The organism is Amycolatopsis pigmentata, assembly GCF_042684065.1.
In the GTDB taxonomy this organism is placed as follows: Bacteria; Actinomycetota; Actinomycetes; order Mycobacteriales; family Pseudonocardiaceae; genus Amycolatopsis_E; species Amycolatopsis_E pigmentata.
Window position 1 is genome coordinate 101180 of the sequence record NZ_JBHUKR010000020.1, and the last position, 57671, is coordinate 158850.

A 57671-nucleotide genomic window follows, 5' to 3' on the forward strand; every position below is an offset into this window, starting at 1 on the left:
CGCACCCCCGCTGGGGGCATGCCCCCAGACCCCCGGCGCGGCGCTCGCGCCCGGCTGGGCCGGAACCACCGACACTTCGGCCAGGATCGTGGCGACATGCCGTTCCAGGGCGGCCTTGTCCCCGGGGGCCACGTGCAACGCCGAACCGTTGCGTGCCATGACATAGCGGCCCTCTTCGGTGTCCACCCAGACCACCGGGGTGACGGACCGGCGGTGGTCACCGGTGGAGGCGCCGAACAATCCGCTCCTCCGCCGCCCGCCGCCGAGGCCGGCGGCCGCGATCGCCTCCCCGAGCGGGTCGCCCGCTTCCCCGAAAGCGGCGCAGGGCAACGACTTCTCCGGCCCGGTGCCGGGTGCGCACCGGGGCAGGACACCGGTGATCGCGGCGGCCAGCGCGGTGGAGGAGACCCTGGTCAGCCACAGTTCACCACCCGCGAGCACGGCGAGGACCCCGCACTCCGAGCCCGCCGCGGCCAGTGCCCGCACCGGATAGCCGATGTCACCCACCACGTCGACCGCGACGTGATAGCAGGTGAGCAGGCGCAGCGCGGACACCAGGCCGTCGTCGACGGCCGCGCCGGTCATCAGTCCGCGGTCGCCCAGTTCCCGGTACACCTCGTTGGCGAATTCGGCGCGCTGCTCCGGGGTACGTCCGATGCGCGGGACCTCCAGCGGGTACGGTATACGGCCGAAGTCCAGTGCCCACCAGAGAATGTCGAACTCATGGGTGGACAACACGAAGTCCGGGCCGCTGGGCCGAGTCACCGGGAAACCCCCTGTTACATTCGCGGAAGCACCGTCAAGTGAACACCGCGACGTCCCCCACGTCAGCTTGATCGGTGAAGCATTGTCCCACCGAACAAGCAACCTTACCCGTTCAGTCCTCAGGTAAGAAGGCCATCTCGGCGCGAACCTGTTCCTGCCAGGCCCGTGCGACGACATTCGGCAGTTCGAGCGCGAGGTCCAGGCATTCCCGTGCCCGCGCGGTCTCACCCGCCTGGCGCCACGCCGCCGCCTCGGCCAGCAGCGCGCTGCCTTCCATGCCCGGCATGCCACATTCGCGGAAGACCAACCGCGCTTCGCGGAAGGTCTCCGCGGCCCGCCGGTACTCCCCCAGTCCGGACAGCGCCCCGCCGATCTCACGGGTGACCACGGCGGACATCCAGCGCCGGACCTCCACGGGAGCCTCGTCCGCGTGTTCGGCGGTCTCGGCCAGGAGATCGCGATGGGTGGAAAGCGCTTCCTCGTGCCGCCCGAGTGCCTGCTGCACCCGGCCGAGCCGGTTGTGGAGGGAGAGCCGCATCGACCAGAAAGGGAACTCCTCGCCCAGTTCGCAGGACTGCTGGGCATGGCCGAGTGCTTCCTCGGGCCTGCCGAGTCGCAGGAGCACCGAACCCAGGTAACCGTGCGCCCACGCCTGTTCCCGCAACTCGCCCACCTCGGTGGCGACGGCCAGCGCTTCGCGGTGGGTGGCCAGTGCGGTCTCGTTGTCCTCCAAGCAGACCTGCTGGGCCCAGCCGAGGAAGTTGAGCATCACGGCGAGTTCGTCCCGGCTGTCCAGCGCGCGGGCGGCCTCCGCGCCCAGCCGGAAGACCTCGTCCCACGGACCTTGCAGCCAGTAGCCGTCGGAGTACCAGTGCATCGCCCTCGCCAGGTCGAGCACCTCGCGGTGATGCCCGAGCCGCGCCGCCTCGCGCTGCGCGGCCAGCCAGTTCGTGCGCTCCTCCTCCAGCCAGTCCGCGGCCTCTTCACGCGAAGCGAACGGGGCGGTGGACACGGCGTCGGGGAAGAAGACGCGACCCGCGGCGGTGGCGGTGCCGAGCACGTGGTCGAGCACCGCGTAGTAGCGCCGCTCGCGGTCGTCGGGTTTCTCCTCCGCCTCCCACCGTTCTACGGCGAACAGGCGGATCAGGTCGTGGAACTGGAAACGGCCGGCGGGCGAAGCGGTCTGGAGGAGGCTGGTGTCGACCAGTTCGTCCAGGCAGGCGGTCAGGTCCGGCTCGGGCATCCCGGCGCACACCCCCGCCAGCCGGGCGCCGAAGTCCGCGCCGGGCAGCGCGGCCAGCCGCCGGAACAGGATCTGCGCGGGCGGGGAGAGCCGCCGGTAGGAGATCTCGAACGCCGACCGCATCTGCAGGTCCCCGGCGGACAGCGAGTTGAGCCGGGTGCGCTCGTTGCGCAGCAGGGCGACCAGGTAGTCCAGCGACCAGTGCGGCCGGGTCGCCAGCCGGTTGCCCGCGATCCGGACCGCGAGAGGCAGGTTTCCGCACAGGGCCACGAGTTCGCGGGCGGCCTCCGGTTCGGCGTCCACCCGGGTGGCGCCGACGATGGTGGCCAGCAGGCTCACCGCGTCGGAGTCGGCGAGGGACTCCAGCCACACCCAGCGCGCCGATTCGAGTCCGGCGAGCGCGCGGCGGCAGGTGATCAGGGTGAGACAGCCCGGCGTGGTGGCGAGCAGCGGACGGACCTGGCTCTCGTCGGAGGCGTTGTCCAGCAGGATCAACACCCGGCGCCCCTCCAGCAGCATCCGGAACAGGTTCGACTGCTCCGCCTCGGCCAGCGGGATCTGACCGGGGGCGACGCCGAGCGCGCGCAGGAGCCGGTCGAGCGTGGCGCGCGCGCTGAGCGGCCGCTCGTCCATACCACGCAGGTCCACGGCGAAGCAGCCGTCGGGATAGTCGTCCTTGAGGCGATGCGCGGCCGCGATGGCGAGCGCGGTCTTGCCCACCCCCGGTTGCCCGACGATGGCGATCACCGCGCCGCGTTCGTCGGCAGGCGGGCGCACCTGGTCCAGTTCGCTTTCCCGCCCCACCAGATCGGGCACCATCGGCGGCAGCGCGCAGAGCGCGGTCGGCCCGGCCGGACGCGGCGTGCGCCGGCGGCCTTCCTTCGCTATTGTTAAAAACAATTCACGTTCGCTGCCGGTCAGCTCCAGGGCGTCCGCCAGTACCTCGGCGGAACGCTGCTGGGCCGCCTGCGCCCGGCCGCGTTCGAGGTCCCGGAGCGCCCGGACGCTGATCCCGGAAGCGCGGGACAGGTCGGCCTGGGACAAGCCGGCTGCGCGCCGGTGCTCCAGCAGGAGCTTGCCGAACGTCGATGACCTTGCGTCTGTCTCGTCCACCGCCCTCTATTCAACCGGCAGGATCTTGCCGGTGAAAACCTGCCCCCCGGTTTTCCTTGTTCGTCACTGGTCCCACCCGGTTGAGTTAGTACATGTCTTCACGAATCGCCTGGCCGGACCCCCGCGCGAGATCCGGGCAGCCCCGCCGCGCCCTGGTCCGCGTGGCCGTGCGGGCGGCGGATCCGCTCGTCCACGCCGGGGTGGTCGGTGAACTGCGCACCGCCGCCGGGGTCGAACTGACCGACGACGCGGCCGGTGCCGACGTGGTGGTGGCGGTCGCCGAATCGGGACTGCGGAACCTGCTGTCCTCGCCGACCCGGCTGGTGCTCGTCGCGGACAACCCGCGTCAGGCCGAACTGTGGACCGCGATCGAACACGGCCTCGTGGTGATGGTGCCCCGCGCCGAGGCGACCACGCAGCGGCTGCTGCGCGCCATCTCCGACGCCCACCACGGGCGGGGTGACCTGCCCCCGGAACAACTCGGCGGCCTCCTGCGGGGATTGTCCCGGCTGCACGAAGAAACCCTCGCGCCGCGCGAACTCACGCTCAGCGGCCTGTCCCACCGCGAGACCGACGTGGTGCGGCTGCTCTCCGAGGGCCTGGACACCGCCGAGATCGCCGCCCGGCTGAGCTATTCCGAGCGGACGGTGAAGACCATCCTCCACGGCCTGCTCACCCGGCTCGGCCTCCGCAACCGTGTCCACGCGGTCGCGCACGCGCTGCGCCAGGGACTGATCTGAGGCCGAGAGCCTTCGCCGACCCGCGTCCGAGGCGCTCCCCTGCCCGACCGCGCCCGCCGGACGCTCCCCAGTGGACACAAAAAAACGACCGTCCATTGCGGACGGTCTTTTTTCACGTTCAGGGACTTCTCACTCAACCGGCTCTTGTGTCGTGCCGTTCTTCCTATCCTACCGCGGCCACGACGGTCGCTTTCGAAGGGGCACCTCGAAAGCGGGCGTCGTGGCCGCGACCCTCTCGCCGAATGCTGAAGTCGCAGATGGCCGGGGGTTCCGGGCGGCTCGGTGATCGGTGTTCAGGGACCGGGTCACCGGCGCCAGGATGTCTCCCGGCGAACGCTCGCGGAAACGGCCGGCGCCGTTCGCGAGCGGTGGAGCGGGGTTCCCTCAGGTCGTGAGGGATCTGACGTGGTACAACTTCATTCCGGATGTCACACGCGTCGTCGCGCGATCGGTTGTCCCGCAACGCTTCCGCGCTCGAGCCGGCGGCAGGGTGCCTGGCAGCGGAGTGTTCAGATGACACCGGCGCGCATCGCGTAGGCCACCGCGTGCGAGCGGTTGCGCAGGCTCAGACGGTTCGTGATGGCGTAGATGATGTTCTTCACGGTCCGCTCCGAATAGCGCAGGCTGCGCGCGATCTCGTTGGTGTCCAAGCCGTCCGCCATCAGCCGCAGCACGTCGATCTCCCGGGCCGACAGGCTGGAGGCTCCCATCCCGTTGGGCGCGAGCACATCGCGATGCAGCAGCTCGGCGTGCTCGAGCAGTTGCCCCAGCAGGTTCGGCGGGACTTCGCTGCCGACGGCCGCGGCGTCTTCGATCGCCTTGACCAGCCGGTCGTCGGTCACCGCGGTCCGCGGGACGAGCGCGACCACCCGGCATTCCACCGCGGTGAGCAGCTCGACCTCCTTGATTTCGTTGATGACCAGCACGATCGGCTTGGCCAGTTCGGCGGCCAGCGCGCGCAGTCTGGCCACCGCGGCCTGCGTGAGGCGGTCGAACGCGGCCACGACGACATCGACCTCGTCCGGTCGCGGCTGGGAAACCACCGACACACCGGAGCGCGTCGACAGGCAGTTGGCCAGGCCCGCCACCGTAATCGGGTCGAGTGCGGTCACTGTGACGCGGGTTTTCTCCATGACTCCTCGGCTTTCTCCACTTTCCCAACGGTCAGCGTTATTCAGGGCGCGCCCACGAGTGCGGGCAGCCAGGCCGTGGCTTCCGCGCCGCACGCCGGCCGGCAGGAAGGCGGCCTGCCTTCCCACCCTCGTAGCTTCGCGGGCGCGTCATGTCTCACCACCACCGGCAACCTCACCTTGTGAATAGCGCTCAGTCGAAGCAAGGCTCGACAAGAACTTGTGGAACCTAGTTTCGGGGCACACTCTTCACGGCGTCTCTAAGCCGTCTACATGGCACTCCGGTAACCTGATAAAGATCGGTCACCGGAGTGCCATCAGGGCAGAACAGGGCGACCTATCGGGCAGAACCCGTCAGGCCAGGCCAACCGGACCGGCTGCGGATTCCTCTTGCTCTCGTTCCGCGGCGAGACGAAGCACCCGCCCGCGCACCATGAACCAGCCGATCACCAGCAGCGCGGCGAGGCCGGGCAGACCGTAGATCAGGATACGGCCGCTCTCCCCGTTGAAGTAGCTCAACGCCAGCACGCCGATCAGGAAGGCCAGCGTGATGTAGTTGGTGTACGGCGCGCCCGGGAGGCGGAACGACGGCCGCTCCACCTCGCCCCGCTTCGCCTTGCGGTGGAAAGCGAGGTGAGCGATGAGGATCATCGACCACATCGCGATGATGCCCACGGCGGAGAACTCCAGCGCGATCTCGAACGCCTCGCTGGGCACGACCATGTTCAGCACGATGCCAGCCAGGTAGAAGCCCGCGGTGAGGAGCACACCACCGAAGGGAACACCGCTCTTGCTCATCTTCTCGAGGAATCGCGGCGCGGAACCGGCCGACGCCATCGACTTCAGGATCCGGCCGGTGGAGTACAGGCCCGAGTTGACGCTGGAGAGCGCCGCGGTCATCACGATCAGGTCCATGATGCCGCCCATGCCGGGCACGCCGAGCTTGGACAGCACGGTGACGAAGGGGCTCTCACCGGAACGGAAGTCGGTCCACGGCAGCATCATGCACAGCAGGATGACCGAACCGATGTAGAACACACCGATCCGCCAGGCCACCGAGTTGACCGCCTTGGGGATGATCTTCCGCGGGTTGCTGGCCTCACCGGCGGTGATGCCGACCATCTCGACGCCGGCGTACGCGAACACGACGCCCTGCAGGATCAGCAGCGCGGGCAGGATGCCGGCCGGGAAGATCCCGCCGTGGCTGAACACCAGGCCCGGTCCGGTGGCGTGCCCGGCGATCGGGGTCCGGACGATCAGCAGCACGATCCCGGCGATCATGAACGCGACCAGCGCGACCACCTTGATCAGGGCGAACCAGAACTCCATCTCGCCGAACAGCTTCACCGAAACCATGTTCACGGCGAGGATGACGACCAGCGCGATCGACGCCGGAATCCACTGCTGCAGGTTGGGCCAGAAGAACTGGGTGTACTTGGCCACCGCGGTCACGTCCGCGATGCCCGCCGTGGCCCACTGGAGGAAGTACATCCACCCGGCGAAGAAGGCCGCCTTCTCGCCGATGAACTCACGCGAGTAGGAGACGAACGATCCCGTGGTCGGGCGGTGCATCACCAGTTCGCCCATCGCACGCACCACGAGGAAGGCGAAGACCCCGGCCACGGCGTAGACGATGGCCAGCGCCGGTCCGGCGGAGTGCAGCCGCGAACCGGCACCGAGGAACAGCCCGGTCCCGATCGCGCCGCCGATGGCGATCATCTGGACCTGCCGATTCTTCAGGCCCTTGTGATAGCCGGCGTCCTCGGCCTCGAAGGCCTTGGCGGCCGCTTTGGGTGGCCCGGCAACGGTGACTGGGCTCGGAGGTAGGGACATGGGGTTTCCTCTGCGTATCGGGGACTGGGTCCGGAGCGGGTGAGGTGGCGCACAGGTTCGGTGCGCCATAGCGGTACATGGTGTGAGGGCGGTTACGGCACCGGCAATGCGCCTTGAGGGAAACTTGATGTTGCCTTGACGCCGAATTAGGTTTGGCGGCCGGAAAACGGCGAGTACGCCTGGAAACGCTTCCCCGAACGGCCTTCGCGACACCTTCGGGCCTGCTCAACAACGGTGTACCGCAATTCGACCGGATAACTCAAGTCATTCTTAACGCCTCTGGCGACCGGCCCGCGGAAGTGGCATCTTTTCCGCAAAAGCGGAAGAGGCGATTTGAGTCATGACCCTGACCGAAGACCTGTCCATTTTCCACGATGCCGGACTCGGTGACCTGGGCCGGCTGTACTACCGTGCGGTCCCGGCCGGCGATCCCGCTGCCGGGGAAATCGAGCTGGTGCGCGCACACCGCGAGCTGGCCGAGGTCCGCGAGCCGGGTACTCCGGTGATTTCCACGGTGGAGCGTGCCGCCGGCGGCAGCCGCCGCTCCTCCCCCGCCACGGTGATCCAGGTGGTCACCGACGACATGCCGTGCCTGGTCGACTCCGTGCTCGACGAACTGGCCCGCAGCGGAACCCGGGTCCGGCGCGTGGTGCACCCGATCGTCGTGGTCCGCCGCGACGCCGAGGGCACGCTCACCGAGATCCTCGCCGATGCCGACCCGGAGCGCCCGCCGTCGGGCGCACTGGTCGAGTCGTGGATGAGCATCGAGGTCGACCAGTTGCGGGGCGAGGGCCGTGCCGGGGAACTGTGCAAGCGCCTGACCTCCGTGCTGGACGACGTCCGCGAAGTCGTCCGGGCCGGTGAGGAGATGCGCGACATCGCCCTGGCCGTGGGCGCGGCCGTGGAGGATGCCGACGCCGCCGCGCTCCTGCGCTGGCTGGCGAACGGCCATTTCATGTTCCTCGGCTACCGGTTCGACGACTTCACTCCCACCGCGGATCCGGTACTGGGACTCGGCCTGTTGCGCGGGGACAGCTCCCTCGTGGCCGGGCTGGACACGCCCGCGCCGGAAAAGGGCGCGCCACTGCTGGAGCTGGCCCCCGCGAGTGGACTGTCCACTGTGCACGGTCCGGGCACGCCGTTCCACATCGGAGTCCGCACCTTCCACCCGGACGGCCACGTCACCGGCGTGCACCGGTTCGTGGGTGCCTTCACCAGCGCGGCCAAGCACGAGAACGTCACCGCGATCCCGGTGGTCTCCGAGCGGGTCCTGCAGGCGATCCACCAGGCCGGTGTGCCGCTGGAGTCCCATTCCGGCCGGCGGATGCTCGGCATCCTGCACGATCTCCCGCGTACCGAACTGTTCTCCGCGGACTGGGAGTTCCTGCACGGTGTCGTCACGGGCGTGCCCGCGCCGGCCGAGCGGCACCGCATCGCGCTTTTCGTGCGCCGCGATCCCCACGGCCGGTTCTACTCGTGCCTGGTCTACCTGCCGCGGGACCGGTTCACCACCGCTTCCCGCCTGGCGATGGAAAAGGTGCTGCTGTCCGAACTCGGGGGCACGTCGGTGGACCACTACGTGCGGGCCGGGGAAGCCGCGCTGGCCACCGTGCAGTTCATCGTCAACACCGGCGCGGTGCGGGTGGCGGAGCCGGATGTGCAGCGCCTCACCGAGAAGATCTCGGCCACCGTGCGCGGATGGGACGACCATCTCGTCGAGAAGGTGCTCGCCGGCAACGACATCGAGGTCAGTGCCGAACTCGCCCAGCGCTACGCCGCCGCGTTTCCCGAAGCGTACAAGGAAGACTTCGGCGCGGAGGTCGGCCTGGCCGACCTGACGAAACTGCGGAAACTTTCCGGCGACGGCGATCTCGCGCTTTCGGTCTACGTACCTTCCGGCGCCGAAGCCGGCGAGGCGCGCTTCAAGCTCTACCTGTGCGGCGGGCGGATCACGTTGTCCGCGGTGCTGCCGGTGCTGGACCGGATGGGCGTCGAAGTGGTCGACGAACATCCCTACGAGGTTTCGTGGGACGGCACCCAGCGCTGGATCTTCGACTTCGGCCTCGCCCACGAGCAGGCCGGTGTCTGGCGGGACGCCGCCGCCCGCGACCGGTTCTCCGAGGCGTTCGCGGCCGTGTGGCGCGGTGACGCCGAGGCGGACCGGTTCAACGCGCTCGTGCTGTGCGCGGATCTCGACTGGCGGCAGGCCGCGCTCCTGCGCGCCTACGCCAAGTACCTGCGCCAGATCGGCACGACCTACAGCGAGAGCTACCTTCAGGACACGCTGCTCGCCCACCCGGAAGTCGCCACGGCGCTGGTGTCCCTGTTCGAGACCCGGTTCGCGCCGTGCTCGGAAGCGGACGAGCGGGAGCGGCGGACCGCCGAACTCGACGCCACGATCACCGGCCTGGTCGACGAGGTCACCAGCCTCGACGCCGACCGGATCCTGCGCGGCTACCACAGCCTGATCCACGCCACGGTGCGGACCAACTACTTCTACTTCGTGGGCAAGGCCAACCCGGCGGGCAAGGACCACGTCCTCTCGCTCAAGCTGAACTCGGCCGCGGTGCCGACGATGCCGCAGCCGCGGCCGCACTGCGAGATCTTCGTGTACTCCCCGCGTGTCGAGGGCGTGCACCTGCGATACGGCCCGGTCGCGCGCGGTGGCCTGCGCTGGTCGGACCGGCGCGAGGATTTCCGCACCGAAATCCTGGGACTGGTCAAGGCGCAGGCGGCGAAGAACGCGGTGATCGTGCCGGTCGGCGCGAAGGGCGGGTTCGTGGTCAAGCGCCCGCCGGGTGAGGACCGGAACGCGCTGGTCGCCGAGGCCGTCTCGTGCTACCGCATGTTCATTTCCGGGCTGCTGGACGTGACCGACAACCTGGTGGACGGGCGCGTCGTGACGCCACCGCGGGTGGTCCGGCACGACGACGAGGACGCCTACCTCGTGGTCGCCGCGGACAAGGGCACGGCGACCTTTTCCGACTACGCCAACGAAGTCGCCACCGCCTACGGATTCTGGCTCGGTGACGCGTTCGCTTCGGGCGGTTCGGTCGGCTACGACCACAAGGCGATGGGCATCACGGCCCGGGGCGCGTGGGAAAGCGTGAAGCGGCACTTCCGCGAACTCGGCGTGGACACCCAGTCGCAGGACTTCACCGTGGTCGGCATCGGCGACATGTCCGGTGACGTCTTCGGCAACGGGATGCTGCTGTCCCGGCACATCCGCCTGGTGGCGGCCTTCGATCACCGGCACGTCTTCGTCGATCCCGACCCCGACCCGAAGGTGTCCTTCGCCGAGCGGCAGCGGCTGTTCGGGCTGCCCCGCTCGTCGTGGGCGGACTACGACCCGGCCAAGATCAGCGCCGGTGGTGGCGTGTGGCCTCGCACCGCCAAGTCGATCCCGGTCAGCGCGCCGATGCGCGCCGCGCTGGGGCTCGCCGACGGCACCGAAGCGCTCTCCCCCGCCGAACTGATCCAGGCGATCCTGCGGGCACCGGCCGATCTGTTGTGGAACGGCGGGATCGGCACGTATGTGAAGTCGGCCGCGGAGCACCAGACCGACGCGCACGACAAGGCCAACGACGCGGTGCGGGTCAACGGCGGCGATCTCCGGGTGAAGGTGGTCGGCGAGGGCGGCAACCTGGGTCTGACCCAGCTCGGCCGGATCGAGTTCGCCCGGGCCGGGGGCAAGATCAACACCGACGCGCTGGACAACTCGGCCGGCGTGGACTGCTCCGACCACGAGGTCAACATCAAGATCCTGCTCGACCAGGTCGTGGCGAAGGGAGGGCTCTCGCGGGCCGACCGGGACAAGCGGCTGGCCGCCCTCACCGGCGAGGTCGCGGAAGCGGTGCTGGCCAACAACTGGCGGCAGAACCGGGTCCTCGGCGTGAGCCGGGCGCACGCGGCCGCGATGGTGCTCGTGCACGCGCGGATGATCCAGTACCTGGAACGGCACCGCGGACTGGACCGCCGCCTCGAAGCCCTGCCCTCCAAGCAGGAACTGGTGGCGCTCGAGCGTGCCGGGCAGGGACTGACCTCGCCGGAGCTGGCGACCCTGATGGCACACGTCAAGCTGGGCCTCAAGGAGGAGGTCCTCCGCTGCGGCCTGGTCGAAGAAAGCGCTTTCTCCCACCGCGTCGCCGACTACTTCCCGGCTCCCCTGCGGAAGCGGTACGCGGCCGCGATCGAGCAGCACCCGCTGCGCCGGGAGATCGAGGCGACGCTGCTGGTCAACGAGGTCGTCGACAACGGTGGCCTGTCCTATGCGTTCCGGCTGGCCGAGGAACTGTCCGTGGAACCCGCCGACGCGGTGCGGGCCTTCGCCGTGGTGACCGAGGTGTTCGACCTGCGTTCGTTGTGGGACCAGATCGACCGCGAGGGCGAGGCATTGCCCACCACGGTCACCGACGCGCTGACCCTGGAGACCCGCCGCCTGCTCGACCGCGCCTCGCGGTGGATGCTGACCCAGCGGCCGCAGCCGCTGGACGTGGCCGCCGAGACCGAACGGTTCCGCCCGCTCGTGCGGCGGCTCCAGGCCGAGGCCATGGATCTGGTGCGCGGCGAGGAAAAGCGCGCCGTCGGGCACCAGGCCGAGCGCCTGATGGCCGACGGGGTTTCCGAGCCGCTCGCCCGGCGGGTCGCGTGCCTGCTGGCCACCTATCCCCTGCTGGATGTCGTCGAGATCGCGAAGGCCGCCGAAGGCGACGACGCCACCGAATCCGCCTCGCGGAGGGCGGCCGAGCTGTACTACACGCTGGCCGATCATCTGGGTGCGGACACGTTGCTGACCGAGGTGAGCGAACTACGGCGTGACGATCGCTGGAACGCGCTCGCCCGGCTCGTGCTGCGCGACGATCTCTACAACTCACTCCGCGCGGTCACCCTCGACGTGTTCCTCGGCAGCGATGCCGGAGACGGCGCCGAAGACACCATCGACGTGTGGGAAGAGGTCAACAAGTCCCGCCTCACCCGGGCCCGGCTCGTGCTCGACGAGCTGAGCCGGTCCGGGCGGGCGGACCTGCCCGCGCTGACCGTCGCGGTCGACCAGATCCGGAGCATGGTCGGCTGATCCCGCGCGGGGGGTGGTGAGCGTCCGCTCACCACCCCCCGCGGTACCGCCTTCGGGAAGAACGGACAGTAATTGCCGCCACCTAGGGCACATACCGTCCGTGGACATTGCCGTCGGCGCCGAGCACTAGCAGGATTCCCCTTCAACGGTGAAGACCCGGAGGACCGTAGGTGCGTGTGCTGCTCGTTGAAGACGATGCCCGCGTCGCCGCCGCGATGCGCGCCGCGCTGGCCCGGCGCGGCATAGCCGCCGACTGGGCCACGACCGGCCGGGAGGCGCTGGCCAAGGCCCCCGGGGCCGACGTCGTCCTGCTCGATCTCGGGCTACCCGACATGAATGGCTTCGACGTGTGCCGGGCCATCCGCGACAGCGGCGACACGGCGATCATCGTGGTTTCCGCCAAGGGACAGGTCGACGACCGCATCCTCGGTCTGCGTTCGGGTGCCGACGACTACCTGGTCAAGCCCTTCAACGTGGACGAACTGGTGGCAAGGGTCGACGCCGTGCTGCGCCGCCGGACGGCCACCCAGGCCCCTCGCCCGGACCGGGTGCGGTTCGAGGACATCGAGATCGACCTCCCGCGCCACGAGGTGTGCGTGGACGGCGCTCCCATCGCGTTGTCCCGCAAGGAGTTCCAGCTTCTGGCGATGATCGCCGCCGCGGACGGGGACGTCTGCCCGCGCGAGCGCTTGATCGCCGAGGTGTGGGGCGAGACGTGGCCCGGTGCGAACCGCACGCTCGACGTCCACGTCGCGACGTTACGGACCAAGCTGGACCGGCCCGGGCTGATCGTGACGGTCCGGGGCGTGGGGTACCGGCTGGCCGGGCGCGTGGTCCGGGCCACCGCGGCCGACACCGAGGCGGGATCACGGTGACCGCGGCGCGCCGTGGGGCGTCGCGGGAAAGGCACTGAGGCGGCAGAGTGCGTTCACGGTTGCTCCCGGTTGTGCTTTTCCTTGTGGTTTCGGTGTTGCTGGGCCTCGGCGTCCCGCTCGCGCGCAGCCTGTCGGACAGCGAGCGGCAGCGGATGTTCCTCGACCGGCTCACCATGACCGAACGGCTCGCGTCCCTGGCCCAGCGTCCGCTGCTGACCGCACAGGACGACAGTCTCGGGAAGGTTCTGCGGCGCTACAAGGAGGTTTTCGGCGTCACGTCGCTGGTGGTGGACCGCGACGGCACACCGGTGGCGCAGGGTGCCCAATCGCCCCCGTTGTCCGACACCGCCGTGCGGGCCGGGCTCGGCGAGGCGCTGGCCGGCCGTCAGCCGGAAAGCACGGGATCGTTCCTGCCGTGGAGCGACCGGCCGATGGTGCTGGCCGAACCGGTGATGGTGGACGGCGAGGTGCGCGGCGCGGTCATCACCGTGTCCCCGACCGACGCGCTGCGGCAGCGGGTGCTGTGGTGGTGGTGGCTCGTCCTGGCGGGCGGAATGGTGGTGCTGATCCTCGCGATCATGCTGGCCCTGCCGGTGGTGCAGTGGATCCTGCGGCCGATCCGCCGCCTCGACGACGCCACCGGCCAGGTGGCCAAGGCGGTCGCCGAGGGCGCGACCTTCCAGCCGTCCACGGCCAGCACCGGGCCACCGGAACTGCGCAAGCTCGCGCGGTCCTTCGACGCCATGGCGATGAGCGTGAGCGAAGTGCTTGCCGCGCAACGGGCCTTCGTCGCCGACGCCTCGCACCAGTTGCGCAACCCGTTGACCGCGTTGCACATCCGGCTCACCAACCTCGACGAATCGGTGACCCGCGACGGGATCGAGGACTACGCGGCGGCGGTCAGCGAGGCCCAGCGGTTGAACGAAGTACTCGACGGACTGCTCACGCTGGCGAAGACCGAGGCGAGTTCCGGCGTGGCGATCGAGATCGACGCCAGCGCGGCGCTCAACGACCGGGTCACCGCCTGGCGCGCGGTGGCTCGCGCGCGGGACGTCGAGTTGTACTCCGACATCCCGGACGGACTTTCCGTCTACGCCGTGCCCCGTGCCGTGGACCGGGTCCTGGACGCCCTTCTGGACAACGCGGTCAAGTTCACCGCGGGCCATGAACCGTCCAGAGTGGAGGTCGAGGCCCATCGTTCCGGTGACATGGTGACGATCGTCGTGCGTGACCACGGACCCGGGATCGATCCGTCCGAACTGGACCGGGCGACCGACCGGTTCTGGCGCAGTCCCGCCCAGCAGAACGTGTCCGGCTCGGGGCTCGGGCTGTCGATCGTGCGGCAGATCGTGGACCGCTCGCACGGCGATCTCAAGCTCGAACTCCCCGACGACGGCGGCCTGCGGATCTCGGTGAGCCTGCCCTATCAGTCGTTGACGTAGTGCGCGGCGCGGTAATACGCCATCGCGCCGGCGTGCAGGGGAACCGGAACCGTTTCCACGCCTGAGCGCACGTCGATCGAGCGGGCCGCCGGGTTCGCCGCGGCGAGCGCGGCCTGCGCGTCGAAGACGCCCTCGGTGAGTGCCTGGGCCAGCGGATCAGCCATCCGGTCGGTGACCAGAAGGTAGTTCGGCAGCAGCAGAGTCGTGACCGGCTCGGGCAAGTTGTACGTCGCGGCGGGCAGGGTCGCGGGCTCGTAGACGTCGTAGGTCCGGGACATCGCGGGCAGCACGTCCGACAGGTCGACCAGACGGATCGGGATGCGGTGTGCCAGCGAAGCGACCTGTTCGGTGGGAAGCCCGCCGGACCAGAAGAAGGCGTCGATCCATCCGCGCGCCAGCCCGTCGACCGCGTCGTCGATGGCGAGACGACGTTGCTGGATGTCGGTTTCGCGGGGCAGTCCCGCGATCTGGAGCAGACGGTCGGTCAGCAGCCGCACGCCGGAATCGGCCGGCCCCACCGAGACGCGCAGGCCCCGGAGATCGGCCAGCCGCTGCACCTTCGACCCGGCGGGCACCACCACCTGCACGTAGTCGTCGTGCATGCGGGCCAGCGCCCGAAGACGCCCGCCGTCTCCCAGCGAGCGCAGGGCTGCCGCGTCGGCCGCGGTGATCCCGACATCGGCCTGCCCGGCCAGGAGCCGGTCGAGGTTCTGGCCCGACCCCGCGCTGGTCAGTACCTCCGGCTTGACCCCGAGAGTCGATGCCCAGGCCGTGGAAAGCGCCGCGCCGAGCTGGTTGTAGACCGCGCCGGCACTGCCGGTCGTGATCCTCAGGCGCGTCCCGTCGAAGCGGGTCGCACACCCGCCGAGCAACGCCAGGCCCGCCGCCAGCAGCACCGCGCGCCGTCCCGCCACCGGCGGCCCGGCTGTCCGGGCATCCCTCATCACGCGACCACCGCATCCACCACGAGCCTCGTTCCCGGCTCTTTGCGGTCGATCCTAACGACACCACCGGGGTTGGCGGCGCGAAGTTCCCTTCCCGCACCGGAATTCTGCCCCCGGATACACCGTGGTAGGCGGACCGGCGGCGGGCCACCGTGTCCGGCCCGCCGGCTCACCTGATCACGGCCGGAGACGGGCGCCGTTTTTCTTTCCCGCTGGGGAAACCGCGCCGCGGAAAAGCTTACCGTACGGGAAATTCACGCCCGGCCCCACCCGCGGCACGGTATTTCACAGCTCCAGAATGAATTCGGCACCACGGAGGGCATCGCAGGGCACCGGCTGCCCGCATTCGGTACAGGTCCGCCCGTTCACGCCGTGGTGGCGCAGCAGCGACACCGCGGAGGCGCGGTAGTCGTTCAGCAGGGTTTCCCAGCTCATGTCGGGTTTCGGGGCGGAGCCCGTCATCGTCGTCATCGCCATCACTCGGCTTCCAGTCTCATCGGCCGGGGCGTCCGCTCGGAAAACCGTGATCGGTGAGCCGGGCGCTCCATTGGTCTTTTCCGGCTGCGCACCAGGATAGCCCGCGCCGACCACGACTCACCCCGCAACCCCGCGAAAAGCACGTACGGACGCCGAGACACACCTTTTCAGGCACAGTACGGGCGGTGCGGGGCAACATCCGTGAGGAGAATGGGCAGCGGCGTTCCTCGATTCGGGACCGGACGGTATTTTCACCTCCGGCAGAGAAGACCCGGCAGGGAGAGGCGATGATTTTTCTCGGAGCCCGGCGGCGGGAGGAAACGGCGGGTGAAGCGCTGGTGCGGGCGCTGTTCAGCGAGCACGCCGCCGCGATCGCCGCCCACGCCTTCCATCTGACCGGAGACCGGGGCATGGCCGAGGACATCGTGCAGGAGACCGTGCTGCGGGCGTGGCGCAACGCCGACCGGCTTCTCGCCCGGCAGGGGTCGATACGGTGGTGGCTGCTGACCGTGGCGCGCAACCTCGCCATCGACCGGATCCGGTTGCGTGGCAAGCATCCCGAGACACCGGACCCGGAGACGACCTCCGATGTGCATCATGATCACGCCGATCATATCGTCGACGCCATGACGTTGTCGGGCGCGCTCGACCATCTGCCCGCCGTGCAACGGGAGGTGGTCGAACAACTCTACTTCCTCGACCGGAGCGTGGAGGAGACCGCCAGGACGCTCGGGATACCGCCGGGGACGGTGAAGTCCCGTTCCTACTACGGAAAACAGGCACTCCGTGGACTGCTCGCGGACCGCCGGGCCGCCCAGTGAAGGCGAACGCGCTGGCTGAATCCGCGCGGAACCCGCCCGCCGACACCGACCGCAACCGGCGGATCATCTCGGCGATCCTGGCCCGCGACTCCGCCCGCCCGTTGGTCACGGTGACCGGGCCGGTCGGCTCGGGCCGCAGCACGCTGCTGGACCAGTTGTGCGCGGCCCTTTCCGGCCAGGGCGTCCGGCCGTTGCTGCTGCGACTTTCGCCGAACCCGATCCCGACCCCGCTCTACAGCGCACTCCGGTCGATCGACGGGCCGCCCGGGGACGGCGGCGGGCAGCCGTCGATGTGGTGGTCACCGGTCGACCCGCTGACCGGCACGCACGCCGCGGCCACCCCGCGGCACACCGCCGCCGCGATCGCGGAGCCGCTGACCGCGGCGGGCGACGTGGCGATCCTGATCGACGACGCGCAGTGGATGGACCCGCATTCCCTTGCCGTGGTGGACCATCTGGCCCGCCGGCTCGCCGGGACGAGTGTGCTGTGCGTGTGCGCGGTCCGCGTACCGGTGACCGGGCCGATGTTCGCCGCCGGGTGCGCGACCCTGGACGCGCTTCGCGCGGAAAACCTGCTGCACGAGGTGAATCTGCGGCCGCTGGGTGAGGCGGACATCGGCGCGGTGGCCGCCGCGGCGTTCAACGCCCGGCCGGATCCCGAACTCGTCACCCACCTCCGGCGTCTCACCGGGGGCCTGCCCGCCGCGCTGGTCCCGGCGATCGACGCCTACCGGCGCGCCGAGGAGATCCGGGTCGTCGACGGCTACGCCCACCTCGCCCCGCGCCACAACCGCCCCACCCTGCCCGCCAACCACCAGCTCCTGCTGAGCGTGCGGCGCAACGGCCCGCTCACCTGGTCAGTGGCCAAGGCCGTCGCCGTGCTGCATCCCCTCGGAGACGCGGCACCGAAGCTGCTCGGGGAGGCGCTCGGGGTCGCCGAAACCAAAGCCCGGCAGGTCCTCGGCGAACTGCGTGATGCCGGTGTGCTGCGGCACAGCGCACGCGGCCGCCGGTGGCGTTTCCGCGTGCCGTTGCTGGCTTCCGCGCTGTCCGCCCAGCTGGGGCCGTTCGAGAGGCGGCATCTGGCGCAACGCGCGATCACCGCGCTGTGGCAGGGAAACGCCGACTGCGACGACCCCGACTACCGCGCGGACCAGCTCGCGATCGCGGGAAAGATGGTCGACCCGGCGCGCGCCAAGAACGATCTGCTGAGCCACGCGGCGAAGGCCGGCGCCTACGACGACCGGTGGCTCCGCTCGGCGGCGGCGCTGTCCACGGACCAGTCCGACCGGGCCCGGACGTTGCTGACTCAAGCCATGCTGTGCCTGGCGCACGGCGACTACCGGCAGACGCTGGTGTGCGCGGAGACGATCTGCCGCGAACTCGACGGTCAGCTCTCCGACGACGAATCCGGCGAACTCGACCGTATTCGCGTCCTCGCCTCGCACGCGGTCGGGGACAAGGCGACGCTGAAGGATCTGGCGGCGGATCCCGATCCACGGCGCGTGGTGGCCCGTGCGACCGCGCTGTTGCTTCTGGGCCGCTGGCGCGAATGCGGAACGCTGGTGGCCGGGTCGCGGGAAGAGTGGACGAGCGGGCCGCTCTCCGCGTCTTCCGGTCATCTCGTCGAGGCGCTGACACATTTCGTTTCCGGCAGTCACCTGCTCGCCGAACGGTGTGCGGAGGAGGCCTACCGACAGCTTTCGGACAGCGCGGAACGCCGCCAGGCCCGCGTGGCCGGGATGCGCGTGCTCATGAAGCTGATCGGCAACGGCGTCGCGGCGGTGGAGGATCTCCCGTCCACGCCTGCGCTTCCCGCCTCGGCACGGGCGGTACTCGCGGCCCACCAAGGCCGGTTCGACGAGGCCATGGAGCTCGCCCGGCGGGCCATCGCGTCCGGCACCATACGCGGCCACGACCTGACCCATACGTTCCTGCACGAAGCCGCCGCGACCATCCAGCTTTCGCGCGGAAAACTCACCGGCGGCCGTGAACTGCTCATGGTGGCACGGGAAGCCGAAACCCCGCTGCCCTATCTGCTCGACGGCGCCGAAGCCTTGATCGACCGCGCGCTGGGCCAGCCGGACCAGGCGAGAAAACGCTTACTGCACGGCGTCGGCTATGCCGGGGAACGAGATCTGGTCATCGGCACCGACACGTTGCTGCTCCAGCTCGCGGAACTGGCGATGGACCGCGGGGAACTCGCCGCGGCCCGCCGGTACATGCTCGACATCGAGCGGGTGGCGACCCGCTCGGGTACCCCGGGCACGGCCCTGACCCTGGCGCTGGCCCGTGCGCTCGTCGAGCGGGACGCCAAGGCGAGCGAGGACGCCATCCGGCTGGCCCGCGAACTCGGGCGCCCGTATCAGCTCGCGGAGGTGATCGCCCGGCTGGTCACGCACAAGCAGGGTGATCCGGCGCTGCTGGCCGAAGCGTATGAAATCCTCGGCGAGCTCGGCGCCCTGCTGAACCGCGCGTGGCTGCGGAACCTGATGCAGGAGCACGGGGTGTCGATTCCGGGCCGGCGGCAGACCGTCGCGGAGAACGAGCGGCTGCTGTCCATCCTGGTCGCGGACGGCCTGGCCAACAAGCAGATCGCGACCGTGCTGGGGACCAGTGAGAAAAGCGTGGAAGGCAGGCTGGCACGGCTGTTCTCCCGGACCGGCTACCGGTCGCGGGTGGAACTGGCGATGTCGGTGCTCACCGGTCTCGGCGGTTGAGCACCGGCCACGTCAGTCTTCGTCGTCGTCCTCGAGCGGCACCTGTTTCAGGATGGCGCCTTCGAGCCGCATGGAGGCGGGAGCGCCGGGGTTGAGCAACACGTCGACGCCGCTGTCCGGCAAGGCTTTCACGATGTCGGCGAAACCGGCTTCCACCCACCCCGCGGCCTGCACCCGCTCGCGGTGCACGGCCGCCGTGGTCACCAGCACCGACGGCACGTCGTCCGGCGCGGGCGCCACGATCACGAGCCCTTCTTCGTCGACGGCGACACCGAAGACGGCGTCACGCATCACCTCGATCAGCGTGGAGCCGTCCGTCCCGCCGCGCACGACGAGCTGCATCTCCGCGTCGACCGGGTCGGTCGGCGAGCCCGGCCTGCTGGGCCGGTAGGCCGGATTCGCCTGGAAACGCCGGTTGTTGCCGTCCTCATCGAAGTACCAGCCGCCCACGACCGCCTCCGCGGGCGGTTCGTCGTCCGGCGACGAAGGTTCCCACGCCGGATCCACCACAAGCACGAACCGGCCGATGACATCGGGCTCGTCGGGCATGCCCTCTTCCCCGGCGGGCTCAGTCATGCCGCGACCCGGATCACGCGCAGTTCGAACGGGCTCGGGTCCATGACCGGCTGGCCGTCCTCGGACATCGGGTCGATGATCTGGATGCCGGTGCCCTCGTGGATCGCCCACAGCAGGTGGCCGACGGACTCCCGGCCGCGGAAGTCCTTGCGGCGCACCCAGATCAGCGCACGGGTGCCGGACGGGAAGGAGGTGATCTCCTCGAACGCCGAACCCCAGTGCGGGTGCGCGTTCACACTGGTCACCGTGCCGAGCTGGGCGATGGTCGGGGCGTACCAGGCGGCCTGGCCGGGCGGCGGTGGCTCGGGCAGCCCGGGCGTGCTGTCGTCCCAGTCCTCCAGCCAGCCCCAGGGGTCGCGGTTGGGCAGTCCGAACGGCGATTCGCCGGAGGCCTTGGGAACCACCACGGCGGCGTCGAGCATCTGGTCCTGCCAGTCTCCCGAGGCCGCGAAACGCCGCGTGTTGCACGCGAACAGCCAGCCGCGTTCCATCTCGTCCTCCGGGTCCGGGGACACGAGTTCGGCTTCGTCGTCATAGGTGTACTTGAGCCAGAGACCGGCCTTCTCCACGGCCTGCTCGAAACGGGTGGCTTCGCCCAGCCACGGCACGTCGATCTCCGGGACCTCGTCGACGGGGTCGCGGTGGAAACGGGCCAGCACCAGGCCGGCCACCTCGTCCTCGGCCAGGCGAGCGAGGCTCCCCCGCTGGCCGTCGATGACCACGACACCGTCTTCGGTCAGGTCCACATAGAGCAGATGGCCGGTCAGCGTGCGGCCGTCCAGCTGACGCTGGAGCCACACCGCTCCCTTGGTCCCCATGCCACCGTCCACAATGGCCTGACTGACCTCGGCCCAGTCCCGGCACGCCGACACTTCGGCGCTGGGGAAGTACCTCGAGATCATCCGGTCCCACCAGCCGGGTTCCTCGTCGGCCGCCTGCCACGGCAGTGCGGTGGCGGGATGGTGGCTCAGCGCGGCGTCCGTCGCGACAAGGCAGTTGCGGGCGTTGACCCGCCACCGCCACAACCCCGCCGCGGACGGGCTCGACAGGTTGAGGTCCTCGTCGAGCGGGTCGGCGTTGGCCACCGGGAAGGGGTCGTCGCCGTCGACGGGCACACACAAGGTGGCCGCGAGCATCGGCTCCTTCTCCTTGGTGTAGCGGCAACCGAACAACGCCGAACGCTCGCTCTGCGCGAGCGGCTGCTCGTCGTCCAGGGTCACCAGCCCGCCGTAGGTCGCGTCCAGCCAGGTCCTTGCTCGTCCGGCAAGCTCGTTCACTTCGTTCTCCGTAAAGCTCTAGCGGTTAGCGTAGTCCGATTTCCGGGTGCCACGATGCCGGGCCGGGTGCTGCCAGACCCTACTCCCATCACGGATCCCGTGATCACCGCGGCGATGACAGGCGATACCCGCGCCGTGAGCACAGCTCATCGCCTCCCCGCCCCGGCGGCCAGGACCGCCCGGGAGCCGAGCACCAGTCCGGAGGGCACCGACACCACCGCGGTGACTCCGGGAGAGGCGTCGCCGCCCAGCAGTTCGACGCCGAAGCCGTTCCTTTCGGCGAGCCTGCCCACGACCAGCAGTCCCACCCGCGCCGAGCGCGCCGGTTCGAGCGAGCCGGGATTCATCAGCCGTTCGTTCATTCCCAGCACCTCCTCGTCCGACATGCCGATGCCGTTGTCGATCAGGGCGATGGAAAGGGCGCCGTCACGCAGGATCTGAGCCTGGACGAGCACGTCGTGCTCCGCCGGGGAGAACGAGGTGGCATTGTCCAGTAGTTCCGCCAAAATCCGGATGAGGTCGCGCGCTTCGGCACCGGCGATCGCCGCGTCCGGCAGGTCGAACACCTCGACCCGTTGGTACTGCTCGATTTCCGACAGCGCCGCGGCGAACACCTCCCCGAGCGGAACCGGCTCGGCACGCTCGCGGACCAGCTCGGTACCGGCGAGGACCAGCACGTTCTCGATGGTGCGGCGCAGCCGCGCGGCGAGACGACCGAACCGGCGCGGCTGCGGCACAGGCAGGCCGTCCCGCTCGAAGTCCTCGGCCAGGCGAAGCTGGTGCCGCACCAGCGATTGAGCCCGGCGAGCCATGCCGGTGAACACTTCGGCGTGGAGGGCACGCAACCGCACCTGCTCGGCCACGGCTCCGGCCGCCCGGTCGCACACCGACTCGAAAGCCGCCGCCACCTCCGCCATCTCGGCGTTCGTGAACGCGGGCAGCCTCGGCCCTTCCCCGTCGGCGGCACGGCCGGCACGTATCGCCGACAACGTCTCCGGCAGTTCGTTCCCGGCGATGTCGAGCGCGGCGGTCCGCAACGACCGGGCTGACCTCCGGAGGTGACGGAGGACGACGGTGATCACCACACCGGCCACAAGCGCGGCGGCCACCAGCACAATGACCAGGTTCCGTAGTGCGGCGGTGGCCTCGTCGACGGTCGCGCTCGCCGCGGCGTCGGCCGAATCGGCGAACCGGGCCGCGACCTCCGCGAGCTTGCCGGCCGAGTACCCGGCCGGATCCTCGCCGGGGGCGGCCGCGGTGAACTCGCCGGGCCAGTTCGCGGCGAGCACGGCCGCCTCGCTCGCCTGGCTCAGCTCGGCACCGTCGAGACCACCCTTTGCCGACCCGAGGTCCAGCAGGTCCTGTTGCCGGGCGAGGTATTCACAGGCTCGCGACAGCGCGTGCGCAGCGGTGAGACGCGCGGCCAGACGAGCGTCGGAGAGCTCGGCCACGAACGAGGCGTCGAGATCCAAGAGCGCCCCGGTGATCACGGAATACCGGCTTGTCATCGCGGCCGGATCCACCATGGCACGCACCTCGGCGAGCCGGGACAGCTGTCCACTGGCGACTTCCCCGACCCGGCCGTCCGGAGCGGCGAGAATGCTGCCGAGCCTTCCCACCGCGGAATCCACTTCGGCACGAGCCTGGCCGGGCCGTCGGGCACCCGCGACGGCCGCGCGTTCGGCCCGCAGCGCGGTGATCGCGGCCGACACCTGATGTTCACTGTGGACAATGGTGGCGTCGCGCCGCGCCACATCGCGGGCGCCCACGCCCTGCCAGACCAGGACGGTACCGGCCACGAACGCGAGGACAGCCGGCACGGCGAGCATCGCGGCGAACGTGACCGGCATACTCCATTCCCGCCACCGCGGCAGCGCGCGAAGCCGGGCCGGAAGATTCCCCGACCGAAATGACACGAGCCCGCGCACCCCCTTTCTGGTGGCCCCGCCAGGCCGGGCAATCGCCGAACCGCGCGGAAGCGATTCAAACGCGCGGTCCGCCGTCGCCGGAAGAGCGCACGACGCGATTGGGGACTTCGGGGAGAACACTGTGCCCAAACGACCTGAACGGCGGAAAGGCGAGGCGATCGTGCCGGGCGGCCTCCGTCCCGGCCCCCGGCCGCGCCACGCGGGGGGTCCAGAGGGCGCCTGACACCACCCTGAAGGCGTTCCCGGCGCGTGTACACACAGTAACAATCGACGTGGTGATCTTGCGGAAGGAACCTCTAAACGGGTATAAGTGACAGCACTCTTGCGGCCGAGACGCACGCAGCGTTCCCATCGCGTTCGCTCAGCCGCATCGAGAGCCCCTGGCACGGCAGGAGGTGGGTGCTCGCAGTGGAAAGTTACATCAACAGGCTGACGTGTACCAGAGGGTCCCGGAGGCTCAGATGGTCGGGACCTTCCGTTCTCACCGGAGGGCAGACCGCCCCGGAGTTCCGCTAATTCGCCCCGACGAGCAACATCCGGTAACCTTCGCGAAATCTCATTTTCCCTGACCGTTACAACGAGACCACCCTGACGTCGAGTTGCCGGGCCAAAATGGGGAATTGCCCAATTGGTCCCGAGAATTTGCCCGTTTGTACACCTCCACGACTCTGCGGGAATGAGACGCTTACCGCGCATACGGAGAGAGCGATGACGGGACACAGCGGATCCGGACTGCGGTTCGAGGTGCTCGGTTCCGTGCGCGGCTGGCGCGGGGACGAGCAGGTCGACCTCGGTTCCGCGCACCGTCGTGCGGTGCTGGCCATTCTCGCCATTTCGGCGGGGAAAGCCGTCTCCCGGCATGACCTGATCGACGCGTTGTGGGGAGAGTTTCCCCCGGCCAGCGCGGGCGGCAGCATCTACACCTACATCTCCGGGCTTCGCCGCGTCCTCGAGCCCGGCCGCGCTCCCCGCTCCAGTGGGCACGTGCTCGCCTCGGTGGGATCCGGCTACTCGCTGCAGATCGAGGACGAGCAACTCGACCTCCATCGCTTCCACGCGTTGCGGGCCTCCGGCGTGCGGCACATGAAGGAAGGCCACCTGCCCGAGGCGCTCGAGGACCTCGACGCCGCGCTCGGACTCTGGCACGGTGACGCGCTTTCCGGATTGCCAGGCCCATTCGCCGCCGCCCAACGGACGAAGCTCGGTGAACTCCGGCTGACGACAGTGGAAACCCGTGCCGAAGTCCTGCTTGATCTCTCGCGCCGTACGGAGGTCATCGCCGAGCTCACCGCTCTGTGCCAGGAACATCCGCTGCGCGAACGGCTTCGCGCCTTGCTGATGCGCGCCCTGCACCAGGACGGGCGCACGGCGGAGGCGCTCGAAGTGTTCGCCGAAGCACGCGAGATCCTGGTCGACACGTCGGGCATCGAGCCGGGCCCCGAACTTCGCCGCCTGCACCAGAAACTGCTCAGCGGTACCGCCGCCGGACCGGCACCGGTGACCGCGCTCCCCCTGCCGGTCTCGGCCACGCTGTCGACCTGGCAGCCTGACCGCCCGGAGGTCTTCACCGGCCGTGAGGACGAGCTGAACCTGCTGGCGGCGGCGGTGCACGACGTCCTCTCCGGGCAGGGCGGCGTCGTGTGGCTCGAAGGCGAACCGGGTATCGGGAAGACCGCTCTGCTCGCGGAGGCGCTTTCCGGCACGGCCGTCACCGGTGCACGGGTGCGCTGGGTCGCCGCACAGGAGATCGACAGCGGCAGGCCGGCGCAGCTCATTCGCGACTGTCTCGGCCTCGGCGCGGCCGAGTGCGACATCGCGCATGTGCTCGACGTCGTGGAGCGCATGCTCGCCGACGGCCCGCTGATCCTGGTCGCGGACGACTTCCAGTGGGCCGACGACGCCAGCCTGGGCATCTGGTGGCGGCTCGCCCAGTTGCTGGACCGGTTGCCGCTGTTGCTGGTCAGCGCGAGCCGGCCCATCCCGCGCCGCGAGACCGTCGAACGCATGCGGCATCGCCTCCTCGGGGTGGGCCGGGCGATCTCCCTCCGCCCACTCTCCGAGGTGGAGGTGATGGAGTTCGCGGAGAAGCTTCTGCGTGCACCACTTCCCCCCGCACTGCGCGCCAGGATCGACGACGCCTCCGGAAACCCGCTCTACGTCAAGGAAATGGTCCCGGCGACCGCGTCGGACGAGCCCGACCCGAGGCTGTGCGCCTCCCCCCGGCCGCCCGCCCGCCTGGTCGCCCGGATCAACGACCATCTCACCTTCCTCACTTCCCAGACCCGGTCGATGTTGCAGTGGGCGACGCTGCTCGGCCGGCGGTTCACCTTCTCCGACCTCGCGGCCACGGTCGGCCGCCAGCCGGTGGAGCTGATCAGCGCCGTCGAGGAGGCGCTTTCCGCGGGCGTCCTCGTGGCCGACGGCCAATCCCTGCGGTTCCGCCACAAGATCGTCGAGGACTCGCTGTACGAGAAGACACCCAGTGCGATGCGGGCGGCACTCCACCGGCAGTTCGCCGAAACCCTCGCCGCCGCGGGGGCACCGGCGGCCCAGGTCGCCGGCCAACTGGCCGCCTGCGCGACCGTGACCGATCCGTGGGTCGGCGACTGGCTGTCGGAGCACATCGGGATCGTCGCGGCCGAAAAGCCGCGATTGGCCGTCGAACTGCTGCGCCAGGTCATCGGCTCCGGTCCTCGTGAATCCGCCCAGAGCGACGAGTTCGCGGTCATGCTCGCCCGGCTGCTGTTCTGGCTGGGCCGGGAGCCGGAGGCGGAGGCGCGATCGGTCATCGCGCGCACTACCGACCCCGCCCGCGCCGCCGAAATGCGCTGGATCCTCGCCTATGCCTACCATCGCCGGGGCAGGGACGAAGCCGCCCGGTCCGAAGTGGACAGTGTGCTGGCGGATCCGCGGGTCACCGGGACCTGGCGTGCCCGGCACGACCTGCTGCGCACCGTGCTGGACGGCGCCGTGCCCGACGGCACGTTCCCCGAGATGATCGACCTCGGCGAACACCGGTACCTCGACGACGACACCCACGCCGCGCTCGGCACCGTCCGCGGCGAGGGCCGGTTCGGCTCGCGAGTCGCGGGCCGCGCCCGGAAACTGGCCCCCTACCGGGCGTTGCCCGCCGAGATCCACGTGACCAGCGCCGTGCACCACTACTGGACCGGCGACTGGCAGGCCGCCATGAGTGAACTCGACGCGGTCATCGTCGACGAAACCGGTTATGCGTCGTACCTGCCGAGCGACACCGCCGTCCTCGCGCACAGCCTTGCCGCACTCATCACGACGTTCCGCGACGATCAGGACGCCGCGCAACGTCATCTCTACAACGCGGTCACGCACGCGATGCCGGACAGCGAGGTGCATCCCGGCACCGCCGTCCTGCTCATCGCGAAGTCCGTGCTGGCCTATGTCTCCGGGAACCCCGAGGAAGCACTGGAAGCACTCTCGCCGCTCACCGGTCTTCCCCACGTTCCGTCCTCGCTGTACGGCTGGTTGCCCCGCGCCGCCAGGATCGCGACGGAGTTCGGCGATGACGAGTGCGTCGCACGAGTTCTGCGCGCCGCCGAAACCGGTGCCCCGGCGTGGTTCCCGGACGAGCACAAACTCGTGCGGGACTACTGCCACGCACTCACCGACGACGATCCCGACGACCTGCTTCGCGTCGCCACCACCTGCCGCAACACTCATGGCTTCACCCTCATGTGCGTTCGTGCCTTCGAGGACGCGGGCTGGCTGCTCGCCCGGCACGGCCGGTACCGAGAGGCCCGGGAGACGGTGACGACGGCGGTGGAGGGCTACCGGAAGATCGGCGCGACCTGGAACGTGCGCAGGATGCACGACATGGTGCGTTTCCTCGGCTACCCGGTCGCCGCGGTGGCCGGCACGGAGCGGCACGGGGCGAACGGGGTGGCGGATGCCGGATAGCGACATACTGCGAATCGAGATCCTCGGCCCCATCCGCGGCTGGAACGGCGCGACCGAACTGAAGCTCGGGCCCGCCCGGCAGCGCGCGGTGCTCGCGGTGCTCGCGATGCGCGCCGGCCTGACCGTGGCCCGCGCGGAACTGGTGTCCGCGGTGTGGGGCCACGAGGCACCGGCCAGCGTGGACGGCAGTGTCCACACCTACATCTCCGGTCTCCGGCGCGCGCTCGAACCGGACCGCGAACGATGGACGGCCGGCACATTGCTGGCCAGCGGCTCGGCGAGCTACACGCTCCGGATCGAACCCGAGTGTGTGGACGCCGTGCGCTTCGAACGGCTGGTCACCCACGCGCGGCAGCACCGGCCGGGTGCGCTCGGCTCGCTTGACGAGGCACTCGCGTTGTGGCGCGGCGATCCGCTGTCGGGGCTTCCGGGCCCGTTCGCCGAGCGGGAGCGCGCCCGGCTCGCCGAACTCCGCCTGAGCGCGCTGGAAATGCGCGCCGAAGCGGTGCTGGACCTCGGCGAGCATCACGAAATCACCGCCGAACTGACCGCGCTGGCGCAGGAATATCCGCTGCGGGAGCGGCTCCGCGAGTTGCTGATGCTCGCGCTCTATCGCAGCGGACAGCCCACCGAAGCCCTGGAAGTGTTCCGCGACGCCCGCGCGACGCTCGTCGACGAGCTCGGCATCGAGCCCGGCGCCGCGCTGCGGCGACTGCACACCCAGATCCTCACCCAGGACCCGAGCCTGGACGCGCCCCGAGCTCGCGAAGCCGAGGGTGACGGCGGCACTCGTGCCGAAGCACTCCCCGCGCCCCCGGGCGGACCCACCACCCCGGACCGCCTCTTCGTACTCCCGACCCAGGTGGCGAAGCGGTTCGAATCCGGTGTGCGCGCGGCGTTCGTCGGCCGGGAAGGCGAGCTGGCGCGACTGCGGGCGCTGATCGACGCCGTGTGCGACGGGACGGGCGGCGCGGCCTGGATCGAGGGGGACTTCGGCATCGGCAAGTCCGAACTGCTCACCAACGCGCTGTTCGACGTGCGCGGACGCGGTTGCCAGATCGGCTGGACCGTCGCCGACGAGCTGTCCACCCGTATCCCGCTCCAGGTCATGGCGGGTTGCCTGGGCATCGACAAGTCGCCCGAGCTGTACGGCGGGCAGGTCAAGTCGACGGTCTGGGGCGAGCAGGACCCGGCTCTGGCGGCGGTGGGCAAGATGCTGACCCTGGTGGACGATCTCTGCGCGCAGGCCCCGCTCGTCCTGGTCGTCGACGACATGCAGTGGGCCGACGAGGCCAGCGTGCTGTTGTGGCACCGGCTCGCCGCCGCGACCCGGCAGCTCCCGCTGCTGCTCATCGCCTCCGCGCGTCCCGTGCCGCGCAGCGCGCAGCTGGTCAAACTGCGCCAGACCATCGAGGACCGTGGCGGGGACATCCTCACGCTGAGCCCGCTCGAGCGCGACCAGGCGATCGCGCTGCAGGAGACCCTGATCGGCGCGCAGGCCGGGCCCGAGCTGCGGGACCTGGTCGAGCGCACCACCGGGAACCCGCTCTACATCACGGAACTGACCGAGGCGCTGGTGCGCGAACGCGCGCTGGTCACCACGATCGGCGTCACCGACCTCGCGGACGCCTCCGCCTACACCGCGCCGCGCTCGCTCGTGGACACCATCCGGCGGCACCTGGAAGTCCTTTCCGACGACGCCCGCGAGGTTCTGCGATGGGCCGCGCTCCTGGGCACCCAGTTCACCGTGACCGACATCGCCGCGGTGGCGGACAAGCGGCCCTCCGACCTGCTGACCGTGTTCGAGCAGGCGGTCGCCGCGAATGTCCTCGTCGACTCGGACACGCACCTCGCCTTCCGGCATCCGTTGCTGCGGCAGGCCTTCTACGACGGCATCCCGGCCGGCGCGCGGGCCGGCCTGCACCGCCAGGCCGCCGAAGCGCTGGCCCGGGTCGGCGCGCCGGTGAGCCGGGTCGCCGAGCAGATCGCCGCCATCCACATCACCGACCCGTGGGTGTTGGAGTGGCTCGCGGACCATCACGAGGCGGTGTCGAACCGGGCGCCGCTGATCGCCGCCGACCTCCTGACGCACGCGCTCGATTCCTGCCGACCGCACGACCACCGGCGGGAGATCCTGGCGGCCGCGCTGGTCAAGGTGTTGTTCCGGCTCGACCGCCAGCCCGCGGAGGAGGCGCGCTTCGCGCTGGACATCGCCACCGATCCGGGGCGAGCCGCCGAGATGCGCCAGTTGCTCGCCGCGGTCCGGTTCCGCGACGGTGCCGCCGAAGACGCCGTCGAAATCCTCGCCGGTGCCGTCGACGATCCGTCGGTGCCGGAAATCTGGCGCAGGCGCCACAAACACCTGCTCGCCAACTTCCGCCGCGGCGGTCTGGACGACCTCGAGGCCGCCGAGGCCGCGGGGCACCGCGCACTGAACATGGCGGGCGGCGACGAGTACCTCACCGCGCATGCGCTGCAAACCCTGTGGCTGGTCGCTTCGGTGCGCCGTGACCACGAGTCGGCGCTGGAGCACCTGGACAAGGCGATCGCCGTCATCGACGGTGCCGACGACCTCGCCGACCTGAAACTCGACCTGCTCGACAACCGCATGTTCACGCTGCAGAATCTCGACCGTCTCGTCGAGACCGACGAGACGCTCCGGCTGGCCCGCCGGACCGCCGCCGAGAACTCCTTCCCCAATGACCTCCAGGTTCCGGCAGCCGTGCACTACTACTGGACGGGCCGTTGGAACGAAGCGCTCGTGGAGTTGGACTCGGTGGCCGAGGACGGCCCCGCGATCACCTTCTTCGGCCTGCGGGAGCCCCCGGCGACCGCGCTGTTGCTGCACGGTGTCGCGGCGCTGATCGCGGGGCAGCGCGGGGACGTCAGCCGCGCCGCCGCCGACCTTCAGGCGGTCGAGGAATACGCGCCGACGACGAGCGCGGAACGCGAGAACATCGACTTCTTGCTGTTCGCGCAGTCCCTGGCGCTGACGCAGCGCGGCGACCCCGAGCACGCGCTGCGTGTGCTGGAACCCATGCTGAACCCCGGATTCTCTCCCATGATGCTGCGGCACCAGTGGCTGCCGTGGATCGTGCGCACCGCGTTGAGCGCGGGCGACGACGACCGCGCGTGGCGCGCGGTGCGCATCTGCGAGGAGGAAGCCGCGAAGGAACGGGTGGCGGCACGGGCGACGGTCGCGGCGGGATGGTGCCGCGGTCTCGTCGAAGCGAACCCCGCACCGGTCCTGGCCGCCGCCGATCACTACCGCCGCGTCGGCCGGGTCGTCGAACTCGCCAGTGCTTTGGAGGACGCCGCCGCCCTGCTCGCCGGACGCGGCGAGATCGAGGCCGCACAGGCGGCGTTCGACGAGGCGACCGACGTGTACGCGGAGTTGTCCGCACGCTGGAATCTCGAGCAGGCGGACGCGCGCCTGTCCCGCTTCGGCATCCACCGCCGGGCGCTGGCCACCCCGCCACGATCCCAGCGCGGCTGGGAATCCTTGTCCCCCGTGGAAATCGACATCGCCCGCCTGGTCGCCGCGGGCCATCCGAATCCCAGCATCGCCGCGGAACTCGGTCTCCCCCGGCGCACCGTACAAGCCCACGTCGCCCGCCTGCTCGGCAAGCTGGACACCGCGTCGCGCGACCTCCTCGCGCGCGAGCTGTCGCATCAGGGCTGAGTGTTTTCGTTTCTCCGGCGGACTTTTCGTCGCCCGGCGGCTCTTTCGCTGTCCCGGGGGAGGTCGTCGTCCCTCGGGCTGTCGTTGCCCCTCGGGTTGTCGTTGGCCCGGTGGCTTGCCGCCGTCCGGGCGTCCTGGTGTTCTCACGGTGGTTCCGTTCTCCTCGGTCAGGGTGCTCTGGGTGCGCAAGGGCGTACTGGTGCACGCCGGATCTTGTTGACACAGAGAGATTCTCGGCTTCGATCACACGAACTTTCGTTGCGCCATGGGAATCTCGATGTGCGGACCTCGCCGCGCCGGCACCCGTCCGGCCTCCGGCCTCACGTCCTCGGGCCTGATCCGGTACGGTGCAAGGGTTTCGCGTCACGAGCCGCTGGTACTGCCTGGGATCACACTGGCTTCGACTACACCACCGCGACCGAACCGAACGCAATGCCACTTTCGAGTGATGCCAAGCGGCCGTTTTAACTCTTTCCGGTACTCCTTATCGAGCACCTGTTTTCCCCCGGCCTGTCCGATAAAATCGAACCCATGAGCGATCAATCCCGACCCGCGCACCACGCCGGCCACTCGGTTCCCGACCAGTCCCCACCCGGCCGGTTCGCGTCCGCCCGGCCCCGGCGACGCCCGCCGAGGACGCCGGAACAAATGCTCCGCTGGATTCAGAAGATACGCCAGTGGAAGAGTCGCCTGGACGCCGAGGAGCTGGAGACCGTCGCCTAGTTCGCCCGCGCGGCCGCGGAACCGTCGACGGTGGCGCAGGAGCTGGGGCTCGCCCTGTCCATCGGCCGCAACGCGGCCGAACGTGAGATTGAGCTGGCCTTGGCGGTCACCACCCGGCTGCCGGAAACCCTGAAGGCCATGCGGCGCGGGGAGATCGACGCCTATGGGGCATCGAAGGTGCATCAACCCACCGTGGTGCTCACCGACGAACAGGCCCGTGAAGTCGACGCGGTCATCTCCACTCGCTTCGCCGGCAAGGATCCCGGCAGCCTGCGCCGGGCCACCAATCGCGTCATCGCCACCATCGACCCGGGCGGACACGCCGAACGCTGCCGCGCCCGCCGCGCGCAACGTAAGGTCGAGTTGATCCCCTTGGACGACGGGATGGTCAAGGTCGCCGGGCACCTGCCCGTGGAAGAGGGGGTGGCGGCCTACGTGCGCATCGACACCGAAGCACGCCCCGGAGGGCCCACCTCCATCACCAGCACAGCACCGCCGTCACAAGCAGTCACCTACTACCTGACACACCTCCAACGACGTTCATGACACACCCGGCCGACAACAATCTCCTCGCATTGTGCGCCAGACATCACCATCTGAAGGATTCTCCCGGATGGACATACCACCTGGACAAGAAGACAGGTCGGTTTACGGTGACCACGCCCACCGGGCGTCAATACAGCACCGACCCCCGGCCTCTCCAGGAACCGCGAAGCCACCCACCCGAAGCGGGAACCACAGCGGCATGACCAACCTTGTTCCGCCTCGGCGGCCGTGCTCACCCAGCGAGGTGTCAGCGCCCGGACGGAACGGCGTTGCGAGCGATCACGTCCCGGTAGAACAACGCGCTGTCCTTCACGGTGCGCCGCTGCGTCTCGAAATCGACGTGCACGATTCCGAACCGCTGCGAATATCCCATCGACCATTCGAAGTTGTCCAGCAACGACCACACCAGATAACCACGCACGTCGGCCCCGCCCTCGATCGCGGAGTGCACCGCACGGAGGTGCTCGGCGATGTAGTTGGTCCGCTCGTCGTCCCGGATCCGGCCCTCGGCGTCGATCTTGTCCTCGAACGCCGCGCCGTTTTCCGCGACGATCAGGGGAATGCCGCCGGTGTGCCAGTTCAGCCAGCGGAGGAGCTCCGTCAGCGACGACGGGGTCTGCTCCCACCCGAAACCGGTCAGCGGGGGCCGGGGTGGCAGCACGTCCATGCCGCGCAGGCCGGGCAGCGGGCAGTTGCTGGGCGCGTGCGGGTCGTCCAGCGGCTTGACCCGGGTCGGCGCGTAGTAGTTCACGCCGAGCCAGTCGATCGTGCCGGCGATGGTTTCGAGGTCTCCGTCCTGGATCGCCTCGGCCAGGCCGCCGACATGCGCGACGTCTTCGAGGACGTCACTGGGGTATCCCTTGCCCAGCACCGGATCGAGGAAGAACCGGTTGTGCAGGCCGTCGAATTTCCTGGCCGCCTCCGCGTAACGCGGTCCGTACCCGTCGGCGAGGGCGGGCGAAAAGTTCAGCGCGATCGAGAACTGCTGTCCCTCGCGCGCCCTCGACCGCAGCGCCCGGAGCGCGGTGCCGTGGGCGAGCAGGTGGTGGTGCGCGGCGACCAGCGCCGCCTCCGGGTCTGTGTGACCGGGGGCATGGATTCCGGCACCGTAGCCGAGAAAGGCCGAGCAGAACGGCTCGTTGATGGTGGTCCACTGCCGGACTCGGTCGCCGAGTGCGTCATGGACGGCCATCGCGTAGTTCGTGAAGCACTCGACGATGCGGCGCGAACGCCAGCCGCCCTGGTCTTCCAGCGCCTGCGGCAGGTCCCAGTGGTAGAGCGTGAGCACCGGCTCGATGTTCTTGTCACACAGCTCGTCCACGAGCCGCCGGTAGTAGTCGAGTCCTTCCTGGGAGACCGTCCGGCCGTCGGGCATGACACGCGGCCACGCGACCGAGAACCGGTAAGCGGGCAAACCGAGCTCAGCCATGAGAGCCACGTCCTCCGAATAGCGGTGGAAGTGGTCGCAGGCGACCGCGCCGGTCTTGCCGTCGTGGATCTTGCCCTCCTGGCCGGAGAAGATGTCCCAGATGGATGGCCCGCGGCCGCCCTCGGCCGCACCGCCCTCGACCTGGTAGGAAGCGGTGGCCGCACCCCACAGGAAGTCTCGCGGGAAGCCCAGCAGGTCCCCCTTCGTGGCTTTGTCAAACATGGAATCGTCCTCCCATGAGTCCGTCGACGACCTGCCGTGACAGCAGCAAGAACAGAGCGATCACCGGGACCGCTCCCAGCGTGGCGCCGGTGAGCATCAGTGCGTAGTCCGTGTAGTACCCACTGGCCAGATGGGACAGTGCTACTTGGACGGTCGGCGACTCGTTGGGGTCGAGCACCACCAGTGGCCAGAAGAAGTCGTTCCAGGCGGTCATGAACGACAACATCGCCAACACCGCCGCCTGTGGCCGCAGCGCGGGTACCGCGACGTGCCAGAAGACGCGGGGCAGCGAACAGCCGTCCGACCTGGCAGCGTCGAAGAGTTCGGCGAGCACCGATTCCTCACAGGACTGCCGCATCCAGAATACGCTGAACGCGCTCACCATGCCCGGCACGATGACCGCTTCGAGCCGCCCGTCCCAGCCGAGGTCGCCGACCAGGATGTACAGCGGGATGACGCCCAGTTGGGCGGGCACCATCATCGAGCCTACGACGACGAGGAACAGCGAGTCACGGCCGGGGAAACGCAGCCGGGCGAAAGCGAAACCGGCCAGGCTGGAGAGCACGACGTTCGACACCATGACCGTGCACGAGACGATGAGGGAATTCTGCAGCGCCAGCCAGAAGTCGACCTTGCCGAACACCTCGTGGAGGTTCTCCAGCAGGTGACCGCCCGGGAGGAGGACGGGGGTGGCGTCGCCGATCGCCGAACTGTCCCGGGTGGACATGATGAAGGACCAGTACAACGGGAAGACCGAGAAGACGGTCACGGCGATCAGGGCGCCGGTGGCCAACGGGGCCCGCTTGCGCCGGGCAGCGGTCCGTACCACGGTCACGGCGCCCCGACCATGCGTCGGACCAGGCGCACGTTGACCAGCGCGAGGATCACGGACAGCACGAACACGACCCACGAGATCGCGGCCGCGTATCCCGCGTCGAGGTCGCCCATCCCCTTCTCGTAGAGGTACATGATGAGCGTCTGGAACTGCCGGTCGGCGCCGCCGGTGCCGCTCACGCCGGAGGAGTCGAACAGCTGCGGCTCGGCGAAGAGCTGGAGCCCGCCGACTGTCGCGGCGATCACCGTGAACACCAGTGTCGGCCGGATGGAGGGGACGGTGATCGACCAGAACATCCGCCAGTGCGAGGCGCCGTCGAGAGCGGCGGCGTCATAGAGCTCTCGTGGCACCGCTTGCATGGCGGCGAGGTAGATCAGCGCGTTGTAGCCGGTCCAGCGCCAGATCACCATGACCGCCACCGCGAGGTGGGAGGACCAGACCGACGACTGCCAGGACACCGCGCCGATGCCGAACCGGCCGAGGATCCAGTTGACTATGCCGTAGTCCCGGCCGAAGAGCTGGCCGAAGACGAGAGCGACGGCGACGACTGAAACGACGTTGGGTAGCAGGATGCCGGTCCGCCAGAACCGTCCGGCCCGCCCCGGACGGTTGAGCAGCGCGGCGATGCCCAGCGCGAGAAGTATCTGCGGGATCGCCGATTCGAGGAAGATCCCGACCGTGTTCGCCAGCGCGTTGTAGAAATGCGGATCGGTGAAGAGCGTGACGTAGTTGTCCAGGCCGGCGAATCCCTGATCGCCGTTCACCAGATGCCAGTGATGGAGGGAAATCCACGCGAGGTAGACCAGGGGCAGGGCGCCGAACAGGGCGAACACCAACAGGAACGGCCCGGTGAACAGCGCCGGCGTGAGGCGGTCGAGCCACCCGTCGCGCACCGTCCTCGTCACGCGGCGGGACGATCGGACGCCGGGGTGTGACTGCACGTGCACCCCGGGGTCCGATCGCTTCGCCACAACGGGCAGTTCCTGCGTTTTCATGCGTTGCCGGCTATTTGAGGGCGTTCGACGACGACTTCACGGCCTCCGCCCACGCTTGGTCGGCGTTCTGCTGGCCGGCCTCGACCCGGCCCAGTGCGCGACCGAATTCGGGGCGCACGACGGCGTCCTTCAAGCCGCGGTAGTTCGGTGTGAGGCCGTCCGCCGAGCTGGCGTAGAGCTGGCCGGTCGGCGCGTTCGAGAAATAGGGGTCGGTCTTGTTCAGTACCTGCGGGTCGTGGTAGACCGACGGCTCGCTCGGCAGCAGGCCGGCGGTCAGGAAGAGCTGTTTCTCCTGCTCCGGAGCGGTCAGCCAGGCGGCGAGGTCGTAGGCCTCCTTCGGGTGCGCGCTCTGCTTGGGCACGGTGAGGAAGGAGCCACCGTTGTTGCCACTGTTGCCCGGCACTGCGGTCACGTCCCACTTGCCCGAGTTCTCGCTGCCCCCGGCCTCACGGATCTGCTGGAGCAGCCAGGCGGGGCAGGCGATGGTGGCGAACGAACCCTGCTTGATGGCCACGTTCCACTCCTGCGTGTACGTGGTCACCTTCGCGGTCTGCCCCTTGGCTCCGACCGAAGCGGCGATGGTGAAGGCTCGGCGCAGGTTCGGGTTGCGGTCGGCGATGAAGGAGTCGTCGACCTTGGAGAAGTAGTTCTCCGGCGACTGGTTCAGGATCGCGGTGTAGATCGTGCCTGCCGAGTCCGCGAACTTCGCGCCGGTGTTCGCGGCGGTGAAGCGATCGGCGACGGCGGCGAAGGCCTCCCACGTCGGCCAGAGGGCGGCCACCTCGGTCCGGTTCGTGGGCAGGTTCGCCTTGCCGAACAGGTCGGGGCGATAACACATGGCGAGACCACCCATGTCGGTGCCGAGACCGAGGATCCGCTTGCCGCCGTCGGTCACCCCCTGCTCCCACTTCCAGTCCACCCACCGCGACTTGAGACCCTCGGCCCCGTAGTCGGCGAGGTTCACGAACTTGTCGGCGGACTGCCGGAACTGCGGGATGTACTGCTCGTCGATCGCTTCGACGTCGGCCGCGCCGTGCCCGCTGGCCAGTTCGGTGATCAGTTGCTTGTTGTGCGCGTCGAAGTCGGCGACCCGGTTGACGATGTGCACGCCTGGGTGATCACGCTCGTACTGCTGGAGAAGCGGGCCGTACCCGAAGTCACCGAACGTGGCGACGGTCAGGGTGATCTGGTTCGCGGAATTCCCGGCCGAACCACACCCGCTCGCCACCAGCGCCGCCGCGACCGCGAGCGCGACTGCCGGGAACGAGCGACGACGAGCGCGCTTCATTCAGGCTCCTTACCTCGTAACGATGTACGGCGTCGAATTCTGTCCGATGTGGTACATCACGAGGGGGAGAATGCCCTAAGCTCCACAATCCATGCCCGAATGGGCACGGGCGGATGCGGCGTCACCGCACCCGCCCGTGGCCGGAAAACCCGGTGCCTACTGTGCTCCGATGCCGAACCTGATCGAAGCGATCTTGTTGTCGAACCCGATCGCGCCAAGGTCCGGCACGTCCGCGTTGACCACCGAGGACTCACCGGTGCACTTCGGTGCCGACCAGATCTTGACGGCTCCGCCGTTCACCCGCAAGGAAGAGGTGACGCCGGGCCGGGCGAGGTCCTGGCAGCCCGGGCCGGAAACGCCCTGCGCGGCGCCGGTGTCGGAGAAGTTCTTGTCGTCGAAGGCGATCACCGAGTCGCCGCTGCCCGCCTGCGGCGCGGCATTGCCCGCCACGCCGAACTTGATCGAGGCGATCTTGTTGCCGAACCCGATGGCCGACAGGTCCGCCACGTCACCGGTGACCTCCGTCGAATCGCCGGTGCACTTCGGACCGGACCAGATCGTCACCGGACCACCGACCAGCCGCAGCGAAAGTCCCTTTCCTGGCTGCGGAAGGTTTTGACAGTCGGGGCCGGTGACCGCCTGGGCCCCGCCGCTCAGGTTCTTCCCGGCGTAGACGACCGCGACGTCACCCTCGCCGTTGCCGCCGTTTCCGGTCCCCGCGGCCTGCCCCTGGGCCTTCTTGCCGTCGGGGCGCACACCGAACCAGGTGCCGCCCACGCCCTGGCCGTTCGTGTCACCGGCGCGCTGGTCCTTGCTGAAGCGGTAGACCGGCCAGCCACCGATGGTCACCTGGAGGGTGCCGTCGTCCCGTTTGACGACGCCGACCGCCGAGCGGTCCACTCCGTCGAGGAAGATTTTCCCGCCCTGGTCGACCAGCACCGGGGGCCAGGTCTTCGCGCAGTCACCGGAACAGTTCGATTTCGACGGGGATGGCGTGTCCTTGTCGAAGCGGTACAGGGTGAACCCGGCGCCGTTGAGCACGACCGGGTTGAGCGCGCCCGCCCGGCCCGCGGACAGCTGCACCCATTTCATCGCGGCGGCCTTGGCGTCGGCGGAGCCGTTCACGCCGCCATGGGCGAAATCTCCCGTGCCGGACTGTGCGCCGTTGCCGACCGCACTGCCCGAAAGCCATTGGACGGCGTCCGCGGCCGGAGCCGGCGCGGGTGTCCCGCCACCTCCTCCGGAGGAACACGCGGAGAGAACCACCGCGCCCGCCGCGAGCAACGCCGCCGCGACCAGGCGTCTGCCAATCGTCATCGAAGACTCCCGAAACTCTTCTCGGCCGGGACCGCCCCGTGCCTCCGCCCGAAACACGGGACCTCTACCGGAAATAGTTCGTCACGCCGATCGTGTCTGCCCCATTTCCGGGACCGGCGTGACTATTGGTCCGTTCAGCCCAGCGCGCCGGTCCGGATGGCATAGGCCACCGCGTGCGTACGGTTGGCCAGGCCCAGCCGTTTGATGGCGCCGTACAGCACGCTCTTCACCGTGCCCTCGGAGTAGGAGAGCTTCACCGCGATCTCGTCGGTGCGCAGGCCCTCGGCGACGAGCCGGAGCGCGTCGAGTTCGCGCGACCCGAGCCCGGACAGGGTCAGCCCATTGGGCTCGAGCACCTCGCTCCGCAGCTTCCGCAGCTGGTCCAGCAGCGCCGACTGGAGCTGCCGGGGCAGCACGGCGGAACCGGCCGCGGCCGCGACGACCGCCGAGACGAGCCCCTTCTGGGTCGCGTAGACGCTCGGCAGGACACCCACCACGCCGGACTGGACGGCGGCCAGGGTGTCGTTCTCGTCGAACCGGTCGGTCACGATCAGGCAGGGCGGCGGCCCCTCGGGATGAGCCGATCCGGCACGGATCTCCGTCACCGGCGCCAGGGTGGGCGTCGTGAAAGCGTTTTCCGCGAGCACGATGACGTCCGCGTCGGCCCGCTCGGCGGTGGGCAGGAGTTCCACCTCCCGCGTGCCGCTCAGCAGTGCGACGACCCCGGCGCGTTTGATCGGATCCGATGACTGGACGAAGACTCGAACTGGTTTCATGGCGGCCCCCGTGGCTCCCTGATGATCCTGGCTACGCGGCTCAGCTTTACGCGTCGCCCTTCATGCCATCTTCACCACGTCTCTATACCGGCTGGACGCGCCGGAATTCGCGAACGAGCGCGTGATGCTGCCCCTCCGGTCCCGGGCCTTTGTCCCAAAAGACCCAAGCGCACACCCGGACCTCAACCCTGTGTGAAGCTTCGTTGCCGCAGGCAGACCGTGGGGTGACGATGGACACCAGAGGCCGGCGCAGGGACCGGTCAAGGTCGCGAGGAGCGACGACATGACGCCCGATCGAGTCGAAGAGCCCTATCTGGTGGACGACCAGCGCAGCCTCGTCGGCGAGCTCATGCTCGGCAGGTGGGCGATCTACGCTCACGAGTGGCTGCCCGGGAACGCCGACCTGGACACCTGGACGGCCACGCTGGAACGGTTGTGCGCGGCCGCCGGCGTCCCGGTGGAGATCGTGACGGACCGCCGCAAGGACATGACCATCGCGTGGAATCGCGAACTGCCGCCCACGCCGGAGCAGATCCACGTCTCGGTCCAGGCGATCAGGTACTACCGGTTCACCGGCCACACGATCAGGCCGGAGAAGGTGGCCAAGACGGCGCGGCCGGATCCGTATGCGCGCTACCGCCCGCACCGCTGACTCCGGTCCGCCTTCCCGCTTGGACGTAATACCTCAACCGCTCTGGCGAAGTGCGGCGAGTTCGCGCCTTGACCTCGCTACCAGACCGGTCCCCGTTATGTAGGCGCCTTCCGACCAGCCGAGATCCTCGATCGTGGCGCCGGGAAGGTACCTGACAAGGTACTGCCCACAGCCCCGGGTGGAACCTCCGATGAGAGAGATGACCCAACCCTCGCCGGTGCCGATCGACACGAGTCTTCTGATACCCAGCATCAGATCGGTGCGGCCGACCCCTCGATCCGTGGTGGAATCGCTGTGGATCATAAAGGTCCGCGAGCCGTTGTATCCACACACCGCGACACAGGGCCCAAGGTCGGAGGTGCGGAGGACGGCGTCTCTCCGACTGGTGACCACCCCGTTTCCATTACCTTGACGAACATAGGTCGGAGCGTCATCCGCGCTCGCCGCAGCCGCCGCAGCCGCCGCATCCGCCGCACTCCTCGCCGCGTCCACCGCGCGCCGCGCGTCGTCGCGGGATCGCACCGCCGCGGCCTCGTCCTGCCGGGCGCGGGACAGCTCCGCTTGGGCCGCAGCACGTTCACTTCCCCAATCCCTCGCCTGACCGGCCGCATCCCCCTCATGCCGCTCGGCCTCGTCCAGCCGCCGTTGCGCCCTTTGCGTCGCGTGCGACCAACTCCCCGAGTACTGCTCCTCGCGCCGTAAGTCCCGCTCCCTCTGACGCCGCACCTCGGCCCACCTGTTCGCGGCCCGCGCCGCGGCGCGCTCCTCCCGCCTGGCGGTGTCCACGCGCTGCTCGGCCGCACGCCGCGCCCTCGCCCAGTCATCGACCAGCCGCCGGGCGTCGGCCTCACGACGTTCGGCGTCAGCCACCCGCCGCGCATCGGCGGCGGACCACTGAGAGGTACCCATCAAGTCCGGTCTCCGGTCCGGATCGGCATCCCTGGCCGGCTGCGGAACCTTGTCCCGCGGGACGGACTGCCAGTCCACCTCGAGCGTCTCGCCGTCACGCAACTCGGGCAGCGGCAAGATCCAGACCCGTTCGCCGTCGGCGGGCCGCTCTCCCAGCGGGCCCCTGCTGCCGTCGAGGTAGACGATGCCGCCGGTCTTCCGGTTGCGTTCGGCGATCATGCCGTGCCCGATCCCCGAGCCGGTCAGCACCGCGACCGCGGTACCGCGCGGCTTCGACCGCAAGTACCGCTCAAGGCCGGCGACGCCGTCCGGCATGAGCTCGAACGTCGAGCCGATCCTGTCCTCCAGCGCCTTGGTGGGCACCGGTCCCTCGGTCTTCATGGCCGGGGAAACGTCCGAAGCCGCCTCGCGCGAACGCATCGCGTTGTAGAGCCGGACCAACATCGGTCCGCAAGCCATCTCGTAACCCTGGGGGCCGTCCTTGTAGATCGCCCGGTTCACGAACGGCAGGTCGCCGTAGTAGGTGTAGACAAAGGACATTTCGTCCTGCGGGCGGCCATGGAAGGTTTCCGCCGACACGGTCGGTGTGCCGGACCGGAGCATTTCCCGGAGTCGCGGACCCTCCGGGTTCAACTGGTGGGCGATCGCGTGGAGTGCCTGCCTCGCCTCGCGGGTTCCGATCCCGCGCAGGAGTGACAAGGACGTGCCGTTCTCGCGAAGGAACTGGTCGACCAACTCGATCGAGTCGTCGTCGGCCAGGCCGAAATGCAGCCGCTGCTTCGCCGCCCACTCCGGATAGTGGCGCACGAGACGATCGACCGCGGAGCCCGCGGGATCCGCGCGGAAGCGGGCGCCCCCGGAGCGGTCGCGCAGGAACGCGGCGAGGTCACCGGGATTGGCCCCCAGGCGCAAGGCCGCGTCGAGCAGTTCGTCCGGCCGGATCACGACCGGGTGCAGTTCGCTCGCCAGGGTGACGACGTCACTGGGCATCCGGCGGGTTGCCTGAGCGACCCGCAACAGGTCCAGGCCTCGGATACCACCGAGCCGCGCGACCCTTCGTTCCAGGCGACGCGGGGAGAAGCCCCAATCGGCGCGCATGGCCCGCTCGAGCCGGAGTCCTTCGGCGACCTCCTCCGGCCGCAGGCCGCCCCGCGTGACCGCGCGCCACTCGGTGATCCTGCCGAACAAGGTCGCCGGGTCGTTCAGCACCTCCCTCGACGGTTTGGTCTCGGCCATGAAGTCGGTGAGGTCACGGCTGGACCACTTGTCCCCCGGCTTGCCGGTGACCGGCCCGGTGAGCTCGCTTTCGGTCTGGTTCAGTTTCCCGGTCGTGGTGCGGAGCCAGCCCACGATCTCGTCCTGGAGGGCCCGCATCGTCGCTTCGCCGGCACCATCGTTCAGCTTGGTGGCGACGTCGGGGAACGCCGGGAGGATCCGTGGGTCGATGCCCTCCAGCCGGCGGGCGAACCGGTAAAGATCGACCGGGCGCCGTACTCCCATCCGCCATGCCATATCGGCAAGCTCGCCCGGAATCCGCTCGAGCCCGGCGGCGTACTCGATCAGGTCCTCGAAGTCTTCGGGCTTGGTGAGCCCCAGTTCGCGCAGCAAAGCCTGGGCCCGGTCGAAGTCCATCCAGGTCTTTCCCAGGTGGTTGGCCGTGAAACCGTCGCGTGGCACCCCCAGTCGTTCGAGCCACCAGGGCTTCAGCCAAATGTTCCCGAGCGCGTGGTGCTCGGCCGAACTGACCGGGTACCGGCTGTACATCCAGAAGAGGTGCTGCCGCTCCGCCCGGCTCCGGGCACCGTTTTCACGCGCTCGTTGCCTCAGGATTTCCACGAGCTTTTCCGCGGTGAGCCCACGCTCCGCCATGTTGCGGAACGCCGCCCGTGCCCAGCCCAGGTGCCGGTGGTTCACGCCCAGGCCGGACGCCACCACGAACAGATCCGCTGGATTGTCCACATCGAACCGCTCGGCGTACTTCAGCAGGTCGGACGGCACCCAGCCGATCGTCTCGCTGTAGTCCACCACCTTCGCCGGGGAAACACCGAGCTTGCCGGCCAGAGACACGATCCGGTCCGGGTCGAACCACGCGTACGCGGCCAGCGCCTCGAACCGCTCCGGCGGGATTTCCAGCTTCAACGTCCAGTCGGCGACCTCGTGCGGCTCGTAGTGTCTTGGCGGTAGATGGTCGCGGAACTCCTCGTCCGACGCGTTCGCGAACCGCGGGTCGTAAGGCCGGTCCGACGACGCCGGAGCCGGGGGCCGCAGCGACTCTCCCCCGCGCCGGTAGGCCGGGGTCTCTTCGGCACGGACCGCCGGGTTGTCCCGAACCAGCCGCATCGCCGTGGCGAGCGACTCGTCGAGGGAGGCGAAGTCACGGGGAATGTCCCGCATCATCTGGGTGAGCCGGGAGTTCTCCGTGGCCCGCCTTCCGGGATGGGCCTCGCTCGCCTGCTGGAACTTCAGCGACAGGTACTTCCGGATCCGGGCGTCCACCCGGGAGCGCAGGCCTTCCTTGGCGAAAATCTCGGCAAGGCGATGGAAGTGCGGTGACGGCCCCAAGGCCGCCAGGTTCGTCACGGGGAAGCCCAGCCGCAGAGTCAACAGCAGGAAAGGCACGGTGTCGTCGAGCCCCTTTTCGGCCAGTATTTCGTCGATCGCCGTGCGAAGGCGATCCGCCTGGTCGAAGGCCGGTGTCGTGTCCCTGAGCTCCGCGCGGCGGAGCGCCTCGGGGAAGTAACCCGCGAGAGCGGCCAGATCGGCGCCCCTCGCGTCGAGGCTGTCGGCAAGTTCCCGGACCAGGGCACCGCTGGGCAGGCCGAAATGAGGAGCCAGCGCCTCCCAGCCGCCCGAAGCCTCGATTTCTTCGGCTTCGCGCACCTTCTTCAGCAGATCGAAGGTGTAGAAGGTCGGCAGGTCGTGCAACAACTCGAGCGGCACCATCCGCCGCGCGGCAAGCGAGGCCACCGCCGCCGACGGGGGCGCCGTCTCGCCCGGCTGCCGCAGGTTGAGCACGCTCACCAGCCAGCCGATGTCGTCAAGCGTCTCGACGCCGTACCGCGGGCGCAGGCTCTGCAGCAGGCTCTCTTCCAGGTGGTCGTCGGTCATCCGCTCGGCCCGCGTCCGGTCGGATCCGACCGCCTCGCGCAGGTGCGCGCCCAGCACCCGCAGCAGCTCCGGGCTTTCGCCCAGCATGACCGCCAGGCGGAACACCGGTCGCGGGCTCGGTAGGCCGAGATCATCGGCCACGGCGGTGATTTCCCGTGTCGGCAAGTAGCCGAGGTGCGTGGTCAACCGGGCCAGATCGTGCGGGTTGGGGTCGCCGAGTTGCCTCGCGTCCCTCCGCAACTGTGCCGGATCGACTCCCAACTCGTTGAGCCGGGACATCCGCGTTACCGAGATCGCCAGGCTCCGGGCCTGATTCCGCAGTTCCTCGACTCCGGGCGCGTCCCCGTAAACGGGCGGAGCGGCTTCGCCCGGACCCCAGCCCAGCCAGTTCTGCCAGCTTGGCCAGTTCTGCCAGCCCGCGAAGTCGGGGCGCCGGTCCATGAAATGCGCTCCGGCGAGCGGGTCCTCGTCCGGACCGGCCTTCATCACCTCTTGCAGATCGACCCGCCGCCCGTACCGCTCGGGGGGCAGCATGAACCACACCTTGCCCGGGTTCTCCGGCAGATCCGCCGGCAACCCGGTCACCGCGTCCATGATGTTGACCGTGCCGGTCTCCAGGTGGCGGTGCACGTTGAAGATGTGGCCGACCTCGCGGCCCTTGTCGTCCACGCCGGACGACGTCATCAGCAGGCCCTGCGCGCCGGGCAACTGCTCGAACATCCGCCTGCCCACGACCTCGTAGGCGTCGCGTCCGGCCTCGCCGTGGACGACCTCGAACTTCGCCCCGAACGCCTTCTCCACGCGAACGGTGGGAAGCGGGCCGCCGGTCGCGGGCGCCGGATATTTATGGCGGCCATGGACATTGAGCGTCTCGTTCGAGTTGTAGGCCTGCACCGCGCACGGCACGCAGTTCCGGTCGAAACCGGGCTTCTTGGCCTCGAAGTTCTTCTGGTTCACCGACCCGAAGTCCGGATAGAACCGGCTGGTGAATTTCCTGGCGTCTCCCGGGTCGGCGAAGCTCGCCGCGGTGATGATCCTGGTCCCGGGGGCGACCAGGGGGACCAGGTCACGGCCGTCGGCCGACTCGACCGGGCCGTACTCCAGCAACCGCGCGGCCTCCGCGTCGCTCAACGCGGTCACCGTGTTGATGTCGTATCCCTCGCGGCGGAGGTAGTAGTCCGCCAGCCACAGGGAGTCGGCTTCGGTCAGCCGGAGCTTCCGCCGGGCGTTGGCCGACCACGCCGGATACCCGGCCACGATCCGCTCGACGATCGTCCGTTCATCGCCGGCCGCCGGCCGGAATGCCGCCGAGCCGACATACACCCCGATATCGCGCGAATCGACCTGCAGTTCCAGGCTCGCGTCGAGCAGTTCGTCCGCCGTGATCGCGACCCGCCCGGCCAACTGGTCGACCAGCTTGCCGAAATCGGGGTGCAGTCCGTCGTTCGTTCGCGCCGTCCGGAGCACATCCAGGCCGCGCCGGCCGCCCAGGGCGGAAACCGCGTTCTCGAGTTCGGAAGGCCAGAGCCTGCTCCGGTCGTTGAGCCGCCGGTAGATCGCGACACCCTCGTCGAAGTCCTCCGGGGGCAGGCCCATCCGCTTCTCGGCACGCCATTTCAGGGCCGCCTCGGCCAGCAGGCGGTCGTCGCGCAGGATCTTCGGTGACGGCTTGTGGTCGGCCAGGAACGCGAAGACATCGTTGGAATACCACCCGTTCCGCCACAGATCGTCCCGGTTTCCGATGGTGTCGCTCCAGTCGCGCGCCTGGAACGCGATCCTGTCGGCCGCCCGGGAGATCTCCCTGCGGCCGGGCTTTCCGGAGAGGAGCTTGGTCAGGCGTTTGTCGGCGAAATACGGCAGCACCTCCGGGTCGACCCGGAAGCTCGATCGCCGCAATTGGTTCCACAGGCGGAGAACGGTTCCCGGACGTACGCCCAGCCGGCCGGCCAGATCCCGGAAGTCGGGCAGACCGCCGTGGGTCCAGCTGTACCGGGCCAGCGCGTCGCGGTCGGAGTCGGTGTCGAGGTCCAGCTCGCGCATCAGGCCCGGGGTGGTCCGGAAGTCCCACCACGGGGCCTGGTGGAGCTGGTGCTTGACGAAGAACTCCCGGAGCCCGAAATGCTGTGCCAGTTCCTCCCCGAACCAGAAGTTGGTCTCCCGGCGGTAATCGTCGGCCGAGGACAACGGGGTCCGGCTCAGCAGCCAGAAAAGCCACTGGCGCTCGCCCGGTGTCCGGGCGTCCAACGCCTCGGCCAGGTTGTCGATGGCCTCCACCACCTGGGAGACGGTGAGCGTGCCGTCGGCGAGGAAGCCGAAAAGATGCCGGAAACCGGAGAAGTACCGGAAGTCGACGCCGGTCTTTTCGGTGACCTCGAACAGATCTTCCTTCGACACTCCACCGAGCCGGATCCCGTACCGCTTCAGTTCGAACGGCATCCGGCCCAGCGATTCACTCACCTTCAGCAACCGGGCCGCGGACACGCCGAGGTTCCGCGCCAGAGGGGCAGCCTTCTCCGGCTCGAACCACACGAACCTGGTCAGCCGGCGGAACTCGCCCTCCTCGATTCCCAGCGTTGCGGCGAGCCTTTCGACGTCGTCATCCGAATAGTGCTTGGGCGGCAACGCTTCGCGCATTGCCTGGGTGGGCTGGCCGTAGGGCATGAGGCGGCCATCGGCCGCGGTGGCGGCCATCGTGGCATCGGGCACCAGGGACGAGCGGCCCACCGCGACCTTGTAGTCCGGCGGCGCGGCCGTCAGCGTCCGTGCCAGCGTCACACCGGAAACCATGGCGTCGCCCGGCGCTCCCGCCTCGAGATCGGACTGCCAGACCGACCTGGCGGCAGCGCTCAGTGCCTCCCGGTGACCCAGCCCGAGCTGGCCAACCCGCAGTTGCCGGATCGCATCCTCGAACCGCGTCCGCAGACTGACCACGTGGTTCGCGGCCGCCTCGTTCGACCGCAAAGCGGGCCGTTCGTTACCGAAATTCCCGGCGAGACGGGCGAAATACTGTCCGGACGCCTCGATCCCGCCCAGGTCCCCGGCCGGGAAGCCGAGCCTGATGCTCGCCGGGATGAAAGCGGACGGATCCGCGTCGTGATCCCGCAACATCTCGTGCAGGCGTGTCACGACGCGGGCCGCGAGCAGCTCCGGCCCGAGAACATCGAGCGGGCCGAGCCCCGGCGTCAGCGCCTCGAAATAGGGCCACAACGCCACCAGGTCTTCCGGCGAGTCTACCCGCAAGAGGGTGGCCACCAGCCGCACCACGGCACCGTCGGCCACGTCCGGCAATCCCACCACCCGGGCCAGCGCGGGCAGATCACCGGCGTGCGCCTGTGCCTCACGCAAGCGAGTGAGGTGACCGACCACGACCTTCCGCGGCAAGGCCTGCAGCAACTCCAACGACACCATCCGCCCGCTGTCGTTGAAGCCCCGCAACACCGGCAGGATCTCCGGACCCCACTCGGGCTCGTTCGCCAGCTCCACCAGCGCGGCCAGTTCCTCTTCGGTCTGCACGCCGTAATCGCCCAGCTGTTTGATCAGACGGTCCCGCAACTGCTCGCTCGTCAGCTCACCGGCCGCGGCCTGGTCGTCCCCGATGGCCTTCCGCACCTGCTCGCTCAGCACCAGCAGCCGCTCCGGGTGCTCCCCCAGGGCCGCGGCCAGCCGGAACACCGGAACCTGGCTCGGTGCCTCGAGCTCCGGCCAGATCGCGCGGGCGACCTCGTCGAACCGCGGCACCTCTTCGAAGGCCGACACCATCGCGACCAGGCGCCGCGCGTCCGGTTCACCCAGATCCCGGGCTTGGGCGGCCAGATGCCCCGCGGCCGTGTCCAGCCGCCGTTCGGCGATCATCGCGTGCAACTGCGCGAACCGTGCCGGTGCGATCCCCAGGCGCTGGGCCCCGCGCGTGACCTGGCCGGGCGAAAGCGTCAACCGGTAAGCGGGTGCTCGGCCCGGCTGGCGCCGGAAAGCGGGAGGCCACGCCGGCTTGGGGAGCAGGCCGAGGAGTTCCGGCCTGCGATCCTCGTCGCCGCTCGCGACTGCGTCACGGGCGTCCTCGGGGCCCGGCTTGAACAGGTCCGACACGTCGATCGGCTTCGGAGACCACGGCGGCAGCATCAGCCACATCCGGTCCGAGTCGCGCGGCGGGTCCGCCGGCAACCCGGTCGTCGCGTCCATGTAGTTGACCGTGCCCGTCTCGATGTGCCGGTGCACGGTGAGGACATGGCCGATACGACGGCCGTCGGGACCGGTCTTGCTCACCGTGACCAGCAGGCCCTGCGTGCCGGGCAGTTGCCCGAACAGGCGCCGCTCCACCGCGGCTTTGCCGCCGCTCACCGGCTGGAAATCCGCCTTGAGCAGTCGCTCCAGGCGCGCGGTCGGGATCGGGCCGGTGACCTTCCGCAGCGCGAAGTCCTTGCGCACGCCGCGGTTCTCGGCGTCGATCGCGTTGATGCCCTGCACCGCCGCCGGCGCGCAGGCCGTGCCGGCTCCGGGCCGGCGCTGTTCGAAGTTCTTGCGGTTCACCGAGAGCAGGTTCCGGTAGAACCGGCCGGAGAACAGATCGCCGTAGTCGCCACGGAAACTGTCCGCCGTAATGACCCTGGTCCCGGGATCGACCAGCCTGAGTACCGGGTGCCGTCCCTGCGGATACCACTTGTCCAACAACCGGGCCGCGTGGTCGCCGGACATGTCGTCCACATCTTCGAACGTGCGGCGGATGCTCGCGAGTCGTTGTCCCGCCACCCAGAGCGACTCGCTTTCCGCCAGCTGGAGCCTGGTCCGCTGCCGCTGCGCCCAGTTTGGGTACTCGGCCACGACCTGATCGACGACCGACCTTCCGCCGTGGCGCCCGACCTCGCCGGAGCCGGTCACGTACGCGGTGATTTCGCGTGGATCGACCTGCGTCCGGAGCGCCGCGTCGAGCAACTCGTCCGCCGTCATTCCGGCCGCCCGTCGCACCGCTTCGACGAGGGCTCCGAAGTCACCCGGGACACGGCCGGCGGCGCGTGCCACCCACAACACGTCGAGGCCACGACGGCCATCCAGTTCGGACACCGCGGCTTTCAGGCCTTCGAACGAGAAACCGCCCAGCGCGGCGAACTGCCGGATGATTCCGTCCGCTTCCTCGGTGTCCGCGCGAGAAAGGCCCAGCCGGTTCGCGGCGTACCATTCGGCGGCTGCCTGGGCGCGCAGCGGCTTGTTGTCCAGCAACTCCGAGGCCGAGGGATCACCGGCGAACTCGAACACGTCGGCCAGGCTCCAGGTGGCGGGCCACCGGCCGGGGTGCTTCTCGAAATCACGCGCCCACTTGCCTGCCTCGCTCACCACAGCGTCGTGCACCTTGCGGAGCTGCTTGTCGTCGGCGGCCGAGGCAAGGATCTTGGTCACGCTCTTGTCGGCGAAACGCCTCAGCACACCCGGCTCGACGTCGTGACCCGACTGCCGCAGCTTCGTCCACAGTCGACGGAGATTGTCCTCGGGCACCCCCATCCGCTCCGCGACTCGCGGCAGTTCCCTCAGCTGCGCGTGCGCGGGAAGTTCCTCGGGTAGCCGGTTGTGCGTGCGGCCGTACCGGACCAGCGCCTCGCCATCGGATTTCGTCAGCCCCACGCCGTCGGTCAGTTTCGCCACGCGACGGAAGTCCCACCATGAGGCGTCGTGGAGTTCGTGCGTGACGAAGAAGTCGTAGAGCCCGAAGTGACGCGCCAACGCCTCCCCGAGCCAGAAGTTGGTCTCGCGGCGATAGTCCTCGGCCGAGGACAGCGGGGTCCGGCTCAGCAACCAGAAACGCCACTGGCGCTCTTCCGGGGTGCGGGCACCGAAGGCCTTCGCCAGTCCGTCGATGGCCTGGACCACCTCGGAGACGGTGAGCGTGCCGTCCGCGAGATAGCCGAAGAAGTCCCGCAGTGAAACGAAATAGTGGTAGTCGATTTCGGTCTTTTCGGTGACCTCGAGCAGATCCTTCGGCCTCACCCCGCCGAGCCGCATTCCGTACTGGCGGAGGTCGTAGGGCACCCGGCCAAGGGACTCGCTCACCTTCAGCACCTTGGCGGGAGGCACCTTGATGTCGGCCGCCAGGCCGATGATCCCCTCCGGGTCGAACCACGCGAACCCGGTCAGGCGGGAGAACTCCGTCATCGCCTCCGCGGGCGAAAGACCGAGCTTTTCGGAAAGGGTCCTGATTTCGTGGTCCGAATAGTCCCGGCGCGGCAACGCGGACCGCATCGTCTGGGACAGGGGGCCGAAGACGTTGGACTCCACCTCCTCCGGCCGTACTCGCTGGTCGGAATCCGTGGCGTGGTAGGCGGGCGGCTCGTGCGAGCGGTCGTCCCGGCCCGCGGGTCGCGCGATGAGCCCCCTGCCCGGGGCGGAAGCCGCGGCCAGCCTGCCCGACCGGTCGAGGATCCGGTCGGCTTCCGTGGTGGCGCGGCCGAGCAGTTGTTCCGTCCCGGCCTGGCGCAGGATGTCCCACTGGCTCAACGGGCCTTCGGCCCGCCGCCGGCTTTCGCCCGTCTCCGCGACCCACCGTCGCAGAGCGTCCACAGAAGACGCGGCCCGGTCGTTCGACCGTTGACCGGGTCGCTCGGCGAGGAAGTTCCCCGTGTGCAGGCGGTAGGGCCGCCCGGACACCTCGATGCCGCCCAGGTCGCCCACCGGAAAGCCCAGCCGGACACTCTCCCTGATATAGACGTCCGGGTCCACATGGTCCATGAACGGAGCCAGATACAGTTCCCTCTCGACCCGGGACGCGATCGCCTCCGCGTCGAGGTCTCCCAGGTCACCCAGGCCGGCGGTGATCCACTCGAAGTGCGGCTGAAGGGCGGCCAGATCCTCCGGCCGCCCGATCTTCAGTTTCCCGGCCAGCAGCGGCACCACCGCGCCGTCGTGCGCGTCGGGCAGTCCGGCGATCCGGGCGAGGGCGGGCAGGTCGCCCGCGTGCCGCTCCGCGTCACGGAGACGGGTCAGGATGCCCGGGATGGCCCGCGGCGGTAGTGCGTGCAGGAACTCCAGCGGCACCATCCGGCGGTCGTGGTCGAAGCTCCGCAGCAGTTCCAGGATCTCCGGGCCCCACCCGGGCTGATCGGCCAGCCCCACCAGCGCGACCAGGTCGCTTTCCGTCCGCACCCCGTAGTCGCGGGTCCTTCGCAGCAGTCCGGCCACGAGTTGTTCGCCGGCCTTGGAGTGGTCGTCCCCCACCACGTTCCGCACGTGCTCGCCCAGCACCGGCAGCCGCTCCGGACTCGTTCCCAGCGCCGCCGCCAGCCGGAACACCGGAACCGGGCTCGGCGCCTCGATTTCCGGCCAGATCGCGCGGGCGACCTGGCCGAATCGCGGCACTTCCCGGGAGTCCAGAACCATCTCGACCAGACGCCGTGCGTCCGGCTCACCCAGTTCCTGGGCCAGGGAGGCCAGTTGCCTCGCGGTGACGTCCAGGCCCAGCTCGTGGAACTCGACGACCCGGTCCGCCGAGACACCCAACAGAGCGGCCTCGGCGGCCACCTGCTGCGGCTGGAGCTCGCGTTTGTAGACGGGCGCCTCGTCGCGGGGCGCCCGCGCCTGTGTGGCGGGATCGTGGGCGGGCGTCTCGACCCGCACGGGCACGTCCGCCTGGGCACGCGAGTTGCGGAGCCACTGTGTCAACCGCCGCGTGGAACCGTTCGGCCGGTCTGTCCCGCTCGATTCCTCCGGAATCGCGGTCAGGGCCTCCGTGGGCGAGAAAGCGGCATGCCGGCGTTGGGGTTCCGGAGCGTAATCACCCTTCCTTCGCCGGGCGAGCGGCATGAACGACACCTCGCCGGTCAACGTGCTCGGGTCGACCTCCTCGCCCTTCTGGCCGTCGATATAGACGATCTGGCCTTCTTCGGGGACGTGGTCGGTGTCCTTCGACAAACCCTTGTCCGGGTAATGCCACGCAGCGATCACATGACCGGTGTCGCGGTGGGGCTCCTTTGTCCGTACTACGGCCTGCTCACCGGGGGCCATGTTCCGCATCGACGCGGTCACCTCGTCGGGGCGGCGCACAGTCTTGAGTCGCGCCCTGAAGACACCTTCGATCCAGCTGTTCGGTTTCTTACCACTCGGCGAAGCCGGGAAATCCCGCGGCTTGCCCTCCATGAAAGCCTTGAGGGTGTTGTAGACCTGGACCGTGCAGTTGACGCAGTTCGTTCGGTAGCCCTTCCCTTTCTTGAAGTTCTCGCGGTTCACCGCTCCGATTCCCGGCGCGATCAGGTCGATATACCCGAAACGGTCGAAGTCTTCGATGGCATCCCGTTGCGCCTTCGACCAACGCAACGACGGCCGGACCAGGCCTCCCTGGGCCCGCATCTGGTGGACCGGCTTCACGGCCCTGCCGGGCATGAGCCCCTCCAGGTGTGAGAGGGACATGCGGTGCTCGTCCGCCAGCCTTTCGGTGAAGAGGACCAGGGACTCGTCGTCGCGCAGGTTTAGCCGCCGCCGAAGTGCGCGCGACCATCCCGGGAACTTCTCCACGATGTCAGCGAAACGGGGACCGTTCGGCCCGTGCCGCACACCGCCCGTGGGCGAGTCCAGGAACAGTTCGATTTCCGCCGGGTCCACACCTCGTTTGAGCGTTCCGCTCAATTTGATCGACGCGAGAAGGAGGCGGCGCCGGGAAAGCCCGGTGCGCCTGGCGATGTCACCGATGTCGTAGGGAATCCGGTCGATCCGCCTCGCCAGTCCGAGAAGGGCGGGCAGGTACTCCTCGCCCATCGTGTCGACGGCGAACCTCAACTGCCTCGTGTCATACCAAGGCGCGTCACGGAGTTCGAGGTAATTCTTGCCATCCTTCTCGCCCGCCGCCACCAGGAGGTCCGGTGGCGCGCCGTTCTTCTTGCCCCAGCTCAGCAACGGCTCGTGCGAAACCGTCTTGCCTTTCAGGGACTCCACCGGATACCGCGTGTCGGCCAGGAACCGGTGCACCAGGCTCTCGTCCCAGTCCCAGTACCGCGACACTCGGGTGAGGTCGCGCTTCAACCTCGACACCAGGCTGTCGAAAGCCCGCGTGGTGTTCCCGTCCCGGTCGAGCAGACCGCGGGTGTCGCCGATCAGGTGCCGGAACGACCCGAGCGCGCGGGGAGGAAGGCCCATCGACACGGCCAGTTGATAGGCGAGTTCGTGATCCCAGCCGTATTCGTCCGCCACCCGGAAAGCGGCGGCCTGCACTTCGGGGACAACCGCACGCACCCGGGGGCGGGGCTCGGCATGCACTTGGGCGGAAGCCTCGGACTTTCCGTGCCACCAGGGCTTTCCCGCCCACTTCGAAGCCAGGCCCGCGACGCCGCTCGGCCGGGAGCCGGCATGCCGGGCTTCCGGTTCCGGGGCGAAATCGCCCCTCGGGCGTCTCGGTAGCGTCGAGAAATACAACTTTTCCGTCGTCCGACTCGGATCGGCCACCAGACCAGGCTGGCCGTCGAGGTATTCGACGTAAGGCTCAGGGATGTGATCGTCGTCTTTACTGAAGCCCGTGTCCGGATAGTGCCACACGTTGAACACATGGACTTCGTCATCGGACGTATCCAGAACTACGTAACCTTGTTCGCCTGGGCGCTTCTTCCGCATCGAAGCGGTTATCTCAGCCGGGCGGTGACGCCTGGCGTCCGTATTGAACAAGCCTTCGAACCAGGAGATTGGTTTCGATCCACTGGGCGACGCCGGGAATACCCTCCGAATGCCCTCCATATATGCCTTGATCGTGTTGTAAGTCTGGGTCGCGGCATTGACGCAGTTCGTCTGGTACCCCGCAGGCGCCTCCGAGTCCACGGCCTTCTCGTAGTTTTCGCTGTTCACCGCGCGCAGGCCGGGCAAGATCAGGTCGACGTACCCGTGAAGGAGGAAGTCTTCGGCGGCATCATCTTGTGCCCGCGACAGCGCCACCATCGGTCGCTTCAGGCCGCCGTGAGCCGCCAGACTCGCGACATACTTCCTGGCATCCCTGCGCGAAAGCCCTTCCAGGTACGCCAAGGAACGGCGGTCCTTGGCCAGCTTTTCGTCGAGCACCACCAGGGACTCGCCGGGGCGCAGGTCCAGCCGGTGCCGGAGATCGCGCGACCACCCGGGGAAATGCTCGATGATGTCGGTGAAACGGGGCCCGTTCGGTCCGCGCGTGACACCGCTCGGGCGCGAGTCCAGGAACAGCTCGATTTCCAACGGGTCCACGCCCCGGTCGAGCTTCCCGCTCAACCTGGTCGACGCGAGCAGCAACCGGCGCCGGGACAGCCCGGTGCGCCGCGCGATCGCGCCGATGTCGTCGGGGATCCGCCCGACCGCCCGGGAAAGACCGAGGATGGTCGGCAGGTACTCGTCGCCCATCGTCTTGACCGCGCGCCGCAACTGCTTCGGGTCGTACCACGGCTGGTCCCGTAGCTCGAGGTACGCGGCACCCGCCTTCACCAGGTAGTCCCGTGGCGCACCGTGGTTGCGGCCCCAGCTCAGCAGCGGCTCGTGGGAAACCGTCGTCCTGCGCAGTTGCTCCACCGGATACTGCGTATCGGCCAGGAACCGGCGGACGAGTCCGGCGTCCCAGCCCAGATGCTCGTACGCCCGCCTGAAGTTTCGCTGGAGGTCCGACACCAGAGCGTCGAAGGCCCGGGTGCGGTGCCCGTGCCGGTCGAGCAGACCACGAGTGTCACCGATCAGGTTCCTGAACGACCCCAGCGCCTCCGGGGCGATGCCCAGCGACCTGACCAGGCGGTGGGCGGCCTGGCGATCCCAGCCGAACCGGTCCGCCACCCGGAAGGCTTCGCGCCGCTCGCGTTCTTCGCGGGCCTCATCACGCGCCGACCGGTGGCTCCTGCCCGCGAACTCCGGAAGCTCGTGCGAGGCACCTTCGGGCACGGAAGCGGCATGCTCGGGTCCGGGCTCCGGTGCGAAATCACCTTCCGCGCGCCGGCCGAGGGGGATGAAATGCACCTGGAAACCCGCGTAGTCGCGCGGATCGACGACCTTGCCCTTCTGGCCGTCGTAGTACTCGACCAACTCGGAGTCCGGGACGTGGTCGGTGTCCCTTTCCCCTCCTGTGTCCGGGTGATGCCACACGCTGAGCAAGTGACCTGAGCCCTTGGGAGGAACCACGAAGGCAGCCCCCTGCTCGCCGGGATCCTTCTGGAGCATCAAGGCGGTCACCGCGTCGAGCCCGCGCCCCATCGGCTTCAGTCGCGCTCCGAACAGGCCCGCGAGCCAATCCCCTGTTTTCGGCGCGCTCGGCGAAGCCCTGAAGGTCCGCGGCTTGCCCTCCATGAGGGCCTTGAGGGTGTTGTAGACCTGGACGACCGAGTTCATACAGTTCGTCCTGAAACCGCGAGGCCTCCCCGGGTCCCGGTCCTTCAGGTAGTTGGTCCGGTTCACCTTGGTGACGCCGGGCGCGGTCAGGTCCGTGTAGCCGTAATGACGGAACAACAGATCGGCGTTGCGCTGGAATTCCGACAGCTCGAAAAGCGGTCGTGCCAGATCGGCCCTGGCCCGCATCTGTTCGACATATCGCTGGGCATCGCTGGGCCAGAGCCTCTCCAGACTCTCGAAGGTCAGGCCCTCCTCCCGCAGCTTCTCGGCGAGCACGGCCAGGGATTCGTCGTCGCGCAGGCCGAACCGCTGCCGCCGGTCGGCCGCCCAGTGCGGGAAGTACTCGACGATCTGGGAAAGAACCGGGCCCCGTTCGCCGCGCTGGACGTCGACCGCGGGTGAGTTCAGGAACAGCTCGATTTCGGCCGGATCCACGCCCTGCCGGACCTTCTCCCCCAGCCGGATGGCCACGCCCAGCAGACGCCGCCGGGACAGGCCGGTGCGCTTCGCGATCTCACCGATATCGCTGGGCAGGCGGCGGACATGCCGGGCGAGCCCGAGAATGGGCATCAGATATTCGTCGCCCATCGTCTCGACCGCCTGCCGCAGCTGTTTCGCGTCGAACCACGGCGCGTCGCGCAGTTCGAGGTACTTCGGGCCCGCCATCGCCAGATAGTCCGGTGGTGCCCCGTTCCTGGCTCCCCAGGCGGAAAGCGGCTCGAGCGAAGTGCCCTTGCCCTCCAGAAGCTCCAGCGGGTACTGGGTGTCCGCGAGAGCCCGCCGTACCAGGCTTCCCTCCCAGCCAAGGCGGTCGGACAACGACTCGAGACGACGATCGAGGCCACCCTCGAGCCCGCCATGACGGCCCCACACGAGAGTGTCGAAGCGCGGTGTGAGGTGTCCGTCTTCGGTCATCAAGGCACGGGGATCGCCGATCAGGTTTCTGAACGAGCCCAGCGCACGCGGGGGCAGGTCCAGCGTCGTGGCCAGGTGATAGGCCAGGCGGCGATCCCACCCGAACTCATCCGCCACCGAGAAGAGCTCCTCGAGTGTCCGGTCCTTGTGGCGGAGGAAGTCGCGCAGATCCGAGAAGGTGGCCCAGTCGGGCTCCATGCCCAGATCGGTGAGCCGGCGCAGCATGAGTCCGTAGTTCAGCCAGCGGGCGTCCTCCTGGTCTTCCCGGACCCGGACCGCGTCCAGGGTCAACTGATCGGCCCACCGTTCCCGCGCCTGGCGCAGGAGGCGTTCCTCGGCGCCGGTGATGGCCCGGCGGGCGCCCTCCGCCTTCGCCGGATCGTCGAACGCGGCGAAGGTGAGATCGGCGTCGGCCGCCCGCAGGACGCGGAACATGTCGGCGATCGAGATGTTCGCCGGCAGGTTCAACTGCGCCAGCAGCCGGTGCCGCTTGGCCTCCCATTCCGGATACCGCTCGACGACCTTTTCCGGCAGCAGCTTCCCGCCGGCGTCACGCAACGCGGGGTCGGGCACGGAATGCGCGAACGCCGCGAGGTCGGCGGGATCGGCCCACAACCGCACGGAGGTGGCCAGCACGTCGTGGGGCGACATCCCGATTTCCTCGCCCCACGCGGAAAAGTCGGGCACTTCCCGGGCCGGACGGCTCACCCGCAGGATGTCCGGGAGGCGCTCGAGGCCGAACGTCTCGATCGCCTTCTCGACGCGGCTAGCGCCGATCCACCGCGCGTTACGCAGATCCCCGAACTCTTCGGGCCTCCCGGCCGCGGCCACCGCACGATAGTCCGGCCGGATGCCCTTCGCCCGCGCCCATTGCCGGGCCGCGGCGACCGTCTCGTCGCCAGTGGGCTCCCACGGCACCGTTTCGTCCGGGCGCCGGACGAAAGCGGCCGCCTTCTCCGGTGAAGGGAGGTGGTCGGCGAAGAACCCGAATACCTGGGAGGGGGTCCAGCCCAGCCACTCGGCGAGTCCCTTGACCCCGATCTCGACGTTCGCCTCGGCCGCCTCGACGGCCATGGCGTCCCCGGTCCGGAGGGCGGCGAACAGCTTCGGGAACGGCAGGAGACCGGCCGCGTCGGCACCGAGGCGGGACGCCGACTCGTAAAGCAGACGGGCATCGACCTTCGCCTCGTCCCTGGCGAAGCGGGGAAGGTGATCGGGCATCCGGTCGATCGTGCGGGCATAGGCCCGCAGGTCCCGGAAGAAGTCGACCGCGGTCTTGTCCCTGGTGGGCTCCAGGTTCAGCTCGACGCGCAGATCCCGCAGCCTGGCGTAATCCATCCACCGCGCGTTCGTCGCGTCGTCGTGGACTTCGGCGAGGCTCAGGCCGTACTCGTCGGCCAGCTTCAGGTGCGCCAGCTCCCGGCCGGCGGCCTCGTCGTCGGTGATCCGGTCCAGGTAGGCGTAGGTCAGCCCGTTGTTGCGGAGCTTGTAGAACACCGTGCCGATCGAGGCGTCCCGGTAACCGCCCAGGTCCAGCCGGTGTCGCTGGCGGCTCGCCCAATCCCGGTACCGCGCGGCGATTTCACCGGCCATGTCCGGCGTGCCGGGGGTCCCCGCCTCCGCGCTCTTCAGCATCGAGGAAGCGACGAAGGCCATGACATCTTCGGGATTGGCCTCGGCGATCACCGCCGCGTCGAACAGCTCGCCCGGGGTCAGGCCCTGCATGCCGAACGACTCGGCGAGCCCGCGGATTCTCGTGGGCAGCTGCTCGATCTTCCCGGCCAGCACGGCGATCGCCGTGGCACGCGCGGCGCCCAGTTCACGGGTCAGGCCGAGCAGGTCCCCGATGTGGAACCAGTCCTTGGACTCGATCGCGGCGACCGCCCGGCGCCACTCGCCGTATTGCTCGGCCGGCAGGCCGAGTTCCGCGGTCAGCCCCCAGTGCACGGCTTGTTCCCGCAGCGCCGCGGAATCCTTCAGCTGCTCGGCGGACGGCCGCGTGGTGCCAAGGAACCGCCATACCTCCCCGGCCTGCCACTTGAGTTTCCCGGCGAGGTCGTCCACCAGCTTCCTGAGGTCGTC

The 57671-nt window shown here is 69.2% G+C and carries 26 protein-coding genes and 1 pseudogene (1 of these 27 cut by a window edge); 11 read left to right on the forward strand and 16 right to left on the reverse strand.

Annotated features, from left to right (window positions below; translation table 11 throughout):
* Positions 1 to 765, reverse strand: a 765-nt coding sequence (locus ACFSXZ_RS30425) for an ESX secretion-associated protein EspG (protein ID WP_378268822.1), incomplete at its 3' end; no start/stop codon positions are given.
* A gap of 112 nt (positions 766 to 877) precedes the next feature.
* On the reverse strand, positions 878 to 3121 hold the full coding sequence (locus tag ACFSXZ_RS30430; protein ID WP_378268823.1) for an ATP-binding protein: 2244 nt from the start codon (positions 3119 to 3121) through the stop codon (positions 878 to 880).
* Between the two features lie 92 nt (positions 3122 to 3213).
* Here ACFSXZ_RS30430 and ACFSXZ_RS30435 point away from each other — a divergent pair, with 92 nt between their 5' ends.
* Positions 3214 to 3861 carry a helix-turn-helix transcriptional regulator gene (locus tag ACFSXZ_RS30435; RefSeq protein WP_378268824.1) on the forward strand — a complete coding sequence of 216 codons (648 nt, stop codon included), beginning with the start codon at positions 3214 to 3216 and terminating at the stop codon, positions 3859 to 3861.
* A 509-nt stretch (positions 3862 to 4370) separates the two neighbouring features.
* On the opposite strand, the gene ACFSXZ_RS30440 is transcribed toward ACFSXZ_RS30435, so the two are convergent.
* Both ACFSXZ_RS30440 and ACFSXZ_RS30445 read right to left on the reverse strand, forming a co-directional pair.
* Positions 4371 to 4994, reverse strand: coding sequence for a helix-turn-helix transcriptional regulator (locus tag ACFSXZ_RS30440; protein ID WP_378268826.1), 624 nt, complete (start codon positions 4992 to 4994; stop codon positions 4371 to 4373).
* Between the two features lie 351 nt (positions 4995 to 5345).
* Positions 5346 to 6824, reverse strand: a complete 1479-nt coding sequence (locus ACFSXZ_RS30445; protein WP_378268828.1) for an amino acid permease — start codon at positions 6822 to 6824, stop codon at positions 5346 to 5348.
* A gap of 340 nt (positions 6825 to 7164) precedes the next feature.
* On the opposite strand from ACFSXZ_RS30445, the gene ACFSXZ_RS30450 reads away from it, so the two are divergent.
* The 3 genes from ACFSXZ_RS30450 (at position 7165) to ACFSXZ_RS30460 (ending at position 14215) form a co-directional block, all read left to right on the forward strand.
* Complete coding sequence (locus tag ACFSXZ_RS30450) at positions 7165 to 11898, forward strand: NAD-glutamate dehydrogenase (RefSeq protein ID WP_378268829.1); 4734 nt, start codon at positions 7165 to 7167, stop codon at positions 11896 to 11898.
* A 170-nt stretch (positions 11899 to 12068) separates the two neighbouring features.
* On the forward strand, positions 12069 to 12773 hold the full coding sequence (locus tag ACFSXZ_RS30455; RefSeq protein ID WP_378268830.1) for a response regulator transcription factor: 705 nt from the start codon (positions 12069 to 12071) through the stop codon (positions 12771 to 12773).
* Positions 12774 to 12856: 83 nt separating this feature from the next.
* Positions 12857 to 14215 carry a sensor histidine kinase gene (locus ACFSXZ_RS30460; RefSeq protein ID WP_378268832.1) on the forward strand — a complete coding sequence of 453 codons (1359 nt, stop codon included), beginning with the start codon at positions 12857 to 12859 and terminating at the stop codon, positions 14213 to 14215.
* Here the strand turns inward: ACFSXZ_RS30460 and ACFSXZ_RS30465 are convergent.
* Together ACFSXZ_RS30465 and ACFSXZ_RS30470 are read right to left on the reverse strand one after the other, a co-directional pair.
* Positions 14200 to 15159 carry a TAXI family TRAP transporter solute-binding subunit gene (locus ACFSXZ_RS30465; protein ID WP_378269094.1) on the reverse strand — a complete coding sequence of 320 codons (960 nt, stop codon included), beginning with the start codon at positions 15157 to 15159 and terminating at the stop codon, positions 14200 to 14202. The two genes, ACFSXZ_RS30460 and ACFSXZ_RS30465, sit on opposite strands and share 16 nt — an antisense overlap.
* Positions 15160 to 15444: 285 nt before the next feature.
* On the reverse strand, positions 15445 to 15630 hold the full coding sequence (locus ACFSXZ_RS30470) for a hypothetical protein (protein WP_378268834.1): 186 nt from the start codon (positions 15628 to 15630) through the stop codon (positions 15445 to 15447).
* A 293-nt stretch (positions 15631 to 15923) separates the two neighbouring features.
* Between ACFSXZ_RS30470 and ACFSXZ_RS30475 the strand changes: the two genes are divergently transcribed.
* The gene (locus tag ACFSXZ_RS30475; protein WP_378268836.1) at positions 15924 to 16457 is read left to right on the forward strand and encodes a sigma-70 family RNA polymerase sigma factor; all 534 of its coding nucleotides are present in this window, start codon (positions 15924 to 15926) and stop codon (positions 16455 to 16457) included.
* A complete protein-coding gene (locus ACFSXZ_RS30480) occupies positions 16454 to 19177 on the forward strand; it encodes an ATP-binding protein (RefSeq protein WP_378268838.1) in 2724 nt (907 codons plus the stop codon). Before ACFSXZ_RS30475 ends, ACFSXZ_RS30480 begins: the two co-directional genes overlap by 4 nt.
* A gap of 12 nt (positions 19178 to 19189) precedes the next feature.
* Here the strand turns inward: ACFSXZ_RS30480 and ACFSXZ_RS30485 are convergent, their stop codons facing one another.
* The 3 genes from ACFSXZ_RS30485 to ACFSXZ_RS30495 form a co-directional block, all read right to left on the reverse strand.
* Complete coding sequence (locus ACFSXZ_RS30485; protein WP_378268840.1) at positions 19190 to 19753, reverse strand: type VII secretion system-associated protein; 564 nt, start codon at positions 19751 to 19753, stop codon at positions 19190 to 19192.
* Entirely contained in the window at positions 19750 to 21030 is a 1281-nt protein-coding gene (locus ACFSXZ_RS30490) for a YrhB domain-containing protein (protein ID WP_378268841.1), read from the reverse strand. Before ACFSXZ_RS30490 ends, ACFSXZ_RS30485 begins: the two co-directional genes overlap by 4 nt.
* A 146-nt stretch (positions 21031 to 21176) precedes the next feature.
* Positions 21177 to 22880, reverse strand: coding sequence for a sensor histidine kinase (locus tag ACFSXZ_RS30495; protein ID WP_378268843.1), 1704 nt, complete (start codon positions 22878 to 22880; stop codon positions 21177 to 21179).
* A gap of 786 nt (positions 22881 to 23666) precedes the next feature.
* Between ACFSXZ_RS30495 and ACFSXZ_RS30500 the strand changes: the two genes are divergently transcribed.
* From ACFSXZ_RS30500 to ACFSXZ_RS30515, 4 genes and pseudogenes are all read left to right on the forward strand, one after another.
* The gene (locus ACFSXZ_RS30500; RefSeq protein WP_378268845.1) at positions 23667 to 26891 is read left to right on the forward strand and encodes a BTAD domain-containing putative transcriptional regulator; all 3225 of its coding nucleotides are present in this window, start codon (positions 23667 to 23669) and stop codon (positions 26889 to 26891) included.
* Positions 26881 to 30573 carry a BTAD domain-containing putative transcriptional regulator gene (locus tag ACFSXZ_RS30505; protein WP_378268847.1) on the forward strand — a complete coding sequence of 1231 codons (3693 nt, stop codon included), beginning with the start codon at positions 26881 to 26883 and terminating at the stop codon, positions 30571 to 30573. The genes ACFSXZ_RS30500 and ACFSXZ_RS30505 overlap by 11 nt, the downstream gene beginning before the upstream one ends.
* A gap of 531 nt (positions 30574 to 31104) precedes the next feature.
* Positions 31105 to 31296, forward strand: a complete 192-nt coding sequence (locus ACFSXZ_RS30510) for a hypothetical protein (protein WP_378268849.1) — start codon at positions 31105 to 31107, stop codon at positions 31294 to 31296.
* A gap of 27 nt (positions 31297 to 31323) precedes the next feature.
* A pseudogene (locus tag ACFSXZ_RS30515) lies at positions 31324 to 31842 on the forward strand (DUF222 domain-containing protein); the annotation flags it as partial.
* Between the two features lie 247 nt (positions 31843 to 32089).
* Here the strand turns inward: ACFSXZ_RS30515 and ACFSXZ_RS30520 are convergent.
* The 6 genes from ACFSXZ_RS30520 to ACFSXZ_RS30545 form a co-directional block, all read right to left on the reverse strand.
* Positions 32090 to 33493: a GH1 family beta-glucosidase gene (locus ACFSXZ_RS30520; protein ID WP_378268851.1), complete on the reverse strand. Its 1404-nt coding sequence runs from the start codon at positions 33491 to 33493 to the stop codon at positions 32090 to 32092.
* A complete protein-coding gene (locus ACFSXZ_RS30525; protein WP_378268853.1) occupies positions 33486 to 34328 on the reverse strand; it encodes a carbohydrate ABC transporter permease in 843 nt (280 codons plus the stop codon). The genes ACFSXZ_RS30520 and ACFSXZ_RS30525 overlap by 8 nt, the downstream gene beginning before the upstream one ends.
* Complete coding sequence (locus ACFSXZ_RS30530) at positions 34325 to 35323, reverse strand: carbohydrate ABC transporter permease (RefSeq protein WP_378268854.1); 999 nt, start codon at positions 35321 to 35323, stop codon at positions 34325 to 34327. The genes ACFSXZ_RS30525 and ACFSXZ_RS30530 overlap by 4 nt, the downstream gene beginning before the upstream one ends.
* Before the next feature lie 10 nt (positions 35324 to 35333).
* Entirely contained in the window at positions 35334 to 36611 is a 1278-nt protein-coding gene (locus ACFSXZ_RS30535) for an ABC transporter substrate-binding protein (RefSeq protein WP_378268855.1), read from the reverse strand.
* A gap of 156 nt (positions 36612 to 36767) precedes the next feature.
* Complete coding sequence (locus ACFSXZ_RS30540; RefSeq protein ID WP_378268856.1) at positions 36768 to 37928, reverse strand: hypothetical protein; 1161 nt, start codon at positions 37926 to 37928, stop codon at positions 36768 to 36770.
* A 134-nt stretch (positions 37929 to 38062) separates the two neighbouring features.
* Positions 38063 to 38704 carry a helix-turn-helix transcriptional regulator gene (locus ACFSXZ_RS30545; RefSeq protein ID WP_378268857.1) on the reverse strand — a complete coding sequence of 214 codons (642 nt, stop codon included), beginning with the start codon at positions 38702 to 38704 and terminating at the stop codon, positions 38063 to 38065.
* Between the two features lie 283 nt (positions 38705 to 38987).
* Between ACFSXZ_RS30545 and ACFSXZ_RS30550 the strand changes: the two genes are divergently transcribed.
* Entirely contained in the window at positions 38988 to 39356 is a 369-nt protein-coding gene (locus ACFSXZ_RS30550; protein WP_378268859.1) for a hypothetical protein, read from the forward strand.
* Between the two features lie 33 nt (positions 39357 to 39389).
* On the opposite strand, the gene ACFSXZ_RS30555 is transcribed toward ACFSXZ_RS30550, so the two are convergent.
* Positions 39390 to 57671, reverse strand: partial view of a WXG100-like domain-containing protein gene (locus tag ACFSXZ_RS30555; RefSeq protein ID WP_378268860.1) — the final stretch only. The gene runs 58503 nt beyond the window's last position; 18282 of the gene's 76785 nt are visible here — the last part of the coding sequence; its start codon lies beyond the right edge, outside the window; the stop codon is at positions 39390 to 39392.

Excerpts from the sequence above, each read along its gene's own strand:
- ACFSXZ_RS30435 (WP_378268824.1), top strand. The coding sequence starts at position 3,214 with ATGTCTTCACGAATCGCCTGGCCGGACCCCCGCGCGAGATCCGGGCAG.
- ACFSXZ_RS30440 (WP_378268826.1), bottom strand. The coding sequence starts at position 4,994 with ATGGAGAAAACCCGCGTCACAGTGACCGCACTCGACCCGATTACGGTG.
- ACFSXZ_RS30445 (WP_378268828.1), bottom strand. The coding sequence starts at position 6,824 with ATGTCCCTACCTCCGAGCCCAGTCACCGTTGCCGGGCCACCCAAAGCG.
- ACFSXZ_RS30450 (WP_378268829.1), top strand. The coding sequence starts at position 7,165 with ATGACCCTGACCGAAGACCTGTCCATTTTCCACGATGCCGGACTCGGT.
- ACFSXZ_RS30465 (WP_378269094.1), bottom strand. The coding sequence starts at position 15,159 with ATGAGGGATGCCCGGACAGCCGGGCCGCCGGTGGCGGGACGGCGCGCG.
- ACFSXZ_RS30470 (WP_378268834.1), bottom strand. The coding sequence starts at position 15,630 with ATGACGACGATGACGGGCTCCGCCCCGAAACCCGACATGAGCTGGGAA.
- ACFSXZ_RS30475 (WP_378268836.1), top strand. The coding sequence starts at position 15,924 with ATGATTTTTCTCGGAGCCCGGCGGCGGGAGGAAACGGCGGGTGAAGCG.
- ACFSXZ_RS30485 (WP_378268840.1), bottom strand. The coding sequence starts at position 19,753 with ATGACTGAGCCCGCCGGGGAAGAGGGCATGCCCGACGAGCCCGATGTC.
- ACFSXZ_RS30495 (WP_378268843.1), bottom strand. The coding sequence starts at position 22,880 with ATGCCGGTCACGTTCGCCGCGATGCTCGCCGTGCCGGCTGTCCTCGCG.
- ACFSXZ_RS30500 (WP_378268845.1), top strand. The coding sequence starts at position 23,667 with ATGACGGGACACAGCGGATCCGGACTGCGGTTCGAGGTGCTCGGTTCC.
- ACFSXZ_RS30505 (WP_378268847.1), top strand. The coding sequence starts at position 26,881 with ATGCCGGATAGCGACATACTGCGAATCGAGATCCTCGGCCCCATCCGC.
- ACFSXZ_RS30510 (WP_378268849.1), top strand. The coding sequence starts at position 31,105 with ATGAGCGATCAATCCCGACCCGCGCACCACGCCGGCCACTCGGTTCCC.
- ACFSXZ_RS30520 (WP_378268851.1), bottom strand. The coding sequence starts at position 33,493 with ATGTTTGACAAAGCCACGAAGGGGGACCTGCTGGGCTTCCCGCGAGAC.
- ACFSXZ_RS30530 (WP_378268854.1), bottom strand. The coding sequence starts at position 35,323 with ATGAAAACGCAGGAACTGCCCGTTGTGGCGAAGCGATCGGACCCCGGG.
- ACFSXZ_RS30535 (WP_378268855.1), bottom strand. The coding sequence starts at position 36,611 with ATGAAGCGCGCTCGTCGTCGCTCGTTCCCGGCAGTCGCGCTCGCGGTC.
- ACFSXZ_RS30540 (WP_378268856.1), bottom strand. The coding sequence starts at position 37,928 with ATGACGATTGGCAGACGCCTGGTCGCGGCGGCGTTGCTCGCGGCGGGC.
- ACFSXZ_RS30545 (WP_378268857.1), bottom strand. The coding sequence starts at position 38,704 with ATGAAACCAGTTCGAGTCTTCGTCCAGTCATCGGATCCGATCAAACGC.
- ACFSXZ_RS30550 (WP_378268859.1), top strand. The coding sequence starts at position 38,988 with ATGACGCCCGATCGAGTCGAAGAGCCCTATCTGGTGGACGACCAGCGC.